At 71.4% G+C, this 57671-nt stretch carries 56 protein-coding genes (1 of these 56 running past the window's edge); 18 read left to right on the top strand and 38 right to left on the bottom strand.

Translation table 11 applies throughout. The features are described from left to right. The first annotated feature begins 115 nt into the window (after positions 1-115). From GA0115233_RS03025 to GA0115233_RS03045, 5 genes are read left to right on the top strand one after another with little or no spacing between them, the layout of a single operon-like run. The gene (locus GA0115233_RS03025) at positions 116-1279 is read left to right on the top strand and encodes an ADP-ribosylglycohydrolase family protein (protein WP_255310037.1); all 1164 of its coding nucleotides are present in this window, start codon (positions 116-118) and stop codon (positions 1277-1279) included. Between the two features lie 8 nt (positions 1280-1287). Next, a complete protein-coding gene (locus tag GA0115233_RS03030; protein ID WP_093718616.1) occupies positions 1288-2487 on the top strand; it encodes an ADP-ribosylglycohydrolase family protein in 1200 nt (399 codons plus the stop codon). Continuing rightward, a complete protein-coding gene (locus GA0115233_RS03035; RefSeq protein ID WP_093718474.1) occupies positions 2475-3875 on the top strand; it encodes an ADP-ribosylglycohydrolase family protein in 1401 nt (466 codons plus the stop codon). The genes GA0115233_RS03030 and GA0115233_RS03035 overlap by 13 nt, the downstream gene beginning before the upstream one ends. Continuing rightward, positions 3872-5062, top strand: a complete 1191-nt coding sequence (locus GA0115233_RS03040) for a CaiB/BaiF CoA transferase family protein (protein WP_093718475.1) — start codon at positions 3872-3874, stop codon at positions 5060-5062. The genes GA0115233_RS03035 and GA0115233_RS03040 overlap by 4 nt, the downstream gene beginning before the upstream one ends. Further along, positions 5059-5871, top strand: a complete 813-nt coding sequence (locus GA0115233_RS03045) for an HpcH/HpaI aldolase/citrate lyase family protein (RefSeq protein WP_093718476.1) — start codon at positions 5059-5061, stop codon at positions 5869-5871. Before GA0115233_RS03040 ends, GA0115233_RS03045 begins: the two co-directional genes overlap by 4 nt. Before the next feature lie 59 nt (positions 5872-5930). Here GA0115233_RS03045 and lgt read toward each other — a convergent pair whose 3' ends face one another. From lgt to hisI, 11 genes are all read right to left on the bottom strand, one after another. Further along, on the bottom strand, positions 5931-6902 hold the full coding sequence (gene lgt / locus GA0115233_RS03050; protein WP_093718477.1) for a prolipoprotein diacylglyceryl transferase: 972 nt from the start codon (positions 6900-6902) through the stop codon (positions 5931-5933). Positions 6903-6982: 80 nt separating this feature from the next. Beyond that, positions 6983-7759, bottom strand: a complete 777-nt coding sequence (locus GA0115233_RS03055; protein ID WP_093718478.1) for a DsbA family protein — start codon at positions 7757-7759, stop codon at positions 6983-6985. Between the two features lie 62 nt (positions 7760-7821). Continuing rightward, positions 7822-8640 (bottom strand): tryptophan synthase subunit alpha, encoded by an 819-nt coding sequence (gene trpA / locus GA0115233_RS03060; protein WP_093718479.1) that lies wholly within the window; start codon positions 8638-8640, stop codon positions 7822-7824. Continuing rightward, complete coding sequence (trpB, locus tag GA0115233_RS03065) at positions 8637-9926, bottom strand: tryptophan synthase subunit beta (RefSeq protein WP_093718480.1); 1290 nt, start codon at positions 9924-9926, stop codon at positions 8637-8639. The genes trpA and trpB overlap by 4 nt, the downstream gene beginning before the upstream one ends. Positions 9927-9995: 69 nt before the next feature. Further along, positions 9996-10229: a tryptophan biosynthesis modulator TrpM gene (trpM, locus tag GA0115233_RS03070; protein WP_093718481.1), complete on the bottom strand. Its 234-nt coding sequence runs from the start codon at positions 10227-10229 to the stop codon at positions 9996-9998. A 20-nt stretch (positions 10230-10249) separates the two neighbouring features. After that, positions 10250-11059 (bottom strand): indole-3-glycerol phosphate synthase TrpC, encoded by an 810-nt coding sequence (trpC, locus tag GA0115233_RS03075; protein WP_093718482.1) that lies wholly within the window; start codon positions 11057-11059, stop codon positions 10250-10252. Positions 11060-11182: 123 nt separating this feature from the next. Then, positions 11183-11629 carry a DUF2752 domain-containing protein gene (locus GA0115233_RS03080; RefSeq protein WP_093718483.1) on the bottom strand — a complete coding sequence of 149 codons (447 nt, stop codon included), beginning with the start codon at positions 11627-11629 and terminating at the stop codon, positions 11183-11185. Between the two features lie 64 nt (positions 11630-11693). Then, entirely contained in the window at positions 11694-11936 is a 243-nt protein-coding gene (locus tag GA0115233_RS03085) for an HGxxPAAW family protein (RefSeq protein WP_093718484.1), read from the bottom strand. A 321-nt stretch (positions 11937-12257) separates the two neighbouring features. Beyond that, positions 12258-12896, bottom strand: coding sequence for a TIGR02234 family membrane protein (locus GA0115233_RS03090; RefSeq protein ID WP_093718485.1), 639 nt, complete (start codon positions 12894-12896; stop codon positions 12258-12260). Positions 12897-12964: 68 nt separating this feature from the next. After that, complete coding sequence (locus GA0115233_RS03095) at positions 12965-14443, bottom strand: anthranilate synthase component I (RefSeq protein WP_093718486.1); 1479 nt, start codon at positions 14441-14443, stop codon at positions 12965-12967. An 11-nt stretch (positions 14444-14454) separates the two neighbouring features. Then, complete coding sequence (gene hisI, locus GA0115233_RS03100; RefSeq protein ID WP_093718487.1) at positions 14455-14844, bottom strand: phosphoribosyl-AMP cyclohydrolase; 390 nt, start codon at positions 14842-14844, stop codon at positions 14455-14457. A gap of 82 nt (positions 14845-14926) precedes the next feature. On the opposite strand from hisI, the gene GA0115233_RS03105 reads away from it, so the two are divergent. Next, on the top strand, positions 14927-15562 hold the full coding sequence (locus GA0115233_RS03105; protein ID WP_093718488.1) for a TIGR03085 family metal-binding protein: 636 nt from the start codon (positions 14927-14929) through the stop codon (positions 15560-15562). 58 nt (positions 15563-15620) lie between these two features. Here the strand turns inward: GA0115233_RS03105 and hisF are convergent, their stop codons facing one another. The 8 genes from hisF to hisD form a co-directional block, all read right to left on the bottom strand. Next, on the bottom strand, positions 15621-16376 hold the full coding sequence (gene hisF / locus GA0115233_RS03110) for an imidazole glycerol phosphate synthase subunit HisF (RefSeq protein WP_093718489.1): 756 nt from the start codon (positions 16374-16376) through the stop codon (positions 15621-15623). After that, entirely contained in the window at positions 16373-16777 is a 405-nt protein-coding gene (locus GA0115233_RS03115) for a RidA family protein (RefSeq protein WP_093718490.1), read from the bottom strand. Before GA0115233_RS03115 ends, hisF begins: the two co-directional genes overlap by 4 nt. Beyond that, entirely contained in the window at positions 16774-17502 is a 729-nt protein-coding gene (gene priA / locus GA0115233_RS03120) for a bifunctional 1-(5-phosphoribosyl)-5-((5-phosphoribosylamino)methylideneamino)imidazole-4-carboxamide isomerase/phosphoribosylanthranilate isomerase PriA (RefSeq protein ID WP_093718491.1), read from the bottom strand. The genes GA0115233_RS03115 and priA overlap by 4 nt, the downstream gene beginning before the upstream one ends. Next, the gene (hisH, locus tag GA0115233_RS03125; RefSeq protein WP_176711625.1) at positions 17502-18158 is read right to left on the bottom strand and encodes an imidazole glycerol phosphate synthase subunit HisH; all 657 of its coding nucleotides are present in this window, start codon (positions 18156-18158) and stop codon (positions 17502-17504) included. Before hisH ends, priA begins: the two co-directional genes overlap by 1 nt. After that, positions 18149-18313, bottom strand: a complete 165-nt coding sequence (locus GA0115233_RS40855; RefSeq protein WP_176711626.1) for a hypothetical protein — start codon at positions 18311-18313, stop codon at positions 18149-18151. The genes hisH and GA0115233_RS40855 overlap by 10 nt, the downstream gene beginning before the upstream one ends. An 88-nt stretch (positions 18314-18401) precedes the next feature. After that, a complete protein-coding gene (gene hisB, locus GA0115233_RS03130) occupies positions 18402-18995 on the bottom strand; it encodes an imidazoleglycerol-phosphate dehydratase HisB (RefSeq protein ID WP_062719038.1) in 594 nt (197 codons plus the stop codon). Beyond that, on the bottom strand, positions 18992-20098 hold the full coding sequence (locus GA0115233_RS03135) for a histidinol-phosphate transaminase (RefSeq protein ID WP_093718493.1): 1107 nt from the start codon (positions 20096-20098) through the stop codon (positions 18992-18994). Before GA0115233_RS03135 ends, hisB begins: the two co-directional genes overlap by 4 nt. Further along, positions 20095-21420 (bottom strand): histidinol dehydrogenase, encoded by a 1326-nt coding sequence (gene hisD, locus GA0115233_RS03140; protein WP_093718494.1) that lies wholly within the window; start codon positions 21418-21420, stop codon positions 20095-20097. Before hisD ends, GA0115233_RS03135 begins: the two co-directional genes overlap by 4 nt. Before the next feature lie 195 nt (positions 21421-21615). On the opposite strand from hisD, the gene GA0115233_RS03145 reads away from it, so the two are divergent. The 4 genes from GA0115233_RS03145 to ybaK all read left to right on the top strand — a co-directional run bounded on the left by GA0115233_RS03145 (position 21616) and on the right by ybaK (position 25554). After that, entirely contained in the window at positions 21616-23193 is a 1578-nt protein-coding gene (locus GA0115233_RS03145) for an oxidoreductase (RefSeq protein ID WP_093718495.1), read from the top strand. A gap of 97 nt (positions 23194-23290) precedes the next feature. Beyond that, positions 23291-24304 (top strand): hypothetical protein, encoded by a 1014-nt coding sequence (locus GA0115233_RS03150; protein ID WP_093718496.1) that lies wholly within the window; start codon positions 23291-23293, stop codon positions 24302-24304. 11 nt (positions 24305-24315) lie between these two features. Next, positions 24316-25056, top strand: coding sequence for an LON peptidase substrate-binding domain-containing protein (locus tag GA0115233_RS03155; protein WP_093718497.1), 741 nt, complete (start codon positions 24316-24318; stop codon positions 25054-25056). Positions 25057-25062: 6 nt separating this feature from the next. Further along, positions 25063-25554, top strand: a complete 492-nt coding sequence (gene ybaK, locus GA0115233_RS03160; protein WP_093718498.1) for a Cys-tRNA(Pro) deacylase — start codon at positions 25063-25065, stop codon at positions 25552-25554. Positions 25555-25848: 294 nt separating this feature from the next. Here ybaK and GA0115233_RS03165 read toward each other — a convergent pair whose 3' ends face one another. The 4 genes from GA0115233_RS03165 to GA0115233_RS03180 form a co-directional block, all read right to left on the bottom strand. Then, positions 25849-26511, bottom strand: a complete 663-nt coding sequence (locus GA0115233_RS03165; RefSeq protein ID WP_093718499.1) for an AAA family ATPase — start codon at positions 26509-26511, stop codon at positions 25849-25851. A 34-nt stretch (positions 26512-26545) separates the two neighbouring features. Beyond that, positions 26546-27370, bottom strand: coding sequence for an ABC transporter permease (locus tag GA0115233_RS03170; protein ID WP_093718500.1), 825 nt, complete (start codon positions 27368-27370; stop codon positions 26546-26548). 85 nt (positions 27371-27455) lie between these two features. After that, positions 27456-28430, bottom strand: coding sequence for an ABC transporter ATP-binding protein (locus GA0115233_RS03175; protein WP_093718501.1), 975 nt, complete (start codon positions 28428-28430; stop codon positions 27456-27458). A gap of 106 nt (positions 28431-28536) precedes the next feature. Further along, positions 28537-29751: an NYN domain-containing protein gene (locus GA0115233_RS03180; protein WP_093718502.1), complete on the bottom strand. Its 1215-nt coding sequence runs from the start codon at positions 29749-29751 to the stop codon at positions 28537-28539. A 223-nt stretch (positions 29752-29974) separates the two neighbouring features. Here GA0115233_RS03180 and GA0115233_RS40860 point away from each other — a divergent pair, with 223 nt between their 5' ends. Next, positions 29975-30139, top strand: coding sequence for a hypothetical protein (locus GA0115233_RS40860; RefSeq protein WP_093718503.1), 165 nt, complete (start codon positions 29975-29977; stop codon positions 30137-30139). 87 nt (positions 30140-30226) lie between these two features. Here the strand turns inward: GA0115233_RS40860 and dnaE are convergent, their stop codons facing one another. After that, entirely contained in the window at positions 30227-33766 is a 3540-nt protein-coding gene (gene dnaE / locus GA0115233_RS03190) for a DNA polymerase III subunit alpha (protein WP_093718504.1), read from the bottom strand. Positions 33767-33937: 171 nt separating this feature from the next. On the opposite strand from dnaE, the gene GA0115233_RS03195 reads away from it, so the two are divergent. From GA0115233_RS03195 to GA0115233_RS03215, 5 genes are all read left to right on the top strand, one after another. Next, positions 33938-35263: a DUF2252 domain-containing protein gene (locus tag GA0115233_RS03195; protein WP_093718505.1), complete on the top strand. Its 1326-nt coding sequence runs from the start codon at positions 33938-33940 to the stop codon at positions 35261-35263. A 74-nt stretch (positions 35264-35337) separates the two neighbouring features. Beyond that, positions 35338-36033 (top strand): hypothetical protein, encoded by a 696-nt coding sequence (locus GA0115233_RS03200; protein ID WP_093718506.1) that lies wholly within the window; start codon positions 35338-35340, stop codon positions 36031-36033. A 95-nt stretch (positions 36034-36128) separates the two neighbouring features. Next, positions 36129-36929, top strand: coding sequence for a DsbA family protein (locus GA0115233_RS03205; RefSeq protein ID WP_093718507.1), 801 nt, complete (start codon positions 36129-36131; stop codon positions 36927-36929). Between the two features lie 103 nt (positions 36930-37032). Continuing rightward, complete coding sequence (locus GA0115233_RS03210) at positions 37033-38691, top strand: alkaline phosphatase D family protein (RefSeq protein ID WP_093718508.1); 1659 nt, start codon at positions 37033-37035, stop codon at positions 38689-38691. A gap of 232 nt (positions 38692-38923) precedes the next feature. After that, complete coding sequence (locus GA0115233_RS03215; RefSeq protein WP_093718509.1) at positions 38924-39913, top strand: zinc metalloprotease; 990 nt, start codon at positions 38924-38926, stop codon at positions 39911-39913. Here GA0115233_RS03215 and GA0115233_RS03220 read toward each other — a convergent pair. Continuing rightward, on the bottom strand, positions 39898-40503 hold the full coding sequence (locus tag GA0115233_RS03220; protein ID WP_093718510.1) for a dienelactone hydrolase family protein: 606 nt from the start codon (positions 40501-40503) through the stop codon (positions 39898-39900). The genes GA0115233_RS03215 and GA0115233_RS03220 overlap by 16 nt on opposite strands. Positions 40504-40598: 95 nt before the next feature. Between GA0115233_RS03220 and GA0115233_RS03225 the strand changes: the two genes are divergently transcribed. Continuing rightward, entirely contained in the window at positions 40599-41711 is a 1113-nt protein-coding gene (locus tag GA0115233_RS03225; RefSeq protein WP_093718511.1) for a mechanosensitive ion channel family protein, read from the top strand. Between the two features lie 44 nt (positions 41712-41755). On the opposite strand, the gene GA0115233_RS03230 is transcribed toward GA0115233_RS03225, so the two are convergent. The 5 genes from GA0115233_RS03230 to GA0115233_RS03250 form a co-directional block, all read right to left on the bottom strand. Beyond that, entirely contained in the window at positions 41756-43330 is a 1575-nt protein-coding gene (locus GA0115233_RS03230) for a Na+/H+ antiporter (protein WP_093718617.1), read from the bottom strand. Positions 43331-43418: 88 nt separating this feature from the next. After that, on the bottom strand, positions 43419-43889 hold the full coding sequence (locus tag GA0115233_RS03235) for a GNAT family N-acetyltransferase (protein ID WP_093718512.1): 471 nt from the start codon (positions 43887-43889) through the stop codon (positions 43419-43421). Then, positions 43886-44830, bottom strand: a complete 945-nt coding sequence (locus GA0115233_RS03240) for an RluA family pseudouridine synthase (RefSeq protein WP_093718513.1) — start codon at positions 44828-44830, stop codon at positions 43886-43888. Before GA0115233_RS03240 ends, GA0115233_RS03235 begins: the two co-directional genes overlap by 4 nt. Before the next feature lie 55 nt (positions 44831-44885). Next, the gene (gene lspA, locus GA0115233_RS03245; protein WP_093718514.1) at positions 44886-45488 is read right to left on the bottom strand and encodes a signal peptidase II; all 603 of its coding nucleotides are present in this window, start codon (positions 45486-45488) and stop codon (positions 44886-44888) included. A gap of 60 nt (positions 45489-45548) precedes the next feature. Continuing rightward, a complete protein-coding gene (locus GA0115233_RS03250) occupies positions 45549-46634 on the bottom strand; it encodes a TraR/DksA family transcriptional regulator (protein WP_093718515.1) in 1086 nt (361 codons plus the stop codon). Positions 46635-47227: 593 nt separating this feature from the next. Here GA0115233_RS03250 and ileS point away from each other — a divergent pair. Continuing rightward, positions 47228-50371: an isoleucine--tRNA ligase gene (ileS, locus tag GA0115233_RS03260; RefSeq protein ID WP_093718516.1), complete on the top strand. Its 3144-nt coding sequence runs from the start codon at positions 47228-47230 to the stop codon at positions 50369-50371. Positions 50372-50543: 172 nt separating this feature from the next. Here ileS and GA0115233_RS03265 read toward each other — a convergent pair whose 3' ends face one another. From GA0115233_RS03265 to murG, 8 genes are all read right to left on the bottom strand, one after another. After that, a complete protein-coding gene (locus tag GA0115233_RS03265) occupies positions 50544-51680 on the bottom strand; it encodes a DivIVA domain-containing protein (RefSeq protein WP_093718517.1) in 1137 nt (378 codons plus the stop codon). A 53-nt stretch (positions 51681-51733) separates the two neighbouring features. Next, entirely contained in the window at positions 51734-52018 is a 285-nt protein-coding gene (locus GA0115233_RS03270) for a YggT family protein (RefSeq protein ID WP_007448661.1), read from the bottom strand. An 83-nt stretch (positions 52019-52101) separates the two neighbouring features. Beyond that, positions 52102-52743, bottom strand: a complete 642-nt coding sequence (locus GA0115233_RS03275) for a cell division protein SepF (protein WP_093718518.1) — start codon at positions 52741-52743, stop codon at positions 52102-52104. A gap of 129 nt (positions 52744-52872) precedes the next feature. Beyond that, on the bottom strand, positions 52873-53592 hold the full coding sequence (locus GA0115233_RS03280; protein WP_093718519.1) for a YggS family pyridoxal phosphate-dependent enzyme: 720 nt from the start codon (positions 53590-53592) through the stop codon (positions 52873-52875). Positions 53593-53598: 6 nt separating this feature from the next. Beyond that, entirely contained in the window at positions 53599-54327 is a 729-nt protein-coding gene (gene pgeF, locus GA0115233_RS03285; RefSeq protein WP_093718520.1) for a peptidoglycan editing factor PgeF, read from the bottom strand. Next, positions 54324-55514: a cell division protein FtsZ gene (gene ftsZ, locus GA0115233_RS03290; protein WP_093718521.1), complete on the bottom strand. Its 1191-nt coding sequence runs from the start codon at positions 55512-55514 to the stop codon at positions 54324-54326. Before ftsZ ends, pgeF begins: the two co-directional genes overlap by 4 nt. Positions 55515-55802: 288 nt before the next feature. Further along, entirely contained in the window at positions 55803-56597 is a 795-nt protein-coding gene (locus GA0115233_RS03300; RefSeq protein WP_093718523.1) for a cell division protein FtsQ/DivIB, read from the bottom strand. 33 nt (positions 56598-56630) lie between these two features. Then, positions 56631-57671 carry the 3' portion of an undecaprenyldiphospho-muramoylpentapeptide beta-N-acetylglucosaminyltransferase gene (murG, locus tag GA0115233_RS03305; RefSeq protein ID WP_093718524.1) on the bottom strand. 51 nt of this gene lie beyond the right edge of the window, so only the last 1041 of its 1092 coding nucleotides appear in the window; the start codon falls outside the window, past its right edge; its stop codon occupies positions 56631-56633.

The following is a 57671-nucleotide window of genomic DNA, read 5'->3' on the forward strand; positions in this document are numbered from 1 at the left end:
TGCCCACCCACCCCAGCCACCCCCAACCCGTCCGGCGCCTGAGGACGAGGCCCGTTCAGGGCCGACGGGGGTCCAGGGGGCGGAGCCCCCTGGTGGGGTCGAAGGGGCGAAGCCCCTGGAGGTGGGACGGGTAGGGGCGGCGGGGGCGAAACCCGCCGGAACACGCACCCGCCGCATCGAAGGCCTCCTCCTCGGCCTCGCCGCAGGCGACGCCGCCGGCTGGCCCGCCGCCCGCCACAGAGCCGCCCGCATGCCGGAATGGACCCGCCGCCTCACCCGCGAACTGGACACCTTCGCCGACCAGAACGCCACCACCACCCTCCCCGTCCCCATCGCCCTCAACCAACCCCCCGAACCCCTCCGCCTGGGCCCCTCCGACGACGCCGAGTGGGCAGCCTTCGCCGCCGAGGCCGTACTCCGCGCCGGCGACGACACCGCCCTCGGCGACCTCAGCAGACACCGCCGCATGCGCGCAGCCATCGACCTCACCTGGAACGCCGTCGCCAGCGAGGTCGCCGCCGCAGCGAACCGCGCCCCCGAGATCGAATCCGCCGTCCTCCCCCTCCGCGCCCGCATCTCCGTCCGCGCAGGACTCGGCAACCTCGCCACCGGCCTGCGCCCACCCGCCACCGGCCACGACAACCCCCACTACTTCGACGACGCCGCCTGCGTAAGAGCCTGCGTCCTCGCGGTGGCACACCCCGGCGACCCCGAACTCGCCGCCGAACTCGCCGAGTTCGACGCCCGCTACACCCAGGACGGCGACGGAGTCCACGGCGCCCGCGCCATGGCCGCCGCCCTCTCCCTCGCCCTGACCGGCGAGCCCCCGGACGCCTGCGTCAAAGCCGCCCTCGCGGAACTCCCGCCCGGGACGGAGATCGGCCGCAACGCCCGCCACGCCCTGGCCCTCGCCGACGCCGCCGACAGCGCCTTCGCCCTGATCCCCCACCTGGAACACCAGATCGTCGACCACGTCTACAGCTACGGCATCGCGGCCGCCGAGACGGTTCCCGTGGCGCTCGCCCTGACCACCGCCGCCCAGGGCCGTATCGCCGAAGCGGTCCCGGCGGCGGCCTGCCTCTCCCGGGTCGCCGACTCCGCCCCCGCCCTGGTGGGCGCCCTCACCGGCGCCCTGGGCGGCGGCGCCGCGCTCCCCGCGTCCTGGAGCGACGCCTGCCGCGTCCTGTCCGGCTGCGCACTCCCCCGCCTCACCGGTACGGACCTCGTGGAACTCGCCGAACTCCTGGAAGCCGCACAACCGGCCACAACAGGAGGATGATGCGCCCCATGAAACCACCTGAACACCACCAAATCCCCCCACCTCACCCAGAAACCGCCTCGGCCACCCTCGACGACCGCATCACCTCCGCCCTCGTCGGCGCGGCCGTCGGCGACGCCCTCGGCGGCCCGGTCGAGGGCTACTCCCCCGACCAGATCCTCGAACGCCACGGCGGCCGCGTCCACGGCATCGTCGGCCCCTGGAACGGCGACGCCTGGCGCACCGCCCGCCCCCTCGCCCCGTACCACAAGGGCGACGGCCACGTCACCGACGACACCTTGCTGACCCACGCCCTGATCCGGGTCTACGCCAAGGTCCGCGACCACCTCGACGCGTACGCGATCGCCGACCACCTGGTCCCGGACCTGATGAACACCCCCCGCTGGATCCCGGAGTTGGAGGCGGAGGCACTCCCCCTGCACCGCGTCTTCCTCGCGGAGAAGTGGCTGGTGGCCCGCCTCCACTACGGCCACGTCGACCCCCGCGAGGCCGGCACCGGAAACATCGTCAACTGCGGGGCGGCGATGTACATGGCCCCGGTCGGCCTGGTCAACGCGGCCAACCCGCACGCCGCCTACGCCGAGGCCCTGGACATCGCGGGCGCCCACCAGTCCTCCTACGGCCGTGAGGCGGCGGGCGTCTTCGCGGCGGCGGTCGCGGCGGCCTGCACCCCGGGCGCGACCCCGGAGTCCGTCGTCGACACCTGCCTCGCGCTCGCCAAGGACGGCACCCGCGAGGCCATTGAGAAGGTCTGTGAAGTCGCCGCCCGCCACAGCGACTTCGAGTCGGCGCTGACCCCGATCCGGCAGGCGGTGGCGCCGTACGACACGGTCGGCCCCGACTACCGCTCCCCCTCGCTCGGCGCCCGCCGCCCCTCCCGGCTGCACGCCATCGAGGAACTGCCCGTCGCGCTCGGCATGTTGCTGGTGGCGTCCGGCGACTACCGCCGGACGGTGCTCGGCTCGGTGAACTACGGCCGGGACTGCGACTCCATCGCCACCATGTCCGGCGCCCTGTCCGGCGCGCTGGGCCACCGCGTGCCCGAGGACTGGGCGAAGCAGGTGGCCGACGCCAGCCGCCTCGACCTGTGGGAACCCGCCCGCACCCTCGCCGCCGTGACGCGCGAGGTCTTCGACCGTGACGTACAGCGCCGCCGCGCCCACGAGCGCGCCCTCACCGCCCTCGGAGGTCCCGAATGCTCCGACTGACCTGGGTCCAGCCCGAGGACCTGATCGGTCACGAACTGCGCCAGGCGGCCCTGGACGGCCGCGAGCCCTCCCGGATCGCCAACCGCTGGAGGGCGGCGGGCGGCCTCGACGCACCCGCGCGCTCGGGCGCGTCCCCCGACCGCGCCTCCCGCTACCTCCGCCTCCTCGCCGAGGACCTGCTCGACGAACTCGCCGACCTGCCCAGCAGCCTGACGGACCACGAGCCGACCGACCTCGCCGCCATCAGGGCCGCCTGCCCGGACTGGCCGACGCCCAGGACCGCAGCCCCCGAAAGCGCCACCGAGACCACCACCGAAACCACCCCTGAGGTCACCCCGGACCGCTACGAGGCGGCCTGGCTGGGCCGCGCGGCCGGATGCCTGCTCGGCAAGCCCGTCGAGAAGCTCCCCCTCGACGCCGTCCGCCAACTCGCCCTCCCCACCGGCAACTGGCCGCCCACCACGTACTTCACCGCCAAGGGCGTCCCCGAGGACCTGCTGCTCACCCACCCCTGGAACCGCCGCTCGGCCCGGACCTCGCTCGCCGAGAACATCGACGGCATGCCCGAGGACGACGACCTCAACTACCCCCTGCTCAATCTGCTGCTCCTGCAGCGCCACGGCCGGGACTTCGACACCGCCGACGTCGCCCGCCTCTGGCTCGACGAACTCCCCGCGGGCCGTACCTTCACCGCCGAACGCATCGCGTACCGCAATCTGCTCACCGGTCTGGAACCGCCGCACACAGCCCGCCACCGCAACCCCTTCCGGGAGTGGATCGGCGCCCTCATCCGCGCCGACGTGCACGGCTGGACCAACCCCGGCGACCCGGCCGCCGCGGCCGAGCAGGCGCACCGGGACGCCACCCTCACCCACACCGCCAACGGCGTCTACGCGGCCATGTTCGTCGCCGCCGTCATCGCCCGGGCCGCGACCGGCGCCCACGACGTCCACGACTGCCTCGCCACCGGCCTGCGGGTGGTCCCCCCGGCCTCCCGGCTGCACCGGGCGGTCCGCCACGCCCTGGAACTCGCCCACGAGCACGAGGACTTCGACACGGTCGTGGACCACCTCCACGCCACCTACGCAGCCGCCCACCACTGGGTACACGCCGTCCCCAACACCGCGCTCGTCGCCGCCGCCCTCACCCACGCGGACGGCGACTTCACCGGCTCCGTCTCCCGTGCCGTGTCCGGCGGCTGGGACACCGACTCGGGCGGCGCCACCGCGGGCAGCATCGCCGCTCTCCTCGCCGGGCACCCCGGCGCGCTCCCCGACCACTGGACGGCCCCGCTGAAGAACCGGCTGGCCACCTCCGTCGGCGACTTCAACGGCACCGGCTTCGACACCCTGGCCCAGCTCACCCACCGGGAGACGCTCCGCCCATGAACCGAGCCCCGCTGACCGGACTGCGCGTCCTGGACCTGGCCACCCTGTTCGCCGGCCCGCTCGCCGCCACGGCGCTCGGCGACTTCGGCGCGGAGGTCATCAAGGTCGAGCACCCGGACCGGCCCGACCCGTCCCGCGGCCACGGCCCGGCCAAGGACGGCATCGGGCTGTGGTGGAAGCACCTGGGCCGCAACAAGCGCGCCATCACGCTGAACCTGTCCACCCCCGGCGGCCGGGACACCCTGCTGCGGCTCGCCGCCACCGCCGACGTGATCATCGAGAACTTCCGCCCCGGCACCCTGGAGAAATGGGACCTCGGCTGGCCCGAGCTGTCGGCGGTCAACCCGCGGCTGGTGCTCACCCGGGTCACCGGCTTCGGCCAGTTCGGCCCGTACGCCCACCGCCCCGGCTTCGGCACCCTGGCCGAGGCGATGAGCGGCTTCGCCGCGCTCACCGGGGAGCCGGACGCGCCGCCGACGCTGCCGCCGTTCGGCCTCGCGGACTCGATCGCCGGCCTGGCCACGGCGTACGCCGTCCTCACGGCGCTCGCCGCCCGTGACCGCACCGGCGAGGGCCAGGTCGTCGACCTCGCCCTGATCGAGCCGATGCTCTCGGTCCTCGGCCCGCAGCCCACCTGGTACGACCAGCTCGGCTATGTCCAGCAGCGCACCGGCAACCGCTCCGCGAACAACGCCCCGCGCAACACCTACCGCACGGCGGACGGCAGCTGGGTCGCGGTCTCCACCTCGGCGCAGTCGGTCGCGGAGCGCGTGATGCGCCTGGTGGGCCGCCCGGATCTGGTGGACCAGCCGTGGTTCGCGACGGGCGTGGAGCGGGCCCGGCACGCCGACGAACTGGACGCGGCGGTCGGCGGCTGGATCGCCGAGCGCACCCGCGACGAGGTGCTCGCGGCCTTCGAGAAGGCGGAGGCGGCCGTCGCGCCCATTCAGGACGTGCGCGACGTGATGACGGACCCGCAGTACCAGGCGCTCGACACCATCACCACGGTCGACGACCCGGAGCTGGGCCCGCTGCGTATGCAGAACGTCCTCTTCCGGCTCTCCGCGACCCCCGGCGCGATCCGCTGGACCGGCCGCCCGCACGGCGCCGACACCGACGAGGTGCTCACCGAACTCGGCCTGACCCCGGCCGAGGTGGCGGCCCTGCGCGCGGAGGGCGCCGTATGACGCCCCCTCTGACCTGGCTGTACGTACCCGGCGACCGGCCGGACACGGTGGCCAAGGCGCTGCGGACCGGCGCCGATGTCGTGGTGGTCGACCTGGAGGACGCGGTCGCCCCGGACCGCAAGGAGTACGCCCGGGACGCCACGGCCGAACTCCTCTCCGACCCCCAGCCCGTGTCGGTCCACGTCCGGGTGAACGCCCTGGACGGTCCCCTGGCGGCGGACGACCTCCGCGCCCTGGCCCACCGGGCCGGGGTGGCCGGGCTGCGGCTGCCCAAGGTCACCTCCCCCGAGCAGATCCTCAGGGTCGCGCGGTGCACCCCGCACCCGCTGTACGCCCTGCTGGAGTCCGCCCTGGGCATCGAGCACGCCTTCGCCATCGCCGGGGCCCATCCCGCCGTGCACGGCATCGCCCTCGGCGAGGCGGACCTCCGGGCCGATCTCGGGGTACGGGACGACGCGGGCCTGGACTGGCCGCGCTCCCGGGTGATCGTGGCCGCCCGGGCGGCGGGGCTGCCGCCGCCGCCCCAGTCCGTGTACCCCGACACCCGGGACCTGGCGGGCCTCGCGGCGAGCTGCGCGCACGGCCGCGCCCTGGGCTTCCTGGGCCGGGCGGCGGTCCACCCCCGCCAGCTCCCGGTCATCGAGCGGGCCTACCTGCCCACCGAGGAGGAGCTGGCGCGGGCGGAGACGATCGTGAAGGCCGCCGCGGCGCACGAGGGCGCGCAGGCGCTGCGCGACGGCACCTTCATCGACGCGGCGGTGGTGACGGCCGCCCACCGCACGCTCTCCCTCGCCGCCCGCCGCGGCTGAACACGGCGAAGGGCGCCCGGAACACTCCGGGCGCCCTTCGCCGTCGTACGACCGACCGGTCAGCCCTTCTTGGCCGACCCGGCCTCGTCCTTGGTCCCGTCCTTGGTCTCGGAGGACTCGGCGGACTCCGCGTCTTCGGAGGACTTGGCCGGCTCCACGGAGTCCGACCCCTCGGCGTCCCCGTCCCCGGAGTCCGAGGACTCGACCGCGGGGGCCGCGCCCGGCTCCACGACCTCTTCCCGGCCGGGCCGCTTCTTGGCGGAGATCACGATGTAGGCCACGGCCAGCAGGAAGACGAGCACCGCGGTCCAGTTGTTCAGCCGCAGGCCGAGGACGTGGTGCGCCTCGTCGACACGCATGTACTCGATCCAGAACCGGCCCACGCAGTAGGACGCGACGTACAGCGCGAACGCCCGTCCGTGGCCGAGCTTGAAGCGCCGGTCGGCCCAGATGACGAGCAGCGCCACACCGGCGCACCACAGCGACTCGTACAGGAACGTCGGGTGGTAGGTGCCCGGCTCCCGGCCGTCCGTGGAGGAGGTGATCTCCAGCGCCCAGGGCAGGTCGGTGGCCTTGCCGTACAGCTCCTGGTTGAACCAGTTGCCCCAGCGGCCGATGGCCTGGGCGAAGGCGATACCGGGGGCGACGGCGTCGGCGTAGGCGGGCAGCGGGATGCCACGGCGGCGGCAGCCGATCCACGCGCCCAGCGCGCCGAACGCGATCGCGCCCCAGATGCCGAGACCGCCCTCCCAGATCTTGAAGGCGTCCACCCAGTCACGGCCCTCGCTGAAGTACAGCTGGTAGTCCGTGATCACGTGGTACAGACGTCCACCGATCAGTCCGAAGGGGACGGCCCACACCGCGATGTCCGCGACCGTGCCGGCCCGGCCGCCGCGGGCGATCCACCGCTTGTTGCCGAGCCAGACGGCGACGAAGACGCCGATGATGATGCAGAACGCGTAGCCGCGCAGCGGAACGGGTCCGAGGTGGATCACTCCGCGCGACGGGCTGGGAATGTAGGCAAGTTCCATGGCAAGGTCGACGCTACCCTGCCGGGCCCCGCACGCGACGGGCAGCCCGGCTACGGCTCCATAACAGGCGCGCCCGAAACCTAGCTCTGGGCCGCCTCCTGCACCTGCTGCTTCAGCTTCTGGGGCGTCATGGACTGGTCCTGGTAGATGTTCTCACCGTTGAGCAGGACGGTCGGGGTGCCGGAGAAGCCGCCGCTGCGGAAGGCGTCGTTGGACTTGGCCACCCAGGCGTTGTGCGTACCGTCCTCGACGCACTTGCGGAAGGCGGGCGTGTCCAGGCCGTCCACCTTGGCGGCCAGCTCGAACAGCTTGCTGTTCTGGGAGAAGGCGTCGTCGGTCTCGGGCGGCTGGTTCTGGTAGAGCACGTCGTGGTACGGGACGAACTTCCCGGCGTCCTGGGCACAGGCCGCCGCGTTCGCGGCGTTGCGGGAGCCGCTGCCGCCCAGGTTGCCGTCGATGATCGTCGCGAGGCGGTACTCGACCCGGAGCTGACCGGCGTCGGTCAGCTCGTGGATGGTCGAGCGGTAGGCGTCCTCGAAGGCCTTGCAGGCGGGGCAGCGGAAGTCCTCCCAGACCACCAGGGTCGAGGGGGCGTCGTCCTTGCCGACCGGGATGGCCAGGCTGTCCTCGCCCTGCGCGCCCGAGGGCGCCACGACCGGCCCGGCGGAGTCGCTGTCGTCGTCCTTGCCGGTGTTGGCGGCGATCACGCCGATCACCGCGGCGAGCCCCAGCACGCAGACGACGCTGGCGCCGACGATCAGCGCCCGCCGCCGCTTCTCCGCGGCCTTCTGCTTCTCTCGCTCGACCGCCAGCCGCTCCCGGGCGGTGCGCTTTCCCTCACGGTTCTTCTCGCTCACACCCCGGAAACGAACCGGGGAGGCGCGCAGCGCCTCCCCGGTCCCAGGTCCACCCGTTCGAGTTACGCGGTGCCTCGCACGCCCTTGGCGAGTTCACCGGCGAGGGTGCGCACGGCCGCGATGCCGGCGGCGTGGTCGGGCGCGTCCAGCATCCGCTTCACGAACGCCGAGCCGACGATGACACCGTCGGCGAACCCGGCCACCTCGGCGGCCTGCGCGGCGTTGGAGACGCCGAGCCCGACGCAGACGGGCAGGTCGGTGCCGGTGCCCCGGGTCCGCTCCACCAGGTCCTGGGCCTGCGCGCCGACCGACTCGCGGGTGCCCGTGACGCCCATTAGCGAGGCGGCGTAGACGAAGCCGCTGCCCGCCTCGGTGATCTGTGCGAGCCGCGCGTCCTTGCTGCTCGGCGCCACCACGAAGACCGTCGCGAGACCGTGCTTCTCGGCGTGCTCGCGCCACAGCGCGGACTCCTGGACCGGCAGGTCGGGCAGGATGCACCCGGCGCCGCCCGCCTCCGCCAGCTCGGCGGTGAACCGCTCGACGCCGTAGCGGTCGATGGGGTTCCAGTACGTCATGACCAGCACGGGCTTGCCGGTGGCCGTGTGGGTCTCGCGGACCGTGCGCATCACGTCGGCGATCTTCACCCCGCCGCGCAGGGCGATGTCGTCGGCGGTCTGGATGACGGGGCCGTCGAGGACGGGGTCGCTGTGCGGCAGACCGACCTCCACGACGTCCGCGCCGCCGTCGAAGGCGGCCTTGATCGCCTCGATGCCGCCGTCCACGGTCGGGAACCCGGCCGGGAGGTAGGCGATGAGCGCGGCGCGTCCCTCGGCCCTGGCGGCGGCGAGGGTGTCGGACAGCAGTTGGATGTTCCCGCTCACTGGGCGTCCCCCTCGATCTCGGCGGTGTCGGCGGCGTTGGCCGGGACCTCGGCGTCGGCGCCCTGGTCGTACAGCCCGAAGTAGCGGGCGGCGGTGTCCATGTCCTTGTCGCCGCGGCCGGAGAGGTTGACCACGATCAGCCCGTCCTTGCCCAGCTCCTTGCCGACCTCCAGAGCCCCGGCGAGCGCGTGGGCGCTCTCGATCGCCGGGATGATGCCCTCGGTGCGCGACAGCAGGCGCAGCGCCTGCATCGCCGCGTCGTCGGTGACGGCGCGGTACTCGCCGCGGCCGGAGTCCTTGAGGTAGGAGTGCTCCGGGCCGATGCCGGGGTAGTCCAGACCGGCCGAGATCGAGTACGGCTCGGTGATCTGGCCCTCCTCGTCCTGGAGGACGTAGGAGCGCGAACCGTGCAGGATGCCCGGTTCGCCCGCGGTCAGGGTGGCCGCGTGCTCGCCGGTCTCGATGCCGTGCCCCGCGGGCTCGCAGCCGATGAGGCGGACGCCCTCGTCGGGGATGAAGGCGTGGAAGAGGCCGATGGCGTTGGAACCGCCGCCGACGCAGGCGACGGCCGCGTCCGGGAGGCGTCCGGCGCGCTCCAGGATCTGGCGGCGGGCCTCGACGCCGATGACCCGGTGGAAGTCGCGGACCATCGCCGGGAAGGGGTGCGGGCCCGCGACGGTGCCGAAGAGGTAGTGCGTGTGGTCGACGTTGGCGACCCAGTCGCGGAACGCCTCGTTGATCGCGTCCTTCAGCGTGCGGCTGCCGGACTTCACGGCGACGACCTCGGCGCCGAGCATGCGCATCCGGGCCACGTTCAGGGCCTGGCGCTGGGTGTCGACCTCGCCCATGTAGATGGTGCAGTCGAGGCCGAACAGGGCGCAGGCGGTGGCCGTGGCCACGCCGTGCTGACCGGCGCCGGTCTCGGCGATGACCCGGGTCTTGCCCATGCGCTTGGTGAGCAGGGCCTGGCCGAGCACGTTGTTGATCTTGTGCGAGCCGGTGTGGTTGAGGTCCTCCCGCTTGAGGAAGACCCGGGCGCCACCGGCGTGTTCGGCGAACCGGGGCACCTCGGTGAGGGAGCTGGGGCGGCCGGTGTAGTTGACCAGGAGGTCGTCGAGCTCGCGGGCGAACTCGGGGTCGTTCTTGGCCTTGTCGTACTCGACGGCCACCTCGTCCACGGCGGCGACGAGGGCCTCCGGGATGAACTTTCCGCCGAAGGCGCCGAAGTAGCCCTCCGGGCTCGGGACTTGACCCTTCGGGTCGGGGATGAAGAAGTCGCTGGGCATGCGTGTACCTCACGGTGAGTGTGTGTTGAGTGCACTAATCGCCGTGGGGGCGGGGCTGTTCGGGCGGCGTCAGGCCGCCCGTGGTTGTTCGCGCTCGCGCGGCGGTAGCCGCACGTCGAACAGAGCCCCGCGCCCCTGAGGGGCGCGCTGCCATCGACGGCCGTTGACCTGGCCCGGTTCGTCTCCGATGACGTACCGCACCCGGCGGCCGTGGACGCGCCTCGCCGGGGCTCGGCAGCCCCGGGGGCGGCAGCCGCGCGCGAGGCGGGCGTGCCGGTCCACGGTCGTCATGGTGAGAGTCATCGGAATCAGCCTAGCGAAGTTCAGCCGCGTCCATGCCGCAGTGCCGGGTGCTCGCCCGCCGCCACCAGGTCGGCCACCGCGGACTTGGGGTCGCGGCCGGTGACCAGGGACTCTCCGACCAGGACCGCGTCGGCGCCGGCGTTGGCGTAGGCGATGAGGTCGTGCGGGCCGCGGACGCCGGACTCGGCGACCTTGACCAGGTGGTCGGGGATCTCGGGGGCGACCCGCTCGAAGGTGCCCCGGTCGACCTCCAGGGTCTTGAGGTTGCGGGCGTTGACGCCGATGATCTTCGCGCCCGCGTCCACCGCGCGCTCGACCTCCTCCTCGTCGTGCACCTCGACCAGCGGGGTGAGTCCGATGGAGACGGCACGCTCGATCAGCGACTCCAGGGCCGACTGGTCGAGGGCGGCGACGATCAGCAGGGCGAGGTCGGCGCCGTACGCGCGGGCCTCCCACAGCTGGTACGACGTGACGATGAAGTCCTTGCGCAGGACGGGGATGTCCACGCGGGCGCGGACGGCCTCCAGGTCGGCCAGCGAGCCGCCGAAGCGGCGCTGCTCGGTGAGGACGGAGATGACGGCCGCGCCGCCCGCCTCGTAGTCGGCGGCGAGTCCGGCCGGGTCGGCGATCGCGGCCAGCGCGCCCTTGGACGGGCTGGAGCGCTTGACCTCGCAGATCACCTTGACGCCCTCGCCCTTCAGGGCGGCGACGCCGTCCTTGGCGGCGGGAGCCTTGGCCGCGCGTTCCTTGAGCTCGTCGAGGCTGACGCGCGCCTGCCGCTCCGCGAGGTCGGCACGGACACCGTCGATGATCTCGTCGAGCACACTCACGCGAGCGGCCCCCTTCCCGGTGCGAATACGAAAACGGATGGTCACTGCGATGGTATCCGCAGGAGGGCGTAGGCCTCGCATCCGGTTGACGGCGGTCCCACTACCTGGACATTCGCCTGTTGATCAAGGATGGAGCCAGCCACCGAAGGGCAGGTTCCGGACAACCGTGAAGACCAGCAGCAACGTGCCCAGCGTCCACAGGTGCACCGGGCCGGGCTCCAGCCGCAGGGGCCGTCCGCGGGCCGCGCGTACCACCCAGACGGTCCACAGGACGGCGAAGGCCAGATAGCCCAGTACGGCCGGCGCGTTGCTGTGCAGGGCGGTCGCGAGGTCGCCGTGGACGAAGGCGTGCGCGCTGCGCAGTCCGCCGCAGCCGGGGCAGTACAGGCCGGTCACCTGGAGCAGGGGGCAGGCCGGGTAGTGGCCGGGCTCGTTGGGGTCCACGCGGGCGACGTACGCGAAGGCGGCGACCACGGCCGCGAGCACCCCGGCGGGCACGGCGAGCCGTCCGAGGGCGGCCGTGGCTCCGCGGCGGGTCACGCTGCGACTGTCGGTGTTCACGCCTGGCATTCTCCCCCGAAAACGCCCGAGGGGCGGCTGTGGGGCCGCCCCTCGGGTACGTCGTGCGTGCTTGTCAGCTCTCGGCGCGCGCCGCGTCGCTGGTGCGCAGGGGCTTGCCGGCGTCCTTGGCCTGGCCGAGGCCCATGCCCTTCATGACCCAGCCGACCACACCGCCGAGCACAACGACGCCCATGCTGGCCCAGAAGCCCGCCGGGTTGGCCAGCACCATGAAGGCGCCCGCGGCGCAGAAACCGATGAAGGCGATTGTGACACCGGTCCAGGCGGCCGGGGTGTGACCGTGGCTGCTGCCCGCCATGACTTGCTCCTCGTTGCTGTGTGTAAGTCTCCGAGCCGGACGCTCGACGACATTGTCGCGCATGCGCACACGGGAGGTGATCGGGGGTCACCCTCGCGCGTCGGACGGACCGCCCCTGGCCGGAAGGAGCAGTGGCTAGGGCCTGTCGTTTGGATCATCCTGGCGTCGCGGGGTCTGGCACGCGCATCTGCCGCGTTGTCGTCGGTCGCCGACGCTCCGCGTCGACTCCCTCCTCCGCCTTGCAGCTGCACGCACCAGACCCCGCTCGGCTCAGTCACGACGGACCGTCGATCAGAGCCAGGCTGATCCAAACGAAAGGCCCTAGGCGCCCGTCGGGTCCTCGCCGCGGTCGAGGGCCTTCCAGAGGTCCTCGGGGCGGTCCGGGTCGACGGCGGGGGCGCGGCGCGGGCGGGGGGCGCCGGAGCGTTCGTAGCGGCTGGACATCGCGGGCCAGACGGAGGCGTAGCGCAGGGCGAGCAGTCCGGCGAGCAGCATCAGCAGTCCGCCGACGGCGGTGACGTAGGGCCACGCGGTGTGGCTGAGCGCGGCGACGGTGGCGCCGGTGTCGCCGGTGGCGCGGGCCGCCTTCTCGTCGAGGGCGCCGCTGTCGCTCGCGCCGATCAGGGAGGCGGCGATGGTGCCGGCGCCGGAGAGGGCGAGCAGCCCGGCGACGAAGGTGCGGCCGAGGCGGCGTACGGCGAAGACGGCGACCAGCGCGGCGAGGCCGACTATGGCGAGCGCCGCGGGTACGCCCGTGACGTCGCTGCCGTTGGCGGTCAGCGGGAAGTCGCCGCCGGCCACCGTGGCGGTGCCCTCCGACCACTGCTGACGGGTGGCCAGCAGCGCCACGGCCGCGCCGAGCGCGCCGGACAGCAGGGCCGCGGCGAGGCTGACGCGGCCGGCCCGGGCGGGTCCGGCGGCTTCGGAACGGGGGTGAGGTACAGCAGTCACGTACTCCACTATCGCCTGAACCCCGGGCGAACCGGCACCCGGGGTTCGTATGAGAAGCGCCCTATTTCCCCGGAGCCCTATTTCTGCAAGCGGTTGGCGGTGTGCACGGCGCGCAGGACGGCGGCGGCCTTGTTGCGGCACTCGGTGTCCTCGGCGACCGGGTCGGAGTCGGCGACGATTCCGGCGCCCGCCTGGACGTAGGCGGTGCCGTCGCGCAGCAGGGCGGTGCGGATGGCGATGGCGGTGTCGGAGTCGCCGGCGAAGTCGAGGTAGCCGACGCAGCCGCCGTACAGACCGCGCCGGGAGGGCTCCAGTTCGTCGATGATCTGCATCGCGCGGGGCTTGGGCGCGCCGGAGAGGGTGCCGGCCGGGAAGCAGGCGGTGAGCACGTCGAAGGCGGTACGGCCCTCGGCGACCTTGCCGGTGACCGTGGAGACGATGTGCATCACGTGCGAGTAGCGCTCGATGGACATGAAGTCGACGACCTCGACGGAGCCGGGTTCGCAGACCCGGCCGAGGTCGTTGCGCCCGAGGTCGACGAGCATCAGGTGCTCGGCGCGCTCCTTGGGGTCGGCGAGCAGGTCGTCCGCGAGCGCCTGGTCCTCCTGCGGGGTGGCACCGCGCCATCGGGTCCCGGCGATGGGGTGCACCATGGCCCGGCCGTCCTCGACCTTGACCAGGGCCTCGGGGGACGAGCCGACGACATCGAAGCCCTCGAAGCGGAAGAGGTACATGTACGGCGAGGGGTTGGTCGCCCGCAGCACCCGGTAGACGTCCAACGCGCTTGCCGTGCACGGCGTTTCGAAGCGTTGGGAGGGGACGACCTGGAAGGCCTCGCCGGCCCGGATGCGCTCCTTGATGTCCTCGACGGCCCGCTGGAAGTCCTGCCCGCCCCACAGGGCGGTGTACTCGGGCAGTTCGGAGGGCGGCAGGACGGCCGGGGGCTGGGCGACGGCGCGGGAGAGGTCGGCCTCCATGGCGTCGAGGCGGGCGATGGCGTCGGCGTAGGCCTCGTCGACGCCGGTGTCGAGGTCGTTGTGGTTGATCGCGTTGGCGATCAGCAGGACCGAGCCCTCCCAGTGGTCCATGACGGCGAGGTCGCTGGTCAGGAGCATGGTCAGCTCGGGCAGTTTCAGGTCGTCGCGCTCGCCGGGGCCGATCTTCTCCAGGCGGCGGACGATGTCGTAGCCGAGGTAGCCGACCATGCCGCCGGTGAACGGGGGCAGGCCGTCCTGGTGGGGGGTGTGCAGGGCCTCGATGGTGGCGCGCAGGGCGGCGAGCGGGTCGCCGTCGGTGGGTACGCCCACGGGCGGCGCGCCGAGCCAGTGCACCTGGCCGTCGCGCTCGGTGAGGGTGGCCGCGGAACGCACGCCGACGAAGGAGTAGCGGGACCAGGAGCGGCCGTTCTCCGCGGACTCCAGCAGGAAGGTGCCGGGGCGCTCGGCGGCGAGCTTGCGGTAGAGCGCGACCGGGGTGTCGCCATCGGCGAGGAGCTTGCGCGTGACCGGGATGACGCGCCGGTCGGTGGCCAGCTTGCGAAAGGTCTCAAGGTCCATGGCCGGTGACCTTACTGATCTCCGGCGGGTGCGCCGGAATCCTTGAGGAGGACGTCGGCGTCGAAGCAGGTGCGCGCCCCGGTGTGGCAGGCGGCGCCGACCTGGTCGACCTGGACGAGGACGGTGTCGGCGTCGCAGTCGAGGGCGACGGACTTGACCCACTGGTAGTGGCCGGAGGTGTCGCCCTTGACCCAGTACTCCCGGCGGCTGCGCGACCAGTAGGTGCAGCGGCCGGTGGTCAGCGTGCGGTGCAGGGCCTCGTCGTCCATCCAGCCGAGCATGAGCACCTCTTTGGTGTCGTACTGCTGGGCGATGGCGGGGAGGAGCCCGTCGGCGCTGCGCTTGAGGCGCGCGGCGATCTCCGGGTCCAGCTGGCTGGGCTGACGGGGGGTGCTGGTCATGGAGCAATTGTGCCGCGCCGCCCGGCCCGTCCCGGCCGTATGTCCACTGTGCGGACCTCCGGGGCGGCCGTAGGCTGGCGGCATGTCGACTTTCGCCAAGCGTGAACGACTTCTGCTGGCCGACCTCCTGGAGGCCGAGGGCCCCGACGCCCCCACCCTGTGCGAGGGGTGGACCACCCGTGATCTCGCGGCCCACGTCGTGGTGCGCGAGCGCCGGCCCGACGCGGCCGGCGGCATCGTGATCAAGCCGCTCGCCGCCCGTCTGGAGCGGGTGATGGCGGAGTTCACGGACAAGCCGTACGAGGAACTGATCCAGCTCATCCGCACCGGCCCGCCACGCTTCTCGCCCTTCGCGCTGAAGCAGGTGGAGGAGATGTCGAACACGGTGGAGTTCTACGTCCACACCGAGGACGTCCGCCGGGCCCGCCCCGACTGGACGCCCCGGGAGCTGGACCCGGTCTTCCAGGACGCCCTGTGGTCCCGTCTGGAGCGCACCGCCCGCCTGATGGGCCGCACGGCACCCACGGGCCTGGTCCTGCGCCGCCCGGACGGCCAGACGGCGGTCGCCCACCGGGGCACCCCGGTCGTCACGGTCACCGGCGAGCCCTCGGAACTGCTCCTGTTCCTCTACGGCCGCCAGAACGCCGCCGAGGTGGAACTGGACGGCGACAAGGAGGCCATCACCAAGCTCCACGAGGCGAAGCAGCTGGGCATCTGAGCGAAAGCCCCGGCCGCCGGAACCGAAGGACGGCGCGACCGGGGCTTCGACGGGCCGTTCAGCGCACGGGGTGCCCCGCCTCGCGCAGCGCCTGCTTGACCTCGCCGATGCGCAGGTCGCCGAAGTGGAAGACGGAGGCGGCCAGGACCGCGTCGGCGCCCGCTTCGACGGCCGGGGCGAAGTCGGCGAGCCTGCCCGCGCCGCCGCTGGCGATGACCGGGATCGTGACGTGCTTACGGACCGCCTGGATCATCTCCAGGTCGTAGCCGTCCTTGGTGCCGTCCGCGTCCATGGAGTTGAGCAGGATCTCGCCCGCGCCCAGCTCCGCCGCCCGGTGCGCCCATTCGACGGCGTCGATGCCGGTGCCCTTGCGGCCGCCGTGGGTGGTGACCTCGAAGCCGCCGGACCCGTTGCGGCGGGCGTCCACCGACAGGACCAGGACCTGGCGGCCGAAGCGCTCGGCGATCTCGCGGATGAGGTCGGGGCGGGCGATGGCGGCGGTGTTGACGCCGACCTTGTCCGCGCCCGCGCGCAGCAGCTTGTCCACGTCCTCGGCGGTGCGGACGCCGCCGCCGACGGTGAGCGGGATGAAGACCTGCTCGGCGGTGCGGCGCACCACGTCGTAGGTGGTCTCGCGGTTGCCGGAGGACGCGGTGATGTCCAGGAAGGTCAGTTCGTCGGCGCCCTCGGCGTCGTAGACCTTCGCCATCTCGACGGGGTCGCCCGCGTCGCGCAGGTTCTGGAAGTTGACGCCCTTGACGACCCGGCCGTTGTCCACGTCCAGGCAGGGGATGACTCGGACCGCCAGGGTCATGTGTGCTCGGCTCCTCTGAATGCTTCTACTTCTACTTCGACCAGGATGCGCGGGTCGACGAAGCCCTCCACGACCAGGAGGGTCGAGACCGGGCGCACCGCGTCGAAGATCTCCTTGTGGGCCCGGCCCACCTCGTCCACGTCCCGCAGATGGGTGAGGAACATCCGGGTGCGGATGACGGACTCCGCCCCGAGCCCGAACTCGCCGAGCGCCTCGATCGCGCTGGTGAAGGCCACCTTGGCCTGTTCGTACGGGTCGCCCTCGCCGTACAGGACCTCGCCCCGGAAGGACGTGGTGCCCGCCACCAGGACCCGGTCACCCGCCGCGACGGCGCGTGCGAAACCGAAACTCTCTTCCCAGGGGCTTTGGCTCTGCACGCGCCGCACGGCTTCGGACGTCATGACGACACAGCCTCCAGGGCCTCTTCCAGGGTGAACGCCTTCGCGTACAGGGCCTTCCCGACGATGGAGCCCTCGACACCGAGGGGTACCAGCTCGGCGATGGCGCGCAGGTCGTCCAGGGAGGACACCCCGCCGGAGGCCACGACCGGGCGGTCGGTGGCGGCGCAGACGTTCTTCAGCAGCTCCAGGTTGGGGCCCTGGAGGGTGCCGTCCTTGGCGATGTCGGTGACGACGTAGCGGGCGCAGCCCTCCTTGTTGAGGCGCTCCAGCGTCTCGTAGAGGTCGCCGCCGTCGCGGGTCCAGCCGCGCCCGCGCAGCGTGGTGCCGCGTACGTCGAGGCCGACGGCGATCTTGTCGCCGTGCTCGGCGATGACCTTGGCGACCCACTCCGGGGTCTCCAGGGCGGCCGTTCCCAGGTTCACCCGGGTGCAGCCGGTGGCGAGGGCGGCGGCGAGCGTGTCGTCGTCGCGGATGCCGCCGGACAGCTCGACCTTGATGTCCATGGCCCGGGTCACCTCGGCGATCAGGTCCCGGTTGTCGCCGGTGCCGAAGGCGGCGTCGAGGTCGACCAGGTGCAGCCACTCGGCGCCGGACCGCTGCCAGGCGAGGGCGGCCTCCAGGGGCGAGCCGTAGGAGGTCTCCGTGCCGGACTCGCCGTGCACCAGGCGGACCGCCTGGCCGTCGCGGACGTCAACGGCCGGGAGGAGTTCGAGCTTCGAAGCCATCAGAGGGTTCCGATCCAGTTGTTCAGCAGCTGGGCTCCGGCGTCGCCGGACTTCTCGGGGTGGAACTGGGTGGCCCACAGGGCGCCGTTCTCCACGGCGGCCACGAAGGGCTTGCCGTGGGTCGCCCAGGTGACCTTCGGCGCGGTCATCGCGGCGTTGTGCGTCTCCAGGGTCCAGTCGTGGACGGCGTAGGAGTGCACGAAGTAGAAGCGGGCGTCGGCGTCCAGGCCGGCGAACAGCTCGCTGTCGGCCGGGGCCTCGACGGTGTTCCAGCCCATGTGGGGCACGATCTCGGCCTGGAGCGGCTCGACCGAGCCGGGCCACTCGGCCATGCCCTCGGTCTCCACGCCGTGCTCGATGCCGCGCGCGAACAGGATCTGCATACCGACGCAGATGCCCATCACCGGACGGCCGCCGGACAGCCGGCGGTCGATGATCCAGTCGCCGCGGGCCTCGCGCAGCCCGGTCATACAGGCGGCGAAGGCGCCGACGCCGGGGACGAGGAGCCCGTCGGCGTTCATGGCCTTGTCGAAGTCACGCGTTATCTCGACCTGGGCGCCGGTGCGGGCGAGGGCGCGCTCGGCGGACCGGACGTTGCCGAAGCCGTAGTCGAAGACGACGACCTTCTTGGCGGACGCTGACGCGCTCAATTCCACACCTCCAGCCTGAGGACACCGGCGGCCAGGCACATCGCGGCGCCGATGGAGAGCAGCACGACCAGGCTCCTGGGCATTCCCTGCTTGACGAAGGAGATGATGCCGCCGACCAGGAACAGGCCGACCACGATGAAGACGGTCGACAGGCCGTTCACTGTGTCCCTCCGTTCGCTTCTCCGCCCGCGCGGCGCAGAGGTGCGGCCATCGTCGCCGTCTGCGGCCCGGCGGCCGCGCGTGCGTCGCTCACAGGGCACCCTTCGTCGACGGGAGGATGCCGGCCGCGCGCGGGTCCCGCTCGGAGGCGTAGCGCAGGGCGCGGGCGAGGGCCTTGAACTGGCACTCCACGATGTGGTGGGCGTTGCGGCCGTAGGGCACGTGCACGTGCAGGGCGATCTGCGCCTGGGCCACGAAGGACTCCAGGATGTGCCGGGTCATGGTGGTGTCGTACTCGCCGATCATCGGCGCCATGTTCTCGGGCTCGGTGTGCACGAGGTACGGGCGGCCGCTGAGGTCCACAGTCACCTGGGCGAGGGACTCGTCCAGCGGGACCGTGCAGTTGCCGAAGCGGTAGATGCCCACCTTGTCGCCGAGGGCCTGCTTGAAGGCGGCGCCCAGCGCGAGGGCGGTGTCCTCGATGGTGTGGTGGGAGTCGATGTGCAGGTCGCCCTCGGTCTTGACGGTGAGGTCGAACAGACCGTGCCGGCCGAGCTGGTCGAGCATGTGGTCGTAGAAGCCGACGCCGGTCGACACATCGACCTTGCCGGACCCGTCGAGGTCGATCTCGACGAGGACCGAGGTCTCCTTGGTCACCCGCTCTATGCGTCCTACGCGGTTCATGCGCTCTGCTCCTTCTTCAGTTCACGGACCGCGTCGAGGAACGCGTCGTTCTCTTCGGGGGTCCCGGCGGTCACCCGCAGCCAGCCGGGGACGCCGTTGTCCCGGACCAGGACGCCCCGGTCGAGGATCTGCTGCCACACGGCGTGGGCGTCGGCGAAGCGCCCGAACTGCACGAAGTTGGCGTCCGAGGCGGTGACCTCGTAGCCGAGCGCCCGCAGTTCGGTGACCAGCCGGTCCCGTTCCGCCTTCAGCTGCTCCACGTAGCCGAGCAGGGTGTCGGTGTGCTCCAGGGCGGCCAGCGCGGTGGCCTGGGTGACGGCGGAGAGGTGGTACGGCAGCCGGACGAGCTGGACGGCGTCGACCACGGCGGGGTCGGCGGCGAGGTAGCCCAGGCGCAGCCCGGCGGCGCCGAACGCCTTCGACATGGTGCGGGAGATGACGAGGTTGGGTCGCCCGTCGAGCAGCGGCAGCAGCGAGTCGCCGTGGCTGAACTCGATGTACGCCTCGTCCACCACGACCATCGACGGCTTCGCCGCCTGAGCGGCCTCGTACAGCGCGAGGACCGTCTCGGGCGGGACCGCGTTGCCCGTGGGGTTGTTGGGGGTGGTGATGAAGACGACGTCGGGCCGGTTCTCGGCGATGGCCTTCTCGGCGGCGGCGAGGTCGATCGTGAAGTCCTCGTTGCGCGGCCCGGAGATCCAGCCCGTGCCGGTGCCGCGGGCGATGAGGGCGTGCATCGAGTACGACGGCTCGAAACCGATGGCGGTGCGGCCGGGGCCGCCGAAGGTCTGCAGCAGCTGCTGGATGACCTCGTTGGAGCCGTTGGCGGCCCACACGTTGGCCAGGCTCACCGGGTGACCGGAGGTCTTCGTCAGGTACTCGGCGAGCCGGGTGCGCAGCTCCACCGCGTCCCGGTCCGGGTAGCGGTTGAGGTGACGGGCCGCCTCACGCACCCGCTCGGCGATCCGCTCGACCAGCGGCTCGGGCAGCGGGTAGGGGTTCTCGTTGGTGTTCAGCCGTACCGGCACGTCCAGCTGGGGCGCGCCGTAGGGGGACTTGCCGCGCAGCTCGTCCCGTACGGGGAGATCGTCGATGCCAGTCACTTGCCTTCAGGAACCTTCCAGCCGAACCGTGCCTTGATCGCCGCGCCGTGCGCCGGCAGATCCTCCGCCTCCGCCAGCGTCACCACGTGATGCGCGACCTCGGCCAGCGCGTCCTGGGTGTAGTCCACGATGTGGATGCCGCGCAGGAAGGACTGCACGGACAGGCCCGAGGAGTGGCAGGCGCAGCCGCCGGTGGGCAGGACGTGGTTGGACCCGGCGGCGTAGTCGCCGAGGGAGACCGGCGCCCAGGGGCCGATGAAGATCGCGCCCGCGTTGCGGACCCGGTCGGCCACGGCGGCGGCGTCGGCGGTCTGGATCTCCAGGTGCTCGGCGCCGTAGGCGTCGACGACCCTGAGGCCCTCCTCGACGCCGTCCACCAAGACGATCGCGGACTGCTTGCCCTTCAGGGCGGGGACGATCCGGTCGTCGATGTGCTTGGTCGCGGCGACCTGCGGCTCAAGCTCCTTCTCCACCGCCTCCGCGAGCTCCAGGGAGTCGGTGACCAGGACGGCGGCGGCCAGCGGGTCGTGCTCGGCCTGGCTGATCAGGTCGGCGGCGACGTGCACCGGGTCGGCCGTGGCGTCCGCGAGGATCGCGATCTCGGTCGGGCCGGCCTCGGCGTCGATGCCGATCTTGCCGGTGAAGTAGCGCTTGGCGGCGGCGACCCAGATGTTGCCGGGGCCGGTGACCATGTTGGCGGGCGGGCAGGACTCGGTGCCGTACGCGAACATCGCGACGGCGGTGGCGCCGCCTGCGGCGTACACCTCGTCCACGCCGAGCAGCGCGCAGGCGGCGAGGATCGTCGGGTGCGGCAGTCCGCCGAACTCGGCCTGCGCGGGCGAGGCCAGCGCGATGGACTCCACGCCCGCCTCCTGGGCGGGTACGACGTTCATCACCACGGACGACGGGTACACCGAACGCCCGCCGGGCGCGTACAGCCCGACCCGCTCGACCGGCACCCACTTCTCGGTGACGGTGCCGCCGGGGACGACCTGGGTGGTGTGGGTGGAGCGGCGCTGTGCGCGGTGGACGAGCCGGGCGCGGCGGATGGACTCCTCCAGCGCGGCGCGGACGGCCGGGTCGAGCTCGGCGAGCGCCTTGGTGAGTGCCTCGGCGGGCACCCTGACCTGCTCCAGCCTGACCCCGTCGAACTTCTCGGCGAAGTCGATCAGCGCCGCGTCGCCACGATGATGCACGGCCTCGCAGATCGGACGCACCTTCTCCAGGGCGGCCTGAACGTCGAAGTCGGCTCGGGGCAGCAGGTCGCGCAGGGCGGGGCCCTCGGGAAGGGCGTCGCCGCGCAGATCGATTCGGGAGATCACGCGGTCAATTCTCTCAGACCGGGCTCGGACGCCGTTCGCGCGTATCAATGGCTGATACAGAACGCATGCGTCACGCGGAAGATCCGCTTCACCGTTAGCGTTCCGTCCGTCACTCAGCGGGCATGAACGGTTGTACGAAACCGGTGGGCCGCCCGCTGTGCGGGACCCATGAGCCGCCAGGGAGGAAGGCGCACTGTGACCGAGGGGGCCGGTATCCGCGGCGGGGACCTGCCGGACGATCTGACCGCCGCCGAGGCCGGGATGTGGCAGGCGTTCCGCAACGGCAGCGTCTACGACCTGAGCAGCGGCGACCCTCTGGTCGACGATCCGCACGGGGGGCACCCGTGGGGGCCGGAGCGGACGGTGCGGGCCCGCATCGTGTGCTGGCTGCTGCTGGACGGGCCGCCCGCGCTGGCCGGCCGGGTGTCGTCCCTGAAGCTGGTCGGCGTACGGATCGACGGCAGCCTGGACCTGGCGGGCGGCACGGTGGAGCCGTACGTCGAGATGCGCGGCTGCCGGTTCGAGCGGGACGTGCTGCTGCCGGAGGCCCGGTTCTCCACGGTGCGGCTGGTGGACTGCTCGGTGCCGCGCCTTGAGGCGGCCCGCGTGCACACCGAGGGCGATCTGCATCTGCCGCGCTGCCGCTTCCTGGGCGGCATCCGGCTCACCGACGCCCACATCGGCACCGATCTGCTGCTCAACCAGGCCGTGGTGTACCGCGACCGCAGCGGGCGTTCCCTCTCCGGGGACGGCATGACCGTGGGCCAGGACTTCCAGGCCGAGCTGCTGGAGTCGCACGGCGAGCTGACCCTGCGCAGCGCCAAGATCGGCGTCTCGCTGAGCCTGCGCGGGGCGCGGCTGGCCAACCCGTACGGCAGGCTGGCGCTGAACGCGCCCCAGCTGACCGTGGAGCGCTCCCTGTACCTGACCCCGGCCGGACTGGGGAACCCGCTGCTCAGTGGGACGACCCCGGCGCGCGGGACGCGGATCCAGCGGTTCGAGTGCCGGGGCGGGGTGCGGCTGGACGACGGGCGGTTCGGGGACGCCGTCGACATGGAGCGGGCCAGATTCACCCTCACGGATGAACAGGAGCTGTCGCTGCGCCGCATCCAGACGCCGGAGCTGCGCTTCCTGGGCGAGCGCCCGGCGCGCGGCACGGTGGTCCTGTCGGGCGCGCGGGTCGTCAACCTGATGGACCGGGCGGACGCCTGGCCGGGCCCGGGGCGGCTGCACATGGGCGGCTTCACCTACGAGAACCTGGTGCCGCGCGGCCCGTTCCCGCTCTCCGAGCGGCTGGACTGGGTGGCCGCCGCGACCGCCGAGTACAACCCGGAGCCGTACGAGCGGCTGGCCACGGTGCTGCGGGCGGGCGGCGAGGACGCGGACGCCCGCGAGGTGCTCCTGGCCAAGCAGCGCCGCCGCCGGGAGAGCCTGCCGCTGGCCGCCAAGCTGTGGGGGTACGTGCAGGACTGGACGGTCGCCTACGGGTACCGGCCGGGGCGGGCCGCGGTGTGGATGGCGGTGCTGTGGGCGGCGGGCTCGGTGGCGTTCGCGCACGCCGGGCATCCGCCGATCAAGCGGGGCGAGCATCCGGAGTGGAACCCGACGCTGTTCGCGCTCGATCTGCTGCTGCCGGTCATCGATCTGGGGCAGGTCGGCTTCTGGCAGCTCAAGGGCGGCTGGCAGTGGCTGGCGGCGGCGATGGTCCTGCTGGGCTGGACGCTGGCGACGACGGTGGCGGCGGGGGCGACCCGGCTGCTGCGCCGGGGTTGAACCGCCCGCGCGTTTTTACCGCTCCTTGACCCGAGGTCGTACAACCTTCCACGATTTGCCCAGAGCCTCTGGCGCCGTCCCGACCTGCGGCTTTTCAATGGTCGGCACCATGGCTCTGCTGCTTCCGTTCATCCGCGGGCCGCGGATGACAAGGACCGCGCCCCGCGTCGCCGGTGCCCGCGCCGACGACGAGGTCCTGCTGGACGTGCCCGACGCCCGCCTGGGCCCGGCCCTGGTCGCGGCGGCGGACGGGGAGTACGCACCGGCCGCCGAACTGCTCGCCGCCACCCGCGCGGCCGGGCAGTGGGAGCACCGGGACCGCTACACCGCCCGGCTCGCCGCCTTCGCCCACGCCCGCCCCGACTGGTTCGAGGCCTGGCGCACCGCCGCCCCGCACCACCCGGACCGGCTGGTGGTCGACGCCCAGCTGACGGTGGACCGCGCCTGGCGCTCCCCGGCCCGCGCCGAGGTACTGCGCGAGGTGAGCCCCCTGGTCACGGCCGCGGCGCACGGCGACGACCGGGACCCGGTGCCCTGGCGGATCGCCCTGGACCACGCCCGCGGCTCCGGCGCGGGCCCGCGCTATGTCGCCGAACTGTGGGAGGCGGCCGTGCGCCGGGCCCCCCACCACTACGGCTGCCATGTCGCGGCCCTGCGCTATCTGGCGTCCTTCTGGCACGGCTCGCACCGCGAGTGCCTGAACTTCGCCGACCGCGCCGCCCAGGACGCCCCGCCCGGCAGCCCGGTCCAGGCCCTGCCGCTGAGGGCGGCCTTCACCTGCCTGACGGACGGCGCCGGCCCACAGGTACCGCGGGCGAGGCTGGACGCGGCGGCGGACCGGGCGATGGAACTGTCGGCGTCGCTGCCGCCCGCGGACCCGTGGTGGGCGGAGCTGCGCAACCTGCTGACGTTCGTCCTGCTCCGCCTGGGCCGTGTGACGGACGCCCGTGACCAAGTACGTCTGACCGGCCCGTACGCGACGTCCTTCCCCTGGGACCGGTTCTCGGACGACCCGCTGGGCCACTGTCTGCGGGTGCGCGAGGAGTTGTACGCGCCCCCGGAGCGTCCGACGGGCGGGCAGCACGGACGCGCACGCTCCCGGGACCATTAGGCTCTACCGTCGTGACCATCGTCCGGCTGCCGCTCTTCCCCCTGAACTCCGTGCTGTTCCCGGGGCTTGTGCTTCCTCTGAACGTCTTCGAGGAGCGCTATCGCGCCATGATGCGCGAACTGCTCAAGACCCCCGAGGAGGAACCGCGCCGCTTCGCCGTCGTGGCGATCCGCGACGGCCACGAGGTGGCACCGAGCGCGCCGGGGATGCCCGACCAGACGGCCCTGCCGCAGCGGGGGCCCGCGGCCGGTTTCGGCGCCGAGCCCATCAAGTCCTTCCACTCCACGGGCTGTGTCGCGGACGCGGCGACGATCCGGGAGCGGGCGGACGGCACGTTCGAGGTTCTGGCGACGGGGACGACGCGGGTACGGCTGCTGTCGGTGGACGCGAGCGGCCCCTTCCTGACGGCGGAGCTGGAGGAGCTGCCGGAGGAACAGGGCGACGAGGCGGGAGCGCTGGCCGAGGGGGTGCTCAGGGCGTTCCGCCAGTACCAGAAGAGACTGGCGGGTGCCCGGGAACGCTCCCTGTCCACCGGGGCGGACCTCCCCGACGACCCGTCAGTGGTCTCCTACCTGGTGGCCGCGGCGATGATGCTGGACACCCCCACCAAGCAACGCCTGCTCCAGGCCCCCGACATCGCCTCCCGGCTGCGGGACGAGCTGAAACTCCTGCGCGCGGAGACCTCGATCATCCGTAACCTGCCCTCACTTCCGGCGGCGGAGCTGACCCGTACGCCGACGAGTCTGAACTGAGGAACGATGGCGAAGAAGCGACAGTCGGCCGGGACACCGGCAACAGTTGCCCTGACCGCGGCAGGCATCTCCTTCACGACCCACGCCTACGAACACGACCCGTCCCACCCGTCCTACGGCGAGGAGGCGGCGGAGGCGATGGGCGTCTCCCCCGACCGTGTCTTCAAGACGCTGGTGGCGGAGGTGGACGGCAGGCTGACGGTGGCGGTGGTCCCGGTGGCGGGCCAGCTGGACCTGAAGGCGCTGGCGACGGCGGTGGGCGGCAAGAAGGCCCAGATGGCCGACCCGACCCAGGCGGAACGCACGACGGGCTACGTCCGTGGCGGCATCTCCCCCCTGGGCCAGCGCAAGAAGCTCCCGACGGTCCTGGACGCGTCGGCGACGTCCCACGACACGATCTGCGTCTCAGCAGGCCGCCGGGGCCTGGAGATCGAACTGTCCCCGAAGGACCTGGCCACCCTGACCGACGCCACCCTCGCCCCGATTGGGCGCGTTTAGCACCTCGACGGTTCCTCTCCGCTCCACTACTGAGAGAGGGCATGTCGAAGAAAACAAGAAAACGAAAATGGCGCGTCCGCAAGACCAAGTCCAACCACGGCAGGCGCCCGGCGTAGGCAAGGCTGAGCCTCCGGAACGCCGGCCGGGTACATCAGCCCGTCCGGCGTTTGAGGACGAGGCCGTTCAGGCCGACGGGGGTCCAGGGGGCGGAGCCCCCTGGGCGGGGTCGAAGGGGCGGCAGCCCCTGGAGGACGGGACGGGTAGGGGCGACGGGGGCGAGAAAACCCGCGGCTCCTACTTCGCCCGGTACTGCTCGAACGGATCCGGATCCCGCGGCCCGAACAAGGCCGTAACCCCGAGATGCACCACCAGCGCGGCAACCGACCACACCAGCAACGCCCCCTTCGCCGAAAGCTCCAGCGGCGCCGAGAACGTCACCCCCTTGCCCACGGCCTTGGCATGCGCGATCACATCCTGCGAGGGCCCCAGCCACACCCCCACCCGCCACGCGAGCAGCGACGCCAGCAGCCCCCCGACCGTCAGCCCGACCACCAGCGGCACACCCCCACGCCGCCGCAGCAGAAACACCACGACCGCGCTGACCGCCCCGAACCCGAGCGCCAGCAGCGTGAACGTCCCGTCGACGCCCACCGCCTGCTCCCCCTCGGTGTCCTTGAAGTAGACGGCCCAGCCCCCGTCGACGACATCTCCGACCAGCGGCACCCGCGGCGCCAGCCACCACCACAGCACCCCGAGCAGCACCCCGCACACGGCCACGGCGACCGTCACCACGGCGCCCTCCCGCAGCTCGGCCTTCATCCCGGGCCCGTCGTCCCCGTACGAGGGCGGGGGCACATACCCATACGGCGCCTGCCCACCGGGAACCTGCGGCGGCTGCCACTCGGTGTGGGCGGACTGGTCACGCGGCGGAGGCGGCGGAGTCAACGGTGCGGTCACCCTGACATCGTGCCAGGCCGGACGGCGAGCCGCGTCACCGGACGGCCGCCCTGCGGTACGCCCAGGTCGCCACGGCCAGCGAGACGCACCCGACGGCCCCGCACACGGCGAGGTCACCGAGGACGAACGCCCAGTCCGGCCGCTCCCCGAAGGTCCGCGCGAAGGCCTCCACACCGTAGGTCGAGGGCAGCAGATCCCGAGCGAGCCGCACCACCTCCGGCATCCGCTCGGCGGGCAGCACCCCCAGCAGCAGCGCCGCGGACATGCCCAGCTGCCCCAGCACGGTCGCCAGCTCCGGCCGCGGCGCGAGCAGCCCGAGAGCCGCGCCGAGCCCGGCGAGCGCCGCCCCGGCCAGCGGGATCACGGCCGCCAGCACCCACAGGTGGGTCAGCGGCAGCCCGAAGAGCAGGCACCCGAAGACCGCGGTGACCACGGTCCCGGGCACGGTGAAGGAGGCGTACGCGCCCGCCGCGCCCAGCACCACGGCGGCCGGCGGCACCGGCAGCGTGGCGTAGTGGTCGAGCCCGCCGCTGGAGCGCAGCTGCCCGAAGTACTGGGCGAGCAGGTTCAGCGCGACGAAGGCCACCACGAGCACGGAGGAACCGGCCACCACGGCCCGCGCCTCGGCGCCGCCGTCCACGACCCCGCGCATCAGGATCATGATGCCGACCGACTGGAAGGTCGCCACGAACAGCAGCGGGATGCGCGCGACCCGCGCACGGGACAACTGCGCCCGGTACACGGCGCACAGCGAGGGCCACAGCCGGGCCGCGGGCGCGAGCTCGGCCGCCGCCGTGACGGGCGACTCGTCCGCGGCCCGCATGCCGGCCGGCAGAACCTCGGCGGGTACGACACTCACGTGGCGCTGCTCCTCTTCGCTGCGGCGGCGGTCCCGTTCCGTACGAATGCGACGCTCGTTGTACTCAACTCCGACCCGGTCGCGCTCAAGCCTTCACCAGCCCCTGCTGCGCGGCCCCGCCGAGGGCCAGGTACACGTCCTCCAGGCTGGGCGTGGCGAGGGTGAAGTCGTCGAGGGCGGCGAAGGCGGCCCCGCCGGTGACGGTGGCGACGACGGCGCGGGCCTCGTCGGGGGCGAGCCGCAGGGTCCAGCGGCGGCCGGACTCCACGACCCGGTCCTGGAGCGCGGCCACCTCGGGCACGTGCAGGGGCGCGGCCTCCCGCCACACCAGGTCGACCCGGACCTCCCCGGCGACCTGTTCCTTGAGCCCGCCGGGCGTGTCGCAGGCGATGACGCGTCCCCGGTCGAGGACGGCGACCCGGTCGAGGACGGTCTCGGCCTCGATGACGTTGTGGGTGACGAGCAGGACGGTCGTTCCGTGCTCGGCGCGGCGCCGGTCGACGGCGGACCAGACGGCGCGCCGGGCGACGGGGTCCATGCCGGTGGTGGGTTCGTCGAGCACCAGCAGCGGCCGGGGCCCGACGAGGGCGGTGGCGAAGCAGGCGAGTCTGCGCTGGCCGCCGGAGAGCTTCTTCAGCGGGCGTCCGGCGAGCTGGGTCAGGCCCAGTTCCTCCAGCACGGCGTCCCGCTCGGCCCGCGCGGTGTGCACGTCGAGGCCGCGCAGCCGTCCGGTGGTCTCGGCGGCGAGGGAGACGGTCAGCTCGTCGAGGGCGGAGGACTCCTGGCCGAGGTAGGCGAGGATGCGCGCGGCCCGCTCGGGGTGGCGCACGATGTCGTGGCCGAGGATCTCCACGCTGCCCCGGTCGGGGCGCATCAGCCCGGTGAGCTGCCGTACCAGGGTGGTCTTGCCGGCGCCGTTCGGGCCGAGCAGTCCGAAGATCTCACCGCGCCGGATGTCCAGCCGTACGTCGTCGGTGGCCCGCACCTCGGGGGTGCCGGGGGCGCCGCGCCGTCCGCGTACCGCCGGATAGGTCTTGGTCAGTCCGCGCACGGCGCACACGACGTCCCCGGGGGGCCGAAGTGCCTGTGCCGCGCGCGTACTCACAAGGGATGAGACTACGGGGTCGGCGCGCTCGGCTCGTCCTTGGGGCGGCGTATGTGCCGTTTCACTCCCCCGCCGGGGCGTGTTCGGTGGCGGTGCGCACATCGATCTCGCGCCAGAATCCGGCCCGGATCGCGTACCGGTCGTGCTCGTCGATCTGGTCGTCCTTGTGGGCGAGCAGCCCGAAGCGGGCGGCGTAGCGCAGCAGCTCGCCGTCGATGCGGTGCGGGATGCGCGGGTACATGCCGGACAGCCGCTGGAGGTGGCTCTGGTCGCCGAGCCGCTCCACCCAGCGCCGCGCGAAGACCTGTCCGACCTCGTAGGGGTCGCCGCCGACGGTGGTGATGTCCTCCTCGCGGTCGGCCCAGCGCTGCTCGGCCGTGGTGAGCTGGGCCAGGGTGGGCATGGAGGCGATCTCGGGCGGTTCGGCGGCGGTGCCGGGCCGGTCCACCCACCCCTTGTCGGAGGACCAGCGCAGGGTCGCGGCCGGCTGCGGGGCGGGCGCGGTGCCGGGGGCGCGCAGGGCGGCGAGGTCCTTGGGGGTGGGGACGCCCTTGGGGGCGGGGACGCGTTCCTGGGCGCCGTTCCCGGTCGCGGCGGCCGGGGCGCGGTGGGGGCGCTCCTCGGTGGGCCGCTCGGCGGCGGTGAGCGCGGAGTCGGGCAGGGGGGCGGAGAGGATCGCGGCGATCTCGGGCCGGGGGGCGGGCGGCGGCGCGCAGATACCGCCGAGCTCCTTGGCGCGTACGGCCTTGGTGATCCACGTACGGTCCAGCACGCGCCGTTCGTCGGCCTCGGCGACCAGGTCCTCGGACTGGTTGTAGTCGCCGTCCGCGGCCTGCACGGCCCACAGGTGGACGGCGACCCCGTGTTCCTTGGCGGCCATCATCCCGGGCAGCAGATCGCCGTCCCCGGTGACCAGCACGATGTCGGAGCAGGCGCGGTTGCGGGCCAGCTCGGTCAGCTCGGCGTGCATCGCGGCGTCCACGCCCTTCTGGGCCCAGCGTCCGTCGCTGCGGGTCAGTGCGCCGAGCCGCACGGTGACCCGGGGCATCACACGCAGTCGGCGGTGCTCGGGCTGCGGGACCCGGTCGGGGGCGCCGTCGAACCAGTAGATGCGCAGCAGTGGCCGTTCGGTATCGGATTCGGCGCGCTCGCGCAGGCCCTGGATGAGGGCCGTGTGATCGACGGTGATCCGGGAGCGGGACGGCTCCCCGGCGAGGAGTGAGGCGGCGGCCCCCAGCAGATACCCGGCGTCCACCAGGACGATGCAGCGGTCCACGCGATCCACCCTCTTTCCGGGAGGTTTGCTTCGGGCTTCCTTCGAGTCTGCCCGACCGCGCGAAGGTTAACGGCCGGAACTCGATCTTCGGCGTGGCGTTTCGGGGTGAGCGGCTCGAACGAGCGCCGTCACGCACGGTAGTTTTCCGAAATGCGCTCCTTATCAGCCTATGTGAGTCTGGTCGCGGCCCTGGCCCCTAGATCCCCCACAGGAGGCAGTCACCATGGCCAAGAACAAGAACCGTGACCGAAAGCAGCCCCAGTCCGAGCGCGGACAGCAGCAGGCCCAGCAGTCCTCGATGGAGGCTCAGGTCGAGCAGCGCATGTCCCAGGTGACGCCGAGCGACATCGCGCGCAAGGGCAAGCAGAAGAGGTTCGGTCACAACTGACATCTTCATATGGGGCGTTGAAGCCCAGGCACATGACGAGGGGCGCACCCGGCACACCGGTGCGCCCCTCTCGCGTGTTCCGCGGTCTCAGCCCGCCAGGCAGGACGGTCCGAGCAGTACCTTGAGGTCGCCGAAGAGCGCCGGGTCCGGCTTGACGCGGTGCCGGTCCAGGCGGAGCACGGTCGTCCTGGTGGGGCCCTGGAGCTTGATGCGGACCTCGCTGTCGCCCTTGTGGTGGCTGAGGATCTCGCCGAGGCGGCTGACCATCGGCGGGGTCACCTTGACCGCGGGGATGGTGAGGACGACCGGCGCGTTGGTGCCCGCGTTGGACAGGTCCGGGACCATCAGCTCCATGGCGACCAGCCGGGGGATGTCCTCGCGCTTGTCGAGGCGGCCCTTGACGAAGACCACGGCGTCCTCCACGAGCTGGGTGGAGACGAGCTGGTAGGTCGCCGGGAAGAACATGCACTCGATGGAACCGGCCAGGTCCTCGACGGTGGCGATGGCCCAGGCGTTGCCCTGCTTGGTCATCTTGCGCTGCAGGCCGGAGATGATGCCGCCGATGGTGACGACCGCGCCGTCGCCGAAGTCGCCGCCGGTGAGCTGGGCGATGCCCGCGTCCGCCTTGTCCGACAGCACGTGCTCCAGACCGAAGAGCGGGTGGTCGGAGACGTACAGACCGAGCATCTCCCGCTCCTGAGCGAGCAGATAGGTCTTCTCCCACTCCTCGGTGGTGAACTCCACGTCCAGGCCGAAGCCGGGCTCGTTGGTCTCCTCCTCGCCCATGCCGCCGAAGAGGTCGAACTGGCCCTCGGCCTCCTTGCGCTTGACCGCGACCACGTTGTCGATCATCGGTTCGTACTGCGCGGTGAGGCCCTTGCGGGTGTGGCCCAGGGTGTCGAAGGCGCCCGCCTTGATCAGCGACTCGGTGGTGCGCTTGTTGCAGGCGGTGGCGTCGATCTTGTCCAGGTAGTCGGGGAAGGAGATGAACTTCCCCTTGGCCTTGCGCGCGTTGATGATCGACTCGACGACGCCGGTGCCGACGTTGCGCACGGCCTCCAGGCCGAACAGGATCACGTCGTCGCCCTGGGCGGCGAAGTTGTGCACCGACTCGTTCACGTTGGGCGGCAGCACCTTGATGCCCATGCGGCGGCACTCGTTGAGGTAGACCGCCGACTTGTCCTTGTCGTCCTTGACGGAGGTCAGCAGCGCCGCCATGTACTCGGCGGGGTGGTTGGCCTTGAGGTAGGCCGTCCAGTACGAGACCAGTCCGTACGCGGCCGAGTGGGCCTTGTTGAAGGCGTAGCCGGCGAACGGCACCAGCACGTCCCACAGGGCCTGGATGGCCTCGTCGCTGTAGCCGTTCTTGCGGGCGCCCGCCTGGAAGATGGTGAAGTTCTTCGCCAGTTCGTCGGGCTTCTTCTTGCCCATCACGCGGCGCAGGATGTCGGCCTCGCCGAGCGAGTACCCGGCGATGATCTGGGCGGCCTTCTGCACCTGCTCCTGGTAGACGATCAGGCCGTAGGTGACGTCCAGGACCTCCCTGAGCGGCTCCTCCAGCTCCGGGTGGATCGGCGTGATCTCCTGCTGCTTGTTCTTGCGCAGCGCGTAGTTGGTGTGGGAGTTCATGCCCATCGGGCCCGGCCGGTACAGGGCCGACACGGCGGAGATGTCCTCGAAGTTGTCGGGCTTCATCAGGCGCAGCAGGGAGCGCATGGGGCCGCCGTCGAACTGGAAGACGCCGAGGGTGTCGCCGCGCTGGAGGAGTTCGAAGGTCGTCGGGTCGTCCAGCGGGAGGCTGAGGAGATCGATGTCGATCCCCTTGTTGGACTTCACCATCTTCACGGCGTCGTCCATGATCGTCAGGTTGCGCAGGCCGAGGAAGTCCATCTTCAGCAGGCCGAGCGACTCACAGCTCGGGTAGTCCCACTGGGTGATGGTCACGCCGTCGGTGTGCCTGACCCAGACCGGGACGTGCTCGGTGATGGTCTCGCTGGACATGATCACGCCAGCCGCGTGCACACCCATCTGCCGGACCAGGCCCTCGACGCCCTTGGCGGTGTCGATGACCTTCTTCACGTCCGGTTCGTTCTCGTACATCGCCCGGACCTCGCCCGCCTCGGAGTAGCGGGGGTGGCTGGGGTCGGTGATGCCGGACAGCGGGATGCCCTTGCCGAGGACGTCGGCGGGCATGGCCTTGGTGATGCGGTCGCCCATCGCGTACGGGTAGCCCAGCACGCGCGCGGAGTCCTTGATGGCGTTCTTGGCCTTGATGGTGCCGTAGGTGCCGATCATGGCGACCTTGTCGGCGCCGTATTTCTCCGTCACGTACCTGATCACCTCGACGCGCCTGCGCTCGTCGAAGTCGATGTCGACGTCGGGCATGGAGATGCGCTCGGGGTTGAGGAACCGCTCGAAGATCAGACCGTGCGGGATCGGGTCGAGGTCGGTGATGCCCATGGCGTACGCGACGATCGAGCCGGCCGCGGAGCCTCGGCCGGGGCCGACGGCGATGCCGTTGTTCTTGGCCCACATGATGAAGTCGGCGACGACGAGGAAGTAGCCGGGGAAGCCCATCGAGATGATGACGTCCATCTCGTAGTCGGCCTGCTTCTGGCGGTCCTCGGGGATGCCGCCCGGGTAGCGGCGCTCCATGCCGCGGCGGACCTCCTCCTTGAACCAGGTGACCTCGGTGTAACCCTCGGGGATGTCGAACTTGGGCATGAGGTCGCGCTTTTCGAACATGCCGTCGGTGTCGACCATCTCGGCGACCAGCAGGGTGTTGGCGCAGCCCTCCTGCCAGGCGTCCGAGGAGTCGATGGCGTACATCTCGTCCGTGGACTTCAGGTAGTAGCCGGTGCCGTCGAACTTGAAGCGGTCCGGGTCGGAGAGGTTCTTGCCGGTCTGGATGCACAGCAGCGCGTCGTGGGCGCCCGCCTCGTGCGCGTACGTGTAGTGCGAGTCGTTGGTGACCAGGGGCGGGATGCCGAGCTTCCTGCCGATCTCCAGCAGGCCGTCGCGGACCCGGTGCTCGATGTCGATGCCGTGGTCCATCAGCTCCAGGAAGTACCGGTCCTTGCCGAAGATGTCCTGGTAGTCGGCGGCGGCCTTGAGCGCCTCGTCGAACTGGCCGAGGCGCAGCCGGGTCTGGACCTCGCCGGAGGGGCAGCCGGTGGAGGCGACGATCCCCTCGGACCACTGGGAGATGGTCTCCTTGTCCATCCGGGGCCACTTCTGCAGCCAGCCCTCGGCGTAGGCGTCGGAGGACAGGCGGAAGAGGTTGTGCAGCCCCGTGCTGCTCACCGCCCACATCGTCTTGTGGGTGTAACCACCGGAACCGGAGACGTCGTCGCGCTTCTGGTGCGGCTGGCCCCACTGGATCTTCCGCTTGTTCCGCCGGGACTCAGGGGCGACATACGCCTCGATCCCGATGATCGGGGTGATTCCGGCCTTCTTCGCGGAATGGAAGAAGTCGTACGCCCCGTGCAGGTTGCCGTGGTCGGACATGGCGATGTGCGTCATGCCCATCTCGTTGCAGGCGTTGAACATGTCCTTCAGCCGCGCGGCACCGTCCAGCAGCGAGTACTGGGTGTGGACGTGCAGGTGCGTGAACGGCGGCTTTGACACGGTCGGGCCTCCAGGGGGAAACACTAGGCGACGGACAGGCGGACAGATCTGGGGTCAGCGTCGAAGTCTATGCCGCGGGACTGACACTCCGGGGGCACTCCCACGTACCTTCGTGCGTTGGGTACGGCAGAGACGCTGTCGTACAGGCACCACACCAGGAGGCACCCAGCGATGTCGGTCCCGAAGCTCAGCGACGAGCAGCGCGGCGAGGAGATCCTGGCCGTTTTCGACACCGCCTTCGGCGAGCTCCTGGCCGCCGACCCGGCCGCGTTCCGCGTGAAGTTCCGGAAGATGGCGGCCTCGGCGTTCGCGTTCTACCGCGGTACGGCGTGCCTCTTCTACCACGACCTCGACCCGGAGAAGCGAGGCGGCCCCTTCCTGGACGAGCGCACCTCTCGCGTGTGGATCCATGGCGACCTGCACGCGGAGAACTTCGGCACGTACATGGACTCCACCGGCCGTCTGATCTTCAACGTCAACGACTTCGACGAGGCCTACGTGGGCCCGTTCACCTGGGACCTCAAGCGCTTCGCCGCCTCCGTGGCGCTGATCGGGTACGCCAAGGCGCTCAGCGACGAGCAGATCACCGAGCTGGTGGAGATCTACGCCGCCGCCTACCGCGAGCGGATCCACGCGCTGGCGACCGGCGCCAAGAGCGACGAGGTGCCGCCCTTCACCCTGGACACCGCGACCGGCCCGCTGCTGGACGCGCTGCGCGACGCCCGCTCGCTGACCCGGTTCGGGCTGCTGGACTCGATGACCGAGATCCGGGACTTCGAGCGCCGGTTCGCCCCGGGCGGCGGCTCGGTGGAGCTGGACGCGGCCACCCGCTACAAGGTGCTGGCCGCCTTCGACGGCTATCTGGAGACGCTCCCGGAGTCCTCGCTGGCCCGCCCGGACTCCTACCGCGTGAAGGACGTCGTGGGCCGCCGCGGCATCGGCATCGGCTCGGCCGGGCTGCCCTCGTACAACATCCTGCTGGAGGGCAACAGCGACGCCCTGGAGAACGACGTCGTGATCTACATCAAGCAGGCCCAGACCCCGGCGGTCTCCCGGCACATCACCGACCCGGCGATCCGGGACTACTTCCAGCACGAGGGCCACCGCACGGTGATCTCCCAGCGCGCCCTCCAGGCGCACGCCGACCCCTGGCTGGGCTGGACCGAACTGGACGGCGCGGGCCAGCTGGTGGCGGAGGTCTCGCCGTACGCCGTGGACCTCGACTGGAGTGACATAGACGACCCGGAGGAGATCGCGGCGGTGGTCGCCGACCTCGGCCGGGCCACGGCGGCGATGCACGCGGCGGCGGACGACACCTCCGGCGAGTCCCTGGTGCCGTTCTCCACCGAGCGGGCCATCGACGCGGCCCTCGCCGCCGACGAGGACGGCTTCGCCGACCTGCTGGTGGACTTCGCCCACGAGTACGGCGCACGCGCGCGTGCCGACCACCAGATCTTCCTGGACCTGTTCCGCAACGGCCGGATCCCCGGCCTGTGACCTGACCCCAGGAGGGCTCACAGGGACCCTTTAGGGATCCCTTACAGCCGTCCGTGACACACTCTTGTCTCGCTATGGACATATCAGGGACCCGGTTGCGCGTACTGCGCGCGGCGCTGTTCACGGCACTCGTCGTGACGCTCAGCACCGCGTCGCACGTACTGCTGTCCCGGGTCCCGCTGCCGCTCAACACGGTCGCGCTGGTCGCCGCGGCCGTGTTCGCACTCGCCTACGCCCTCGCCGGGCGCGAGCGCGGCTTCGGGCGGATCGCGGCGCTGCTGATCCCGCTGGAGCTGGCCGCCGACACGGTCTTCACCACCGGCCAGCACGTCTGTTACGGCCCCGCGGGCGGCCCGGTCGCGGGCCCGCTGCGCTCGGTCGGACTGGACGTGCTGTGCGGCGACGGCACCCGGGTCGGCACCGCGCTGACCGCGGTCACCGAGAAGACCGGCACCGACCGGCTCGCCGCGCTGCTCGCCGACGCGGATCCGCGTACGGCCTGGCTGCTGCTGGCCACCCATGTCTCGGTCGGCCTGGTCGCCGCCGCCTGGCTGCGCCGCGGCGAGCGCGCGCTGGCGCAGCTGCTGCGGGCGGTCACGGCCACCACCTTCCGGCCGCTGCTGCTGGCGGTGGCCGCCGTGACGGTGCGGCCCGCCCGGTCCGCGCGCCGGCTCCCGCGCTTCGTGCGCCGCACCACCGCCGCCCGCGAGCGGCTCCTCGTGCACTCCCTGGGACGGCGTGGACCGCCCCACCGGGCCGCTCTCGTCTGAGAGCCCCGGCGGCTCTCCCGCGAGAGCAACTAGCGGTCCACCCCAACACCTTCCGCACACCCGGTGTGTGCGCGTCCCCATGGAGAGAGACAGTCATGAGCAAGCGGAACAGCCAGGCGGCGAAGTCGGCGGCACGCGAGCGGCTGCGCGCCGAGCGCGAGCGCGAGGCCAAGCGGGCCAAGGCCAAGCGGCAGGCCGTGGTGGCCCTTTCGGTGGTCGGCGTCCTGGCCGCGGCCGGCGGCATCGGCTACGCGGTCGTCCAGGCCAACCAGCCCTCGGCCTGGGACGAGGCCGCCAAGGCCACGGTGGTCGCCCCCGCCAACGCCTCGGGCAAGAACGGCACCACCGTCACCATCGGCGAGTCCAAGTCCGACAACGTGGTCCACCTCTACGAGGACCCGCGCTGCCCGGGCTGCGCGGCCTTCGAGCAGAACGTGGGCGAGGCCGTCAACAAGGGCATGGAGGACGGCGACTACAAGCTCACCTTCACCATCGGCACGTTCCTCGACGGCAACCTGGGCGGCGAGGGTTCGAAGAACGCGCTCAGCGCCCTCGGTGCCGCCCTGAACGTGAGCCCCGAAGCGTTCCTCGACTACAAGGCGGCCCTGTACTCGACCGAGTACCACCCCGAGGAGTCCACGGACGAGTTCGCCAAGGACGACTACCTGATCAAGGTGGCCGACACGGTGGACGCCCTGAAGGGCAACAAGAAGTTCCAGAACGACGTGCGCGAGGGCACCTACGACGCCTGGGCGCTGAAGATGAGCGACACCTTCCAGAAGACCAAGGACGTCAAGTCGACCCCGACCCTCAAGATCAACAAAACGGTGATCGAGACTCCGAGCACGCCCGACGACTGGCAGAAGGCCCTCAAGGACGCGGGCGTCACCAAGTAGCCCTCGGCCTGAGGCCGGCCCGGGGCGACTCCGGGCGAACGGCGGGCGAATTCTGGCGAGTTCGCCCGCCTCTGGCGTGTACCTGCCAGTAGCCTGACGGACTGTGACCAGTCGATACAGACCATTCGAGTCGCTCAACCCGCCTTCCCCACGCCGCCGTACGGTCGTCAAGGCCGCGGCGGCCACCGCTGTCCTGGCCGGAACCCTGGCCGCGACGGCACCCGCCCGGGCCGCCACCGCCCCCGCCTTCCTGCACGGCGTCGCCTCCGGCGACCCGCTGCCCGACGGCGTCCTGCTGTGGACCCGCGTCACCCCCACCCCCGAGGCGACCCCCGGTTCCGGGCTCGGCCCGGACACCGAGGTGAGCTGGACCGTCGCCACCGACAGGGCGTTCAACCACGTCGTCGCGCGCGGCTCCACCATCGCCACGGCCGCCTCCGACCACACGGTCAAGGCGGACATCCGCGGCCTCGCCCCCGCCACCGACTACTGGTTCCGCTTCTCGGCCGGCGGCACCACCACCCCGCCGGCGCGCACCCGCACCGCGCCGGCGACCGACGCGGCCGTCGCGGGCCTGCGCTTCGGCGTGGTCTCCTGCGCCAACTGGGAGGCCGGCTACTTCTCCCCGTACCGCCATCTCGCCGCCCGCGGCGACCTGGACGCCTGGCTGCACCTGGGCGACTACATCTACGAGTACGGCAGCGGCCAGTACGCCAACCGCGACACGGTCGTACGGCCGCACGCCCCCGCGCACGAGATCCTCACCCTCGCCGACTACCGCACCCGGCACGGCCGCTACAAGACCGACCCCGACCTCCAGGCGCTGCACTCGACCGCGCCCTGCGTGGCGATCTGGGACGACCACGAGATCGCCAACGACGCCTGGTCCGGCGGCGCCGAGAACCACACCGAGGGCGCCGAGGGCGCGTACGCCGCGCGTCAGGCGGCCGCGAAGCAGGCGTACTTCGAGTGGATGCCGGTACGCCCGGCGGTGGCCGGCACCACCTACCGCAGGCTGCGCTTCGGCAAGCTCGTCGACCTCTCCCTGCTGGACCTGCGCTCCTTCCGCTCCCAGCAGGTGGGCATCGGCAACGGCGACGTGGACGACCCGGACCGCACGCTCACCGGGCGCGCCCAGCTGGACTGGCTGAAGGCGGGCCTGAAGTCCTCCGACGCCACCTGGCGGCTGGTTGGGAACCCGGTGATGATGGCGCCGTTCGCCATCGGCTCGCTCTCCGCCGAGCTGCTCAGGCCGCTCGCCGAGCTGCTGGGGCTGCCGAAGGAGGGCCTGGCCGTCAACACCGACCAGTGGGACGGCTACACCGACGACCGCCGTGAACTCCTGGCCCACCTGCGCTCGAACGCCATCCGCAACACGGTCTTCCTGACCGGCGACATCCACATGGCGTGGGCCAACGACATACCGGTGAACGCCGGAACGTATCCGCTGTCCGCCTCGGCCGCCACGGAGTTCGTGGTGACCTCGGTCAGCTCGGACAACCTCGACGACATCGTGAAGGTCCCCGAGGGCACGGTCTCCGCGCTCGCCTCGCCGCTCATCAGGGCCGCCAACCGGCATGTCCACTGGGTCGACACCGACCGGCACGGCTTCGGCGTCCTGGACATCACCGCCGCCCGCGCGCAGATGGACTACTACGTGGTGTCCGACCGCACCAGGCCCGACGCGACGGCGTCCTGGGCCCGCTCGTACCGCACCCGCAGCGGCACGCAGAAGGTCGAGCGGACGTACGACCCCGTGTAAAACCCCTGTTTCGAAGACGAGTTCCAGCCACCGGCGGGTGACGCGCACCGGGTTCCGATTCCGGGCGTGTCACCCGCCGGAGCTTTTCATTCACCCGGTTTGTTCGGGATCCAACGATCTCGCGATTGGCCGAATCGTTTCTCTTCAGGATTGAACATGTACACGTAATCTCCGGGCGGCGGCCAGGAAGACCCCTGTGCCGTCCTCCCCAACGCAGCAGCCAGGAGTCAGCATGCGTGCGCTCGCCCGGATCTCCCCCACTTCGCGCAGACGCCTCGCCGGAACGGCGATGGTGGCCGGAACCCTGTTGTTCTCCCCCCTGTCCGCCCCCACCTCGGTCGCGGCGGCCCCGGCTCCGACCGCCGACTGCGCGCAGGAGGACTCCGGCCACTCCGCGGCCCGCGAGGCCCGCCCCGGCCCCGGCGCCCCGGTCGCCGAGCCCAACGAGATCAGCGCCGCCAAGGCGAAGGCCATGGACGCGGACCTGCGCACCAGGCTCGACAAGCTGCCCGCCAAGGGCAACCGCAGCCTCGCCGCCGCAGCCTCGACGACGATCCCGGTGTACTTCCACGTCATCCACGACGGCGACACCGGAAAGCTCAGCTCCTCCGACATCAACGCCCAGCTGAACGTCCTGAACGCCGCGTACGCGGGCCAGGGCACCGGGAACACCGACTCCGGCTTCCAGTTCGCGCTGGCGGGCACCGACTACACCGACAACGCCGCCTGGTACAACGTCGGTTACGGCTCCTCGGCGGAGAAGGCGATGAAGTCCGCGCTGCGCAAGGGCGGCGCGGGCGCGCTGAACATCTACACCGCCAACATCGGCGACGGACTGCTCGGCTGGGCTACCTTCCCCAGCTCCTACAAGTCCAGCCCGTCCATGGACGGCGTCGTCCTGCTCGACGAGTCCCTGCCGGGCGGCTCGGCCGCCAACTACAACCAGGGCGACACCGGCACCCACGAGGTGGGCCACTGGATGGGGCTCTACCACACCTTCCAGGGCGGCTGTAACGGCAAGGGCGACTACGTCGACGACACCGCGGCCGAGGCCAGCCCCGCCTACGAGTGCCCCGAGGGCCGGGACACCTGCACCCGCAAGGCGGGCGCCGACCCGATCCACAACTTCATGGACTACACCTACGACGCCTGCATGTACCAGTTCACCGGGGGCCAGGTGACGCGCATGCAGCAGCACTGGGCCGCCTACCGCGCGGGCTGAACCCCCGGCGGCGAGTCCTGCGCCAGCGAGTCGAGGAAGCCGAGCGCCACCCGCCAGGTGGCCTCGGCCGCCTCGGCGTCGTAGTCCGGCAGGCCGGGGTCGGTGTAGAGGTGACCGGCCCCGGCGTAGCGGTAGATCTCCACATCGGCGCCCGCCCGGCCCATCTGCAAATACCAGGCGCTCAGCCAGTCGTCGGTCTCGAACGGGTCCGGCTCGGCGACGTGCAGTTGCACCGGCAGCTCGTCCACCGAGGCGTTCGGCGCGATGTCGGAGGTGCCGTGCAGGAGCAGCAGACCGCGCGCCTTCTCGTCGCCGAGGGCGAGGGTCTGCGCGATGGAGGCACCGAGCGAGAACCCGGCGTAGACCAGGCCGCGTTCGGAGTACGGGGCGGCGGCCAGGACGGCCCGCTTGAGGAGTTCGTCCTTGCCGATCTCCTCCTTGAAGGCCATGCCCTCCTCGACGGTGTCGAACGTCCGGCCCTCGAACAGGTCCGGCGTCCACACCTCGTGTCCGGCCTCGCGCAGCCGGTCCGCGGCCTGCCCCACCGCGGGGCGCGGGCCGTAGGTCGAGTGAAAGAGCACGATGTTCATGAGGCCATGGTGCCAGCCGGGTACGACAGTGACGTGGGCGGAGTCTCATCGCCCGGCATGTTCGTCACCCCCTCGGCGTGGTTACGTTCGAGGGCATGGAGAACGTACTCCGCCCGCTGATCGTCATCGGCGGCTCGGTCCTGCTCACCCTGCTCATCGGGTGGGCCACCGACCGTCTGCTGAGCAAGGCCGACCGCATGCGCTCCGAGACGCCCCTGTGGGGGCTGCTGCGCCGCGCCCGGATCCCGTACCAGCTGGTGCTGTGCGCGGCCCTGCTCAGAGGGTCCTACGACTCGGCGCGGGTGCTGGAGAAGCACCGCGTCGGCATCGGGCAGCTGCTGACGCTGGTGCTGATCGGGTCGGCGGCGTGGCTGGTGATCCGGATCGCGGCGGCGGTCGTGGAGACGACGTACACGCGCTACGCGCGCGGCAGCCGGGACGCGGCCCGGGTCCGCCGGGTGCGCACCCAGGTGACACTGATCACACGGGTCGTCGCGGCGGTGGTCGCGGTGGTGGCGATCGCGGCGATGCTGCTGACGTTCCCCGCGATGCGGGCCGCCGGTGCCTCACTGCTGGCCTCTGCGGGCATCCTCGGCATCGTCGCGGGTGTGGCCGCGCAGTCGACGCTGAGCAATATGTTCGCGGGGCTCCAGATCGCCTTCGGCGACATGGTGCGCATCGGGGACACGGTCGTGGTGGACGGCGAGTGGGGCACGGTCGAGGAGATCACCCTGACCTTCCTGACCGTGCGGACCTGGGACGAGCGCCGGATCACCATGCCGGTGTCGTACTTCACCTCCAAGCCCTTCGAGAACTGGTCCCGGGGCGGTGCCCGGATGACCGGCGTCGTCTTCTGGCACCTGGACCACTCGGCCCCGCTGGACCTGATGCGCGAACGGCTGCGGGACATCCTGCGCGAGTGCCCGGCCTGGGACGGACGGGCCTGCACCGTCGCGGTCACCGACGCCACGCCGTCGACCATCGAGGTCCGGGCGCTGGTGACGGCGAAGGACGCGGACGACCTGTGGACGGTACGGGTCACGGTCCGCGAGGAGATGGTCAAGTGGCTGGCGGCGGCCCACCCCTACGCCCTGCCCCGCGTCAACACCGCCGACGCCGTGCTCCCGCCCGGCGCGGTGCCCCCGACCCGTTCCCCGGACGGCGCCCAGCCGCGCCGCATCCACCACCCGCCGCGCTCGGGCCGCTGAGGGCGCGGGGAGCCGCGGGGGGCGGCGGGGGGCGGCGGGGGCGCTCACCGCAGGCTGCGCACGTCCAAGTGGCGCAGCACCCGGTCCACGATCTCCGGATCGGCCCCGGGCTCGCTGCGCGCCGCCAGCACCTCGTGCCGGGCGGCGCTGAGCAGCTCCCGCTCGATGCCGCGGATCTGCTTGACCCTGCGGTGTGCCTCGCGGCGCTCCTCGTCCCCGATGTCCGGGGAGATCCGCAGCCCGATGTCGAAGGCCCGGCGCATCATGACCTCGGCCAGTTCCTCCGGGAGTTCCTCCACGGCCTCGATCTCCCGCAGCCGCCGCTTGGCGGCCTTGGCGGCCCGGGTGGCAAGCGCCTTCTCGAACTCCTTCTCGCGCGCGGTGTCCGCCCGCACCCCCAGCCGCTTCACCAGCCACGGCAGGGTCAGACCCTGGAGCACCAGGGTTCCCATGATCACCCCGAACGCGATGAAGACGATCTCGTCCCGGTCGGGGAAGGGCGACCCGTCGTCCACGGTCAGCGGGATCGCCAGGGCCAGCGCCACGGACGCCACGCCGCGCATCCCCGACCACCACATGACGACGGTCTCCCGCCAGGTCGTCGGGATGTCCTCGTCGTGGACCTTGCGGGCGTGCATCCGCTTGGTCAGCCAGGTCGCGGGCAGCAGCCACGCCAGCCGTACGAGGATCACCACGGCCGTGACGGCCGCCGCCCAGCCGAGCATCTCGCCCCACCTGCCGGAGGCGGTGCGCACGGCGTTGTGCAGTTCGAGTCCGATCAGTCCGAAGGCCACACCGGTGACGAGGGTGTCGACGACGTCCCAGACCGTGTGTCCGGCGAGCCGGGTCATCACGTCGTCGGCGTCGGTGGCGTACTCGGCGAGGAACAGCGCGGTGGTCAGCACGGCCAGCACCCCGGACGCGTGCAGTTCCTCGGCCAGTACGTACGAGGCGTACGGGACCAGCAGGGTCAGGCCGATCTGGAGGGTGGGGTCGTCGAGCAGGTCCATCAGCCGGTTCGCGCCCCAGCCCAGGCCCAGCCCCACGACCAGGGCGAGCACGGCGGAGAGCACGAACTGCAGACCGGCCTCCCAGAAGGAGAACGAGCCGCTGACGACGGCCGCGATGGCCACGTGGTACAGCACGATCGCGGTGACGTCGTTGAACAGGCCCTCCCCCTCCAGGATCGACACCAGCCGGCGCGGCAGGCCCAGCTGACCGGCGACCGCGGTGGCGGCCACCGGGTCGGGCGGCGCCACCAGGGCGCCGAGCGCGAAGGCGGCGGCGATCGGCAGACCGGGGATGATCGCCTGCGCGACGGCGGCCACGGACAGCATGGTCACGAACACCAGCGCCACGGCCAGCAACAGGATGGGCCGCACATTGGCGGCGAACTGCCGCCACGAGGTCCGCCGCACCGCCGCGTACAGCAGGGGCGGCAGCAACAGCGGCAGGATCAGATCGGGCGGCACCTCGACATTGGGCACGAACTCCAGCAGCGCCAGCACGATGCCGAGCAGCGTCATCAGCACCGGCGCCGGCAATCCGAACCGCGCGCCCACGGGGACGCTCACCACGGCCCCGAGCAACAGCACGAACAACAGGGCCAACTGATCCACGGTCAGCGCTCCGGCGGGGTAGGCGGCCACGGGACAACCCCCAAGCCTGCCACGCCCCGCCCCTGACCAGCGTGCTCGGCGCCGAGTGCTAGACCTCGCGCCGCATCGCCCGGTGCGGCATGCCCGCGTCCGCGAACTCCGGGCCGTACGCCACGTACCCGAGCCGCTCGTAGAAACCGAGGGCGTGGGTCTGGGCGTGCAGGTCCACCGCCGTCAGGCCACGCGCGCGTGCCGCGTCCTCGATGGCCCGCACCAGGGCGGCGCCGATGCCGAGGCCGCGCGCCGCCTTGGTCACCGCGAGCCGGCCCAGCGAGCCCACCGAGGGGTCGCCGTCGACCTTGGACGCGGCGGCCTCGCCGTACAGCAGGCGGCCCGCGCCGAGCGGCACCCCGTCCTCCCGGACGGCGAGCACATGCACCGCGACGGCGTCGTAGGCGTCGTACTCCAACTCCTCGGGCACGCCCTGCTCGCCGCAGAAGACCTCCCGGCGCACCGCGAAGCACGCCTCACGGTCAGCGGCCTCCTCGGCGACCCGCACCCTGTACGGCGCGGGGCTCATCCGTAGGTCTCCTCGCGCACCTGGTCCAGGGCCTGCTGGAGGTCGTCCGGGTAGTCGCAGGAGAACTCCACCCACTGCCCGTCCCCGGGGTGCTCGAAGCCGAGGCGCACCGCGTGCAGCCACTGCCGGGTGAGCTTCAGCCGCTTGGCGAGGGTGGGGTCGGCGCCGTAGGTGAGGTCACCGACGCAGGGGTGGCGGTGGGCGGACATGTGGACGCGGATCTGGTGGGTGCGCCCGGTCTCCAGCTTCACGTCCAGCAGCGAGGCCGCGCGGAACGCCTCGATGAGGTCGTAGTGGGTCACGGACGGCTTGCCGTCGGCGGTGACCGCCCACTTGTAGTCGTGGTTGGGGTGCCGTCCGATGGGCGCGTCGATGGTGCCGCTGGTCGGGTCCGGGTGGCCCTGGACCAGCGTGTGGTACCGCTTGTCGACCGTGCGCTCCTTGAACTGGCGCTTGAGCGACGTGTACGCGTACTCGGACTTGGCGACCACCATCAGGCCGGAGGTGCCCACGTCGAGCCGGTGCACGATGCCCTGCCGCTCGGCGGCGCCGGACGTGGAGATCCGGTACCCGGCGGCGGCCAGCCCGCCGATGACGGTCGGCCCGGTCCAGCCCGGCGACGGGTGCGCGGCGACCCCGACCGGCTTGACGATCACGACCACGTCATCGTCGTCGTGCACGATCTCCATGCCCTCGACCGGCTCGGCGACCACCCGCACCGGCGCGGGCGCCTGCGGCATCTCGACCTCCAGCCAGGCACCGCCGCGCACCCGCTCGGATTTGCCGACCACCGTGCCGTCGACCAGCACCTTGCCCGCCGCGGCGAGCTCCGCGGCCTTGGTACGGGAGAAGCCGAACATCCGGGAGATGGCGGCGTCGACGCGCTCGCCCTCCAGGCCGTCGGGCACGGGCAGGGTACGGATCTCGGGAATCGTGCTCACCCGTCGAGTATGCCGGACGGGTGAGACAGTCCGGACCGCGCCCTGAGCGCCGGGCTCAGTCCTTGTGGACGGTGCCGTCCGGGTCGAGCCCCTTGAACGACAGCAGCACGATCAGGATGCCGCCGCACACGATCGCCGAGTCCGCAAGGTTGAACACGGCGAAGTGCTTGGGCGCGATGAAGTCGACGACCGCGCCCTCGAAGACGCCCGGCGAGCGGAAGATCCGGTCGGTGAGGTTGCCCAGCGCACCGCCCAGCAGCAGGCCGAGGGCGATGGCCCAGGGCAGGCTGTAGAGCTTGCGGGCGAGCCGGGCGATCACCACGATCACGGCGGCGGCGATCACCGTGAAGATCACGGTGAAGGCCTCGCCGAAGCCGAAGGCGGCGCCCGCGTTGCGGATCGCCTCGAACTTCAGCCAGTCCCCGATGATCTCGATCGGCTCGTGGTGCTCCAGCTTCGCCACCACGATCATCTTGCTGACCAGGTCGATCACGTAGGCGAAGGCCGCGACCGTGAACAGCACGGCGATCCGGCGCCTGCCCTTCGGGCGCGCCTGGTCGCCCTCCTGTCCCTGCGGACCGGATGACCGCTCCGGCTGCTCGGCCTCAGCCCCGTCCGGGGAATCCGGAGTACCGATGATGCGCTCCGCCTCTGCCACGTGAGTCCCTCAACCTAGGTACTTGATGAGGACGAGGGTACGACACGCCCGACCGGGCCCTCAGTACCGGCGTTCCTGCTTCTGCTTGCACTCCACGCACAGCGTCGCGCGCGGGAAGGCCTGCATACGGGCCTTGCCGACGGGGTTGCCGCAGCTCTCGCAGAGCCCGTAGGTGCCCGCGTCCAGCCGCTCCAGGGCGCGCTCGGTCTGGGTGAGCATCTCCCGCGCGTTGGCGGCCAGCGCCAGCTCGTGCTCCCGCGTGATGTTCTTCGTGCCGGTGTCGGCCTGATCGTCCCCGGCGCCATCGCCGGAGTCCCGCATCAGACCGGCCAGGGACTGCTCGGAGGAGGTGATCTCCTCCCTGAGCCGCTCCCCCTCGGAGAGCAGCTCCGCGCGGGCCTCCTCGACCTCCTCGGGGGTCCAGGGGTCCTCACCGGGGCGTACGGGGAGCTCGCCCGGCTCCACCGCCGCGGCGACGCGCGCCTTGGGAACGGCGGTCTTGGCCGCCGTGGCCGTGCCAGGAGTCTTCTTCGCAACCACTGTCGTGGCTCCCGTCTGCTCCGCGGCCTCGGCCGCGCCCACCTTGGTCGTCTTGGTCGCGCTCTTCTTGGAGGTGCTCTTCTTGGCCGGGGCCTTCCCGGCCACCGCCTTCTTGCCGGCCGCACCGTCGGCCGCGGTCTTCTTCGCCGGCGTCCTCTTCGCCGGCGTCTTCTTCGCCGGCGTCTTCTTCGCCGCGGTCTTGTGCACGGCGGCCTCCTGCTCCGCGGTCTTCTGCGCGGCCGCGGACTTCGCCGCCGTCGTGGTCTTCTTCGCCGTGGTCTTCTTCGCCGTGGTCTGCTTCGCCGTGGTCTTCTTCGCCGTGGCCCTTTTGGCCGTGGCGGTCTTCTTCGCCGCGCTCTCTCCCGCCGCGGCCGACTTCGCCGCCGTCTTCGCGGCCTTCTTCGTCGTCTTCTTCGGCGCCGTCTCCTCCCCGGCCGCCCCGGCGGCATCCCCCCGCACGGTCTTCACCGGCTTCGCTTCCTTGGCTCGGCCCGCGGTCCCCGTGTGTGTGCTCTTCTTCGCGCTCGGATCCTTGGCCGCACCGCCCGTGGCCTTCGTGGACCTGCCGGACGCCGACTGCTGTACGGCGGTCTTCTTCGCCACCATGGCCGCGGCCCCTTCACATATTGTGATCTTGCTCGCGAATCGTGCTGGGACGATAAATCGACTTCAGTCCCGCGGCAATGGGGCACACCGCCCGATTCGCCCGCCTCGCGCATACCGCGTGGCCGATCTGCATCCGTTGTGCCCAGCTCCCCGCCGGGTAATCCGCGCCGGGGACCGTCCCAGAATGCGAACACCCGTGCAGCGCTGTTCGGGTCACCCGACCCGCCCCCGGCCCCCTCCTCGGGCCTCCCGTAAATCGGTCGGCCGCTGTCCCCGCGGCGCCGTACACTGGGCGGAGCGAAAAGCGTGGATGGGGACGAGTAGCGGCGTACGCAGCCCAGAGCGACCCGGGGACGGTGGGAGCCCGGGGGCGAGCGCGACGTGAAGATCACCCCGGAGCCGCCGGAAGAAAGCCCGCGCGGGCGAGTAGAACCGGCATCGCGACCCCAATGAGGGGGCTCACCGAGCCGTACCCGGCATCGGCGGGCCAAGGAGGGTGGTACCGCGGGAGCGCGCCGCAGCCGGCGCAACGAAAGACGTAGCTCTCGTCCCTCCGGACGGAAGGCAGCAAGTCCGCCGGAGGAAGCTCGCTGATGACAAAGCCGACGTACCGCCAGGTACCCGCCCAGGTCGACCTGCCCGCGCTGGAGCACGCGGTGCTCGATTTCTGGCGCGAGCAGAAGATCTTCGCCAAGAGCCTGGAGCAGTCCGAGGGCCGCCCCGAGTGGGTGTTCTACGAGGGCCCGCCCACCGCGAACGGCATGCCCGGCGCCCACCACATCGAGGCCCGCGTCTTCAAGGACGTCTTCCCCCGCTTCCGCACCATGCGCGGCTACCACGTGGCCCGCAAGGCGGGCTGGGACTGCCACGGCCTGCCGGTGGAGCTGGCGGTCGAGAAGGAGCTGGGCTTCTCCGGCAAGCAGGACATCGAGGCGTACGGCATCGCCGAGTTCAACGCCAAGTGCCGCGAGTCCGTGACCCGGCACACCGACGCCTTCGCCGAGCTGACGACCCGCATGGGCTACTGGGTCGACCTGGACGACGCGTACCGCACGATGGACCCCGAGTACGTGGAGTCCGTGTGGTGGTCGCTGAAGGAGATCTTCAACAAGGACCTGCTGGTCCAGGACCACCGCGTCGCCCCGTGGTGCCCGCGCTGCGGCACCGGCCTGTCCGACCACGAGCTGGCCCAGGGCTACGAGACGGTCGTCGACCCGTCCGTGTACGTCCGTTTCCCGCTCACCTCCGGTCCGCTCGCGGGCGAGGCCGCCCTGCTGGTGTGGACGACGACCCCCTGGACGCTGGTCTCCAACACCGCCGTCGCCGCCCACCCCGAGGTGACCTACGCGGTGGCGACCAACGGCGAGGAGAAGCTGGTCGTCGCCGAGCCGCTGCTCGCCAAGGCCCTCGGCGAGGGCTGGGAGACCACCGGCCGGTCCTTCACCGGTGCCGAGATGGAACGCTGGACGTACCAGCGCCCCTTCGAGCTGGTGGAGTTCCCGGCCGAGGCCCACTACGTGGTCAACGCCGAGTACGTCACCACCGAGGACGGCACCGGTCTGGTCCACCAGTCCCCCGCCTTCGGTGAGGACGACCTGAAGGTCTGCCGCTCCTACGGTCTGCCCGTGGTGAACCCGGTCCGCCCCGACGGCACCTTCGAGGAGGACGTCCCCCTGGTCGGCGGCGTCTTCTTCAAGAAGGCGGACGAACGGCTCACCGAGGACCTCCAGCAGCGCGGTCTGCTCTTCCGGCACATCCCGTACGAGCACAGCTACCCGCACTGCTGGCGCTGCCACACCGCGCTCCTCTACTACGCGCAGCCGTCCTGGTACATCCGCACCACCGCGATCAAGGACCGCCTCCTCCAGGAGAACGAGAACACCAACTGGTTCCCGGACACGGTCAAGCACGGCCGCTACGGCGACTGGCTGAACAACAACATCGACTGGGCGCTGTCCCGCAACCGCTACTGGGGCACCCCGCTGCCGATCTGGCGCTGCGAGGACGACCACCTCACCTGCGTCGGCTCCCGCGCGGAGCTGACCGAGCTGACCGGCACCGACCAGTCGGACCTCGACCCGCACCGCCCGTACATCGACGAGGTCACCTTCGCCTGCCGTCACGACGGCTGCGGGAAGACGGCCACGCGCGTGCCGGAGGTCATCGACGCCTGGTACGACTCGGGCTCGATGCCGTTCGCGCAGTGGGGCTACCCGTACAAGAACAAGGAGCTGTTCGAGGCCCGTTACCCGGCGCAGTTCATCTGCGAGGCCATCGACCAGACCCGCGGCTGGTTCTACACGCTGATGGCGGTCGGCACGCTCGTCTTCGACAAGTCCTCGTACGAGAACGTGGTCTGCCTCGGCCACATCCTCGCCGAGGACGGCCGCAAGATGTCCAAGCACCTGGGCAACATCCTGCAGCCGATCCCGCTGATGGATCAGCACGGCGCGGACGCGGTGCGCTGGTTCATGGCGGCCGGCGGTTCCCCGTGGGCGGCCCGCCGGGTCGGCCACGGCACCATCCAGGAGGTCGTCCGCAAGACGCTCCTCACGTACTGGAACACGGTCGCCTTCCAGGCCCTGTACGCCCGTACGTCCGAGTGGGCGCCGTCCGAGGCCGACCCGGCCCCGGCCGACCGCCCGCTGCTGGACCGCTGGCTGCTGTCCGAACTCCACGCGCTCACCGACCAGGTGACGCAGGCTCTGGAGTCCTACGACACCCAGCGCGCCGGCAAGCTGCTGTCCGCGTTCGTCGACGACCTGTCCAACTGGTACGTCCGCCGCTCGCGCCGCCGCTTCTGGCAGGGCGACAAGGCCGCGCTGCGCACCCTGCACGAGGTCGTGGAGACGGTCACCAAGCTGATGGCGCCGCTGACCCCGTTCATCACCGAGCGGGTCTGGCAGGACCTGGTCGTGCCGGTCACCCCGGGCGCCCCGGAGTCGGTGCACCTGGCCTCCTGGCCGGAGGCGGACCTCACCGCCATCGACCCGGAGCTGTCCAAGCAGATGGTGCTGGTGCGGCGGCTCGTGGAGCTGGGCCGTGCCACGCGCGCGGAGTCCGGTGTCAAGACGCGCCAGCCGCTGTCGCGGGCCCTGGTCGCCGCGGCGGGCTTCGAAGGCCTCGACAAGGAGCTGCACACGCAGATCACCGAGGAGTTGAACGTCACATCGCTGGCGTCCCTCTCCGAGGTCGGCGGCTCGCTGGTGGACACCACCGCGAAGGCCAACTTCCGGGCGCTGGGCAAGCGGTTCGGCAAGCGGGTGCAGGACGTGGCCAAGGCCGTCGCGAACGCGGACGCGGCCGCGCTGTCGCTGGCGCTGCGCGAGGGCACGGCGTCGGTCGAGGTCGACGGGGAGACGATCAGCCTCGCCCCGGACGAGGTGATCATCACCGAGACCCCGCGCGAGGGCTGGTCGGTGGCGTCCGACTCGGGCGCGACGGTCGCCCTGGACCTGGAGATCACCGACGAGCTGCGCCGGGCTGGCCTGGCCCGTGACGCGATCCGCCTGATCCAGGAGGCCCGCAAGAACAGCGGCCTGGACGTGGCCGACCGGATCGCGCTGCGCTGGCAGTCCACGGACCCGGCGACGGTGGAGGCACTGACCGAGCACTCCGGCCTCATCGCCGACGAGGTCCTCGCCACGGACTTCGCCCAGGGCGAGGCGGACGGCGGCTACGGCGAGCCGTTCACCGACGAGGGTCTGTCGCTGACCTTCCGGCTGCGCAAGGCGTGACCTGAGGCACACCAGGGCCCGGTCTCCGTTCGGAGGCCGGGCCCTTTGCGCAGGTGCGATGCGTCAACGGCGGGTGCCATGCGTCAACGCGGGTAAAAGGGGCGAGCCCCGGACCGAAGTCCAGGGCTCGCCCCTTGAACGCTGCCGACGCCTACGGCGTACTACTGGCCGTCTAGTTGTCGTCCTCGTCGATCAGGAACCCGCGCATCGGCGAGGGAGCCTGGCCCATCGGGGACGGACCCTGCGGGCGCACCGGCGCCATCGGCTGGGTCATCGCCGGGGACATCTGCTGCTGGCCGCCGTAGGAGGGGGCCGCCGGAGCAGGACCGCTGCCCATGCCCTGGTTGCCGCCGTAGGACGGGGCACCCGCACCGGCCGGGGCCATCGAGGGCGCCGGGGACGGCGGCAGGGAGGCGGTGGCCGGGGTGCGCGGCGGGGCCAGCGAGTCGTCGGCCTGGGTCTCCAACTGGCGCAGCTGGGACTCCAGGTAGGACTTCAGGCGGGTGCGGTACTCGCGCTCGAAGCCGCGCAGGTCCTCGACCTTGCGCTCCAGCGTGGCGCGGGCGGACTCCAGGGAGCCCATCGCGACGCGGTGCTTCTCCTGCGCGTCCCGCTCCAGCGCGTCGGCCTTGGCACGGGCGTCGCGCTCCAGACCCTCGGCACGCGAACGCGCCTCGCCCACGATCTTGTTGGCCTCGGAACGGGCCTCGGCGATCGCCTGGTCGGCGGTCTGCTGAGCCAGCGAGAGGACACGGGCGGCGCTGTCGCCACCGGGGCCCTGACCGGGGCCGCCCATCGGACCGCCCATGGGGCCGCCCATCGGACCGCCCATCTGCTGCTGCATCGGGGGCTGACCCATCGGACCGGGACCCTGGCCCATCGGGCCGGGACCCTGCGGACCGCCCTGACCGCCGGGACCGGCGGGCAGCTGCGGGGCACCGCTCGGCAGCTGGGGCGGGCCACCCATGGGGCCACCCATCTGCTGCTGCGGCGGGCCCGATATGCCGGCCGGCACCGGAGCGCCGGGTCCTCGCATGCCCTGCTGGGGCATGCCGCCCTGCTGCGGCATACCGCCCTGCTGCTGGTCCTGCGGCTGCTCCGGAGGCTTGCGCATGTTCTGCTGGTTCTGCGCGGCCGCGCGCGTGGCCGCGGCCAGCTTGGCGCGCAGGTCCTCGTTCTCGCGGAGCAGGCGGGTCAGTTCGGCTTCGACCTCGTCGAGGAAGGCATCGACCTCGTCCTCGTCATAGCCTTCTCGGAGGCGGACGGTCGTGAACTGCTTGTTCCGCACGTCCTCGGGGGTCAACGGCATCTCTTCACCTCAACGTAGTCGTCGGCATTCGGCAAGACGGTAGTTCACATCGCTCACAGCCGGCTCACGATCGAGATCAGGATGTAGACGATGATCATCAGTACGAAGAAGGACAGGTCGAGCGCCACGCCCCCGAGACGCAGCGGCGGAATGAACCGCCGCAGAAGCTTGAGCGGTGGATCAGTGACAGTGTAGGTGGCCTCCAGAACGACCACCATCGCCTTGCCGGGTTGCCACGAGCGGGCGAACTGGAAGACATAGTCCATGACCAACCGGAAGATCAGCACGATGAGGAAGCACATCAGCGCGATGTAGACGACATCCAGGACCACGCTCATGTCCTTGCTTCCCTCTCCCCTGTTTCCGTGCTGCTGCGGTACTGCGGTTGTGACTCTTGTACTGCTTTATCCGGTTGTGCGTCTCAGCTCTGGTTGAAGAACCCGCCCTCTGCGATGCGGGCCTTGTCCTCCGCCGTGACATCGACGTTAGCAGGCGACAACAGGAACACCTTCTGCGTCACCCGCTCGATGCTGCCGTGAAGACCAAACACCAAACCCGCCGCAAAGTCGACAAGTCGCTTGGCATCTGTGTCATCCATCTCAGTGAGATTCATGATCACCGGGGTGCCCTCACGGAAGTGTTCCCCGATGGTACGGGCCTCGTTGTAGGTCCGCGGGTGAAGCGTGGTGATCCGGTACGGCTCTCGTTCCGACACGACCTTGGGCATGATCACCGGCGCGTTCTTCTCCAGGCTCTGACGTTCTTGTGTGATGGACGCCACGGGCGCGATCCGCGCCGGGCGCCCCGATTCCGCGGCTAGCGAAGCGGAATGAGGCACCGGGTCCCGGGGCGTCGAGGGCTGCACGACTCGTACCGATTCGTCCCTTTGTGACTGATGTGCACCGTGGGACTGGTGCGACCGCTCGTGCGGCCGGTGGTCCCGCTCGGGCTCCGGGTCGAGTTCGGGCTCGAAGTCGTCGTCGGGGTCAAAACCGCGGCCGTCGTACCCATCGTCCTCCACGAGGCCGAGGTAGACCGCCATCTTGCGCATCGCGCCGGCCATGCTCTGAGTCCTCCGCTCTGTGGTGGATCGACTGACTACTGCCAAGTGCCCGCGATCCACGAGGTCGTTACAACCGCTCTTCAGCGGTAATGACCATATTTTCTGCTGTGGTCCGACTTCCTGGCGACGTTACCCGAGCCTCGCGCGGACTCCGAGTACCGCGCTGCCGACGCGTACATGTGTCGCCCCGGCCGCCACGGCCTGTTCGAGGTCCGCACTCATTCCTGCCGAGACCATGTTCGCAGCCGGATGGGCTCGGCGCAGGTCAGTCGACAAATCCATCAACCGCTCGAACGCCGCCCGTTCACGTCCCGCGTACTCCCCGGTCAGAGGTGCGACGGTCATCAGTCCGTCAAGCCTCAGCCCCGGAGCCTCCGCGACGAGATCGGCCAACTCCCCGATCCCGCCGGGGGCCACGCCGCCGCGGTCCCCCCGCTCCTTCTCCCCCGCGTCCAGCGCGACCTGGATCAGGCACCCCACCTCGCGCTCCGCCCGCACGGCCTCCTTCGACAGGGCCGCCACCAGCCTGGCCCGGTCGACGGACTGCACGAGATCCGCGTAACCGACCACGGACCGCACCTTGTTGGTCTGCAACTGACCCACAAAGTGCCAAGTAAGGGGCAGATCCGAACATTCGGCGGCCTTGGGTGCCGCGTCCTGGTCCTTGTTCTCGGCGACGTGCCGCACGCCCAGCCCCGACAGGATGCGCACATCGCTCGCGGGATAGGTCTTGGTGACCACGATCAGGGTCACCTCCTCGCGCTTGCGTCCCGCGGAAGCGCAGGCCGCGGCGATGCGCTCCTCCACTTTCGCCAGGTTCGCTGCGAGTTGGTCCTTACGTTCCGTCATGCCCTATCAGTCCAGCCAGACATAGCCCGCGAGCCGACCCGTGGTCCGGTCGCGGCGGTACGAGAAGTGGTCGCCCGATTCGCGCGTGCACACCGGCGACCGCTCCCGGTCGCGCACCCCGAGCCGGCCGAGCTGCGCGTGCACCCCCGCGGTCACGTCGACCGCCGGAGTGCCCCAGCTCGTCTCGGCGTACGCGGCCGGCTCGACGGCGGACACCTCGGCGCGCATCTCCTCGGGCACCTCGTAGCACCGGCCGCACACCGCGGGTCCGGTGCGGGCGACAATCCGGGACGGTTCGGCACCCAGTTCCGTCATCGCGCGCACCGCGGCCGGGACGACCCCGGCGACCATGCCGGGACGGCCCGCGTGAGCCGCGGCGGCTACACGTGCCACCGGGTCGACGAGCAGGACCGGGGTGCAGTCGGCGGTGAGGACGGCGAGGGCGAGTCCGGACTCGGCGGTCACGATCGCATCGACCTCCGGCACCGGCCGCCCGCCCCAGGGTCCGTCGACCACGGCGACGGCGTCGCCGTGCACCTGGTTCATCCAGACCACCCGGTCCGGGTCGATCCCGAGCGACTTGGCCGCCAGCTCGCGATTGCTCCGTACCGCGCCCGGGTCGTCGCCGACGGCGCCGCCGAGATTGAGCTCCTCGTACGGAACGGCGCTCACCCCGCCCCACCTGTCGGTGAAGGCGAAGTGCGCGCCGTTCACGGTTTCGCGCTGTCCTATCACTTCAGGAAGTCCGGCACGTCCAGCTCCTCGGCGGGGCTGTCCGCGTAGGTGCGGGACGGCGGGACCGGCGGGGAGGCCGGGAGGTCGGCGACCGGCTCGGGGGCGGGCGCCGGGTCCTCCTTCGGTGTGACGCTGCCGAGCGAGCCGAAGGACGGACGGCTCTCGGGCTGCCGTACCGGGGTCGGCTCCTCGCGCTTGGCGGAGGACGAGCCGAGGATGTTGTCCCGCTTGGCGGGCGGCTGGCCGCCGTCGAACCCGGCCGCGATCACGGTGACCCGCACCTCGTCGCCGAGGGCGTCGTCGATGACCGCGCCGAAGATGATGTTGGCCTCGGGGTGGGCCGCCTCGCTGACCAGCTGGGCCGCCTCGTTGATCTCGAACAGGCCGAGGTCGGAGCCGCCGGAGATGGAGAGCAGCACCCCGCGGGCGCCGTCGATGGACGCCTCCAGCAGCGGGGAGGAGATCGCCATCTCGGCCGCGGCCACCGCGCGGTCGTCGCCGCGGGCCGAGCCGATGCCCATCAGGGCCGAACCGGCCTCGGACATGACCGACTTGACGTCGGCGAAGTCGAGGTTGATCAGACCGGGGGTGGTGATCAGGTCGGTGATGCCCTGGACACCGGAGAGCAGGACCTGGTCGGCCGACTTGAAGGCGTCCAGTACCGAGACCTGGCGGTCCGAGATGGACAGCAGCCGGTCGTTGGGGATGACGATGAGGGTGTCGACCTCTTCGCGGAGTTCGGCGATGCCGTCCTCGGCCTGGTTGGCCCGGCGCCGTCCCTCGAAGGTGAACGGGCGGGTGACCACGCCGATGGTGAGGGCGCCCAGGGAGCGTGCGATGTTGGCCACGACGGGCGCGCCGCCGGTGCCGGTGCCGCCGCCTTCACCGGCCGTCACGAAGACCATGTCGGCCCCCTTGAGGACCTCCTCGATCTCCTCGCGGTGGTCCTCGGCGGCCTTGCGGCCGACGGCCGGGTTGGCTCCGGCGCCGAGTCCGCGGGTGAGTTCACGGCCGACGTCGAGCTTGACGTCGGCGTCGCTCATCAACAGCGCCTGTGCGTCAGTGTTGATGGCGATGAACTCGACGCCCTTGAGACCGACCTCGATCATCCGGTTGATGGCATTGACACCACCGCCGCCGACACCGATGACTTTGATGACTGCGAGGTAGTTCTGCGGTGCTGCCACGTCGAAGGCCTCTCGCCTCGAGTTACGTGTCGCCGAACCGTCGGGGCCTTACTGCCTCGCGATCCGGACGACTGATGCCGAATGGGACGGTCCGTAGCGCCGACCCGAACCCTAACCCTGAAGTTTAGGGTTACCAATGTGTCTGTTCCTTGGAGTCTTCTGAACAGGACACTAAGTCGACAAGTGGCGCCCGTTCAACGAACACGCCGAACCTCCCGTTTTTCTTTTCACCCTATGTGATCAGCCGTGTCGCTGCCCAACCAGGGTGCTGGCCTGCGCGGATGTGCGTCAACTCCCCGCTGACGCAGGGGCGGTGGGAACACTCACATCGAAGTGCCGTGCGTCCGGGGAGGCTTTCATCAGAGCCGTGAGTGTGCGAGCCTTCGCCGCGCCCTTCTCGGAGCTGCCCCAGTCGACGGTGCGGCCGTCGGTCAGCTCCAGCGAGATGGCGTCGTAGGAACGGACCTTGACGCTCCGGGTGAGCCGGGAGACGGCCTCCGGGAGGGCGGCGGCGACCCGGACCGCCTCGCGCGCCAGCCGCCGCTCGCCGAAGCGGCGCAGACTGGCCGCGGCGGTCCCGGACCGGGCGAGCCTCAATTCCAGCGCGGGAACTCCCTTGGGAGCCACGGAAACCGTGGCGAAACGGACGCCTTTCTTGTCCACTTCGACGAATTTCCCGCCTTTTCGCACCACCAGTACCGCGGTGCGCTCGGCGACTTTCAGCCCGATTCCGTCCGGCCAGGAACGGCTCACGTCCACCGTGTCGATACGCGGCAGTTCACGCCGCAGGCGCGCCTCGATGGCGTCGGTGTCGACGGAGACCAACGGCGAGCCCACCGGCACCTCGGCGGCCTCGCGCACCTGCTCGGGGGTGAGCACCCGGGTTCCGGAGACCGTCACGCGCTCCACGCGCAGCCAGTCGGAGCCGTACAACACCCAGCCGCCGCCCGCCCCGAGGAGCGTGAGACAGACAGCGAGGATGATGATCGTACGAAGTCGTGGCGGCCGTACCCGCCGGGCGGGGGGCGGGCCGGACGACTGCTGCTGACGTTCCCCGCGCTCGGCGGTCGTCGATCCGGCCACGCTGCCTGCCCTCCGTCATACGGTCATACGGTCCTACCGACGGTGCGAGGCGATCGCCTCGTACACCATGCCGACGAGCAGGTCGTCGGCGTCCCGGCGGCCGAACTCGCTTGCGGCGCGGGACATCTCGTACAGCCGGTGCGGATCGGCGAGCACGGGCAGGACGTTGTGCTGCACCCACTCGGGGGTGAGGTCCGCGTCGTCGACCAGCAGTCCGCCGCCGGCCTTGACCACCGGCTGGGCGTTGAGCCGCTGTTCGCCGTTGCCGATGGGCAGCGGGACATAGGCGGCCGGGAGTCCGACGGCGGAGAGTTCGGCGACGGTCATCGCGCCCGCGCGGCAGAGCATCATGTCGGCCGCGGCGTACGCGAGGTCCATCCGGTCCAGGTAACTTACCGGGATGTACGGGGGCATTCCCGGCATCTGCTGGACGTGCGGCAGTTCGTTCTTCGGGCCGACCGCGTGCAGGATCTGGATTCCGGCCTGCTGGAGATAGGGCGCGACCTGCTGGACGACCTCGTTCAGGCGCCGGGCGCCCTGGGAGCCGCCGGAGACGAGCAGCGTGGGCAGGTTGGGGTCCAGGCCGAACGCGGCGCGGGCCTCGGGGCGTACCGCGGCCCGGTCCAGGGTGGCGATGGAGCGGCGCAGCGGGATGCCGATGTAGCGGGCGTCGCGCAGCTTGCTGTCCGGGGTGGAGACGGCGACCCGGGCCGCGTACCGCGAGCCGATCTTGTTGGCCAGACCGGGGCGGGCGTTGGCCTCGTGGATCACGATCGGCACGCCGAGGCGCTTGGCGGCCAGGTAGCCGGGCAGCGCGACGTAGCCGCCGAAGCCGACCACGGCGTCCGCCTTGGTGCGCTCCAGGATCTGCTCGGCGGCCTTGATGGTGCCGCGTAGCCGGCCCGGGACGGTGATCAGCTCGGGGGTGGGCTTACGGGGCAGCGGGACGGCCGGGATCAGCGCCAGCTCGTAGCCGCGCTGCGGGACGAGCTTGGTCTCCAGGCCCCGTTCCGTGCCCAGGGCCGTGATGCCCACGGTGGGGTCCTGCCTGCGCAGGGCGTCCGCGAGGGCGAG

This window comes from Streptomyces sp. DI166, assembly GCF_900091315.1.
Taxonomy (GTDB): domain Bacteria; phylum Actinomycetota; class Actinomycetes; order Streptomycetales; family Streptomycetaceae; genus Streptomyces; species Streptomyces fuscus.

Coding starts and splice junctions, on each gene's coding strand:
- GA0115233_RS03030 (WP_093718616.1), top strand. CDS start 1,288: ATGAAACCACCTGAACACCACCAAATCCCCCCACCTCACCCAGAAACC.
- GA0115233_RS03035 (WP_093718474.1), top strand. CDS start 2,475: ATGCTCCGACTGACCTGGGTCCAGCCCGAGGACCTGATCGGTCACGAA.
- GA0115233_RS03040 (WP_093718475.1), top strand. CDS start 3,872: ATGAACCGAGCCCCGCTGACCGGACTGCGCGTCCTGGACCTGGCCACC.
- GA0115233_RS03045 (WP_093718476.1), top strand. CDS start 5,059: ATGACGCCCCCTCTGACCTGGCTGTACGTACCCGGCGACCGGCCGGAC.
- lgt (WP_093718477.1), bottom strand. CDS start 6,902: ATGGAACTTGCCTACATTCCCAGCCCGTCGCGCGGAGTGATCCACCTC.
- trpB (WP_093718480.1), bottom strand. CDS start 9,926: ATGCCCAGCGACTTCTTCATCCCCGACCCGAAGGGTCAAGTCCCGAGC.
- trpM (WP_093718481.1), bottom strand. CDS start 10,229: ATGACTCTCACCATGACGACCGTGGACCGGCACGCCCGCCTCGCGCGC.
- GA0115233_RS03080 (WP_093718483.1), bottom strand. CDS start 11,629: ATGCCAGGCGTGAACACCGACAGTCGCAGCGTGACCCGCCGCGGAGCC.
- GA0115233_RS03085 (WP_093718484.1), bottom strand. CDS start 11,936: ATGGCGGGCAGCAGCCACGGTCACACCCCGGCCGCCTGGACCGGTGTC.
- GA0115233_RS03095 (WP_093718486.1), bottom strand. CDS start 14,443: ATGGACCTTGAGACCTTTCGCAAGCTGGCCACCGACCGGCGCGTCATC.
- hisI (WP_093718487.1), bottom strand. CDS start 14,844: ATGACCAGCACCCCCCGTCAGCCCAGCCAGCTGGACCCGGAGATCGCC.
- GA0115233_RS03105 (WP_093718488.1), top strand. CDS start 14,927: ATGTCGACTTTCGCCAAGCGTGAACGACTTCTGCTGGCCGACCTCCTG.
- hisF (WP_093718489.1), bottom strand. CDS start 16,376: ATGACCCTGGCGGTCCGAGTCATCCCCTGCCTGGACGTGGACAACGGC.
- GA0115233_RS03115 (WP_093718490.1), bottom strand. CDS start 16,777: ATGACGTCCGAAGCCGTGCGGCGCGTGCAGAGCCAAAGCCCCTGGGAA.
- priA (WP_093718491.1), bottom strand. CDS start 17,502: ATGGCTTCGAAGCTCGAACTCCTCCCGGCCGTTGACGTCCGCGACGGC.
- hisB (WP_062719038.1), bottom strand. CDS start 18,995: ATGAACCGCGTAGGACGCATAGAGCGGGTGACCAAGGAGACCTCGGTC.
- GA0115233_RS03150 (WP_093718496.1), top strand. CDS start 23,291: ATGGTCGGCACCATGGCTCTGCTGCTTCCGTTCATCCGCGGGCCGCGG.
- ybaK (WP_093718498.1), top strand. CDS start 25,063: ATGGCGAAGAAGCGACAGTCGGCCGGGACACCGGCAACAGTTGCCCTG.
- GA0115233_RS40860 (WP_093718503.1), top strand. CDS start 29,975: ATGGCCAAGAACAAGAACCGTGACCGAAAGCAGCCCCAGTCCGAGCGC.
- GA0115233_RS03195 (WP_093718505.1), top strand. CDS start 33,938: ATGTCGGTCCCGAAGCTCAGCGACGAGCAGCGCGGCGAGGAGATCCTG.
- GA0115233_RS03200 (WP_093718506.1), top strand. CDS start 35,338: ATGGACATATCAGGGACCCGGTTGCGCGTACTGCGCGCGGCGCTGTTC.
- GA0115233_RS03205 (WP_093718507.1), top strand. CDS start 36,129: ATGAGCAAGCGGAACAGCCAGGCGGCGAAGTCGGCGGCACGCGAGCGG.
- GA0115233_RS03215 (WP_093718509.1), top strand. CDS start 38,924: ATGCGTGCGCTCGCCCGGATCTCCCCCACTTCGCGCAGACGCCTCGCC.
- GA0115233_RS03220 (WP_093718510.1), bottom strand. CDS start 40,503: ATGAACATCGTGCTCTTTCACTCGACCTACGGCCCGCGCCCCGCGGTG.
- GA0115233_RS03225 (WP_093718511.1), top strand. CDS start 40,599: ATGGAGAACGTACTCCGCCCGCTGATCGTCATCGGCGGCTCGGTCCTG.
- GA0115233_RS03235 (WP_093718512.1), bottom strand. CDS start 43,889: ATGAGCCCCGCGCCGTACAGGGTGCGGGTCGCCGAGGAGGCCGCTGAC.
- GA0115233_RS03250 (WP_093718515.1), bottom strand. CDS start 46,634: ATGGTGGCGAAGAAGACCGCCGTACAGCAGTCGGCGTCCGGCAGGTCC.
- ileS (WP_093718516.1), top strand. CDS start 47,228: ATGACAAAGCCGACGTACCGCCAGGTACCCGCCCAGGTCGACCTGCCC.
- GA0115233_RS03265 (WP_093718517.1), bottom strand. CDS start 51,680: ATGCCGTTGACCCCCGAGGACGTGCGGAACAAGCAGTTCACGACCGTC.
- GA0115233_RS03270 (WP_007448661.1), bottom strand. CDS start 52,018: ATGAGCGTGGTCCTGGATGTCGTCTACATCGCGCTGATGTGCTTCCTC.
- GA0115233_RS03275 (WP_093718518.1), bottom strand. CDS start 52,743: ATGGCCGGCGCGATGCGCAAGATGGCGGTCTACCTCGGCCTCGTGGAG.
- GA0115233_RS03280 (WP_093718519.1), bottom strand. CDS start 53,592: ATGACGGAACGTAAGGACCAACTCGCAGCGAACCTGGCGAAAGTGGAG.